31 protein-coding genes, 1 tRNA gene and 2 pseudogenes are annotated in these 41,050 nt (G+C 65.2%); 20 read left to right on the plus strand and 14 right to left on the minus strand.

Translation table 11 applies throughout. From position 1 onward, the window contains the following. Positions 1 to 90 precede the first annotated feature (90 nt). Positions 91 to 2,301, minus strand: a complete 2,211-nt coding sequence (locus tag JMF86_RS07015; protein WP_201316857.1) for a hypothetical protein — start codon at positions 2,299 to 2,301, stop codon at positions 91 to 93. 397 nt (positions 2,302 to 2,698) lie between these two features. On the opposite strand from JMF86_RS07015, the gene JMF86_RS07020 reads away from it, so the two are divergent. From JMF86_RS07020 to JMF86_RS07035, 4 genes are all read left to right on the plus strand, one after another. Further along, entirely contained in the window at positions 2,699 to 3,412 is a 714-nt protein-coding gene (locus tag JMF86_RS07020) for a bifunctional 2-polyprenyl-6-hydroxyphenol methylase/3-demethylubiquinol 3-O-methyltransferase UbiG (RefSeq protein ID WP_124548978.1), read from the plus strand. 130 nt (positions 3,413 to 3,542) lie between these two features. Further along, a tRNA-Pro gene (locus JMF86_RS07025) sits at positions 3,543 to 3,619 on the plus strand. A gap of 140 nt (positions 3,620 to 3,759) precedes the next feature. Further along, on the plus strand, positions 3,760 to 4,968 hold the full coding sequence (bamC, locus tag JMF86_RS07030; protein ID WP_054927676.1) for an outer membrane protein assembly factor BamC: 1,209 nt from the start codon (positions 3,760 to 3,762) through the stop codon (positions 4,966 to 4,968). 534 nt (positions 4,969 to 5,502) lie between these two features. Then, the gene (locus JMF86_RS07035) at positions 5,503 to 5,793 is read left to right on the plus strand and encodes a putative quinol monooxygenase (protein WP_027810280.1); all 291 of its coding nucleotides are present in this window, start codon (positions 5,503 to 5,505) and stop codon (positions 5,791 to 5,793) included. A gap of 47 nt (positions 5,794 to 5,840) precedes the next feature. Here the strand turns inward: JMF86_RS07035 and JMF86_RS07040 are convergent, their stop codons facing one another. The 3 genes from JMF86_RS07040 to JMF86_RS07050 form a co-directional block, all read right to left on the minus strand. Beyond that, on the minus strand, positions 5,841 to 6,098 hold the full coding sequence (locus JMF86_RS07040) for a hypothetical protein (RefSeq protein WP_006476176.1): 258 nt from the start codon (positions 6,096 to 6,098) through the stop codon (positions 5,841 to 5,843). A 136-nt stretch (positions 6,099 to 6,234) separates the two neighbouring features. After that, positions 6,235 to 6,510, minus strand: a complete 276-nt coding sequence (locus tag JMF86_RS07045) for a hypothetical protein (RefSeq protein WP_006486101.1) — start codon at positions 6,508 to 6,510, stop codon at positions 6,235 to 6,237. 221 nt (positions 6,511 to 6,731) lie between these two features. Then, the gene (locus tag JMF86_RS07050; RefSeq protein ID WP_201316866.1) at positions 6,732 to 7,448 is read right to left on the minus strand and encodes a YdcF family protein; all 717 of its coding nucleotides are present in this window, start codon (positions 7,446 to 7,448) and stop codon (positions 6,732 to 6,734) included. A 160-nt stretch (positions 7,449 to 7,608) separates the two neighbouring features. Here JMF86_RS07050 and JMF86_RS07055 point away from each other — a divergent pair, with 160 nt between their 5' ends. Further along, complete coding sequence (locus JMF86_RS07055; RefSeq protein ID WP_011545254.1) at positions 7,609 to 7,926, plus strand: hypothetical protein; 318 nt, start codon at positions 7,609 to 7,611, stop codon at positions 7,924 to 7,926. Positions 7,927 to 8,122: 196 nt separating this feature from the next. Here the strand turns inward: JMF86_RS07055 and JMF86_RS07060 are convergent, their stop codons facing one another. Together JMF86_RS07060 and JMF86_RS07065 are read right to left on the minus strand one after the other, a co-directional pair. Further along, the gene (locus JMF86_RS07060; RefSeq protein WP_201316858.1) at positions 8,123 to 8,374 is read right to left on the minus strand and encodes a hypothetical protein; all 252 of its coding nucleotides are present in this window, start codon (positions 8,372 to 8,374) and stop codon (positions 8,123 to 8,125) included. 201 nt (positions 8,375 to 8,575) lie between these two features. Further along, positions 8,576 to 8,971, minus strand: a pseudogene (locus JMF86_RS07065) (transposase); the annotation flags it as partial. 430 nt (positions 8,972 to 9,401) lie between these two features. Between JMF86_RS07065 and JMF86_RS07070 the strand changes: the two are divergent. The 9 genes from JMF86_RS07070 to truB all read left to right on the plus strand — a co-directional run bounded on the left by JMF86_RS07070 (position 9,402) and on the right by truB (position 21,557). Next, entirely contained in the window at positions 9,402 to 10,304 is a 903-nt protein-coding gene (locus JMF86_RS07070; protein WP_012328377.1) for a LysR family transcriptional regulator, read from the plus strand. A 76-nt stretch (positions 10,305 to 10,380) separates the two neighbouring features. Further along, on the plus strand, positions 10,381 to 11,583 hold the full coding sequence (locus tag JMF86_RS07075) for a pyridoxal phosphate-dependent aminotransferase (RefSeq protein WP_201316859.1): 1,203 nt from the start codon (positions 10,381 to 10,383) through the stop codon (positions 11,581 to 11,583). 272 nt (positions 11,584 to 11,855) lie between these two features. Continuing rightward, entirely contained in the window at positions 11,856 to 12,881 is a 1,026-nt protein-coding gene (gene scpB, locus JMF86_RS07080) for an SMC-Scp complex subunit ScpB (protein ID WP_201316860.1), read from the plus strand. A 60-nt stretch (positions 12,882 to 12,941) separates the two neighbouring features. Then, complete coding sequence (rluB, locus tag JMF86_RS07085) at positions 12,942 to 14,705, plus strand: 23S rRNA pseudouridine(2605) synthase RluB (protein WP_201316861.1); 1,764 nt, start codon at positions 12,942 to 12,944, stop codon at positions 14,703 to 14,705. A 452-nt stretch (positions 14,706 to 15,157) separates the two neighbouring features. After that, positions 15,158 to 15,616: a ribosome maturation factor RimP gene (rimP, locus tag JMF86_RS07090; protein ID WP_006476167.1), complete on the plus strand. Its 459-nt coding sequence runs from the start codon at positions 15,158 to 15,160 to the stop codon at positions 15,614 to 15,616. Beyond that, a complete protein-coding gene (gene nusA, locus JMF86_RS07095; protein WP_006476166.1) occupies positions 15,616 to 17,091 on the plus strand; it encodes a transcription termination factor NusA in 1,476 nt (491 codons plus the stop codon). Before rimP ends, nusA begins: the two co-directional genes overlap by 1 nt. Positions 17,092 to 17,182: 91 nt before the next feature. Then, entirely contained in the window at positions 17,183 to 20,098 is a 2,916-nt protein-coding gene (infB, locus tag JMF86_RS07100; protein WP_006476165.1) for a translation initiation factor IF-2, read from the plus strand. A gap of 114 nt (positions 20,099 to 20,212) precedes the next feature. After that, entirely contained in the window at positions 20,213 to 20,611 is a 399-nt protein-coding gene (gene rbfA / locus JMF86_RS07105; protein ID WP_011545262.1) for a 30S ribosome-binding factor RbfA, read from the plus strand. A gap of 13 nt (positions 20,612 to 20,624) precedes the next feature. Beyond that, entirely contained in the window at positions 20,625 to 21,557 is a 933-nt protein-coding gene (truB, locus tag JMF86_RS07110; protein ID WP_201316862.1) for a tRNA pseudouridine(55) synthase TruB, read from the plus strand. A 96-nt stretch (positions 21,558 to 21,653) separates the two neighbouring features. Here truB and JMF86_RS07115 read toward each other — a convergent pair whose 3' ends face one another. The 4 genes from JMF86_RS07115 to JMF86_RS07130 form a co-directional block, all read right to left on the minus strand. Continuing rightward, a complete protein-coding gene (locus JMF86_RS07115) occupies positions 21,654 to 23,213 on the minus strand; it encodes a DHA2 family efflux MFS transporter permease subunit (RefSeq protein ID WP_012328384.1) in 1,560 nt (519 codons plus the stop codon). 28 nt (positions 23,214 to 23,241) lie between these two features. Continuing rightward, the gene (locus JMF86_RS07120; protein WP_006476162.1) at positions 23,242 to 24,456 is read right to left on the minus strand and encodes an HlyD family secretion protein; all 1,215 of its coding nucleotides are present in this window, start codon (positions 24,454 to 24,456) and stop codon (positions 23,242 to 23,244) included. A 52-nt stretch (positions 24,457 to 24,508) separates the two neighbouring features. Further along, positions 24,509 to 26,005 (minus strand): efflux transporter outer membrane subunit, encoded by a 1,497-nt coding sequence (locus JMF86_RS07125; protein ID WP_201316863.1) that lies wholly within the window; start codon positions 26,003 to 26,005, stop codon positions 24,509 to 24,511. 87 nt (positions 26,006 to 26,092) lie between these two features. Further along, positions 26,093 to 26,584, minus strand: a complete 492-nt coding sequence (locus JMF86_RS07130; protein WP_011545265.1) for a MarR family winged helix-turn-helix transcriptional regulator — start codon at positions 26,582 to 26,584, stop codon at positions 26,093 to 26,095. A 330-nt stretch (positions 26,585 to 26,914) separates the two neighbouring features. Between JMF86_RS07130 and typA the strand changes: the two genes are divergently transcribed. From typA to JMF86_RS07160, 6 genes are all read left to right on the plus strand, one after another. After that, on the plus strand, positions 26,915 to 28,741 hold the full coding sequence (typA, locus tag JMF86_RS07135) for a translational GTPase TypA (RefSeq protein ID WP_006476159.1): 1,827 nt from the start codon (positions 26,915 to 26,917) through the stop codon (positions 28,739 to 28,741). Positions 28,742 to 29,058: 317 nt separating this feature from the next. Beyond that, entirely contained in the window at positions 29,059 to 31,923 is a 2,865-nt protein-coding gene (locus JMF86_RS07140; RefSeq protein WP_006476158.1) for a 2-oxoglutarate dehydrogenase E1 component, read from the plus strand. Between the two features lie 136 nt (positions 31,924 to 32,059). Next, on the plus strand, positions 32,060 to 33,343 hold the full coding sequence (gene odhB / locus JMF86_RS07145; RefSeq protein ID WP_105797797.1) for a 2-oxoglutarate dehydrogenase complex dihydrolipoyllysine-residue succinyltransferase: 1,284 nt from the start codon (positions 32,060 to 32,062) through the stop codon (positions 33,341 to 33,343). A gap of 81 nt (positions 33,344 to 33,424) precedes the next feature. Further along, positions 33,425 to 34,855 carry a dihydrolipoyl dehydrogenase gene (gene lpdA / locus JMF86_RS07150; protein ID WP_006476156.1) on the plus strand — a complete coding sequence of 477 codons (1,431 nt, stop codon included), beginning with the start codon at positions 33,425 to 33,427 and terminating at the stop codon, positions 34,853 to 34,855. Positions 34,856 to 34,955: 100 nt separating this feature from the next. Further along, positions 34,956 to 36,053 (plus strand): cell division protein ZapE, encoded by a 1,098-nt coding sequence (gene zapE / locus JMF86_RS07155; protein WP_006476155.1) that lies wholly within the window; start codon positions 34,956 to 34,958, stop codon positions 36,051 to 36,053. A gap of 148 nt (positions 36,054 to 36,201) precedes the next feature. Beyond that, positions 36,202 to 36,612, plus strand: a complete 411-nt coding sequence (locus tag JMF86_RS07160; RefSeq protein WP_006476154.1) for a transposase — start codon at positions 36,202 to 36,204, stop codon at positions 36,610 to 36,612. 99 nt (positions 36,613 to 36,711) lie between these two features. Here the strand turns inward: JMF86_RS07160 and JMF86_RS07165 are convergent, their stop codons facing one another. From JMF86_RS07165 to JMF86_RS07180, 4 genes and pseudogenes are all read right to left on the minus strand, one after another. Beyond that, complete coding sequence (locus JMF86_RS07165) at positions 36,712 to 37,173, minus strand: DUF2147 domain-containing protein (RefSeq protein WP_011545269.1); 462 nt, start codon at positions 37,171 to 37,173, stop codon at positions 36,712 to 36,714. 174 nt (positions 37,174 to 37,347) lie between these two features. Then, on the minus strand, positions 37,348 to 39,033 hold the full coding sequence (locus JMF86_RS07170; RefSeq protein ID WP_201316864.1) for a ShlB/FhaC/HecB family hemolysin secretion/activation protein: 1,686 nt from the start codon (positions 39,031 to 39,033) through the stop codon (positions 37,348 to 37,350). Between the two features lie 144 nt (positions 39,034 to 39,177). Next, on the minus strand, positions 39,178 to 40,602 hold the full coding sequence (locus JMF86_RS07175; RefSeq protein WP_201316865.1) for a collagen-like triple helix repeat-containing protein: 1,425 nt from the start codon (positions 40,600 to 40,602) through the stop codon (positions 39,178 to 39,180). A gap of 40 nt (positions 40,603 to 40,642) precedes the next feature. Beyond that, positions 40,643 to 41,050: pseudogene (locus JMF86_RS07180) on the minus strand (collagen-like triple helix repeat-containing lipoprotein); the annotation flags it as partial.

Below are 41,050 nucleotides of genomic sequence, written 5' to 3' on the forward strand. Positions count from 1 at the left end.
ACGGCGCGCGGGATGCATCGAAAAGCCCGGTTGGCGACCTGCCACCGGGCTTTTTTCATGCGGGTCGCGCACGAGGTCAGCGCGACGGAATCAGCGTGACGCGAGCGGATTCTTGCGCCCCATGTCGACGACCAGCGTGCCGTCCGGCAGCATCCGCACCGAGCCCTGCGCGACCTGGCTGCGATAGCCGTACAGGTCGAACCGCATCGGGCCGGCCTCGGCCGAATTCCGGATCAGCGCGCGCACGTTCAGTTCGAGCACGTTGAACATCTTCATGTCGCCGCCTTCCATCCACATGTAGCTCGGTGCATCGATCTGCGGCCGCTTCGGCGCGGGCGTGCCCGCCGCGCGCCGGAACGTGAGCCGCAATCCGTCGGGTTCGACCGTCGCCTGGGCTAGCTTGCCGTTCAGCACGGGCGGCGGAAACACGGTGTACTGGTCGAGCACGAGCGTGTCGCCGCGCAGTTCCGCACCGCGCCGCTGCAATGGCGTCAGCGACGCGAGCTCGATACCGAGCGAGCGCAGCAGCGTCGCCTGCGGGATGCCGAGCACCGACACCTGAGACGGCTTGAAGGCGAGGTGCCGATCATCGAGCACCGTCAGCGAGCCCTTCATGTCGGTCGGCAACCAGACGCCCGGTACGTGATTCCACAGCTTGATGCCGCCCTGGACGCGCAGGTTCTGGCCGTCCGCGCTCAATTGCAGGTCGTTCAGCGAACGCGGCGAATAGTCGAGCAGGTAGTTGTTGAAGAGCGCCGACATCGCCTTCCACGACTCGACGACCGTGCCGCCGAGAATGCGGATGTCGTACTGGTTCGGATCGTCGAGATCGACGGGTTCGCCCGGGCGCTTCGACACGAGTTCCACGTCGAGATCCTCGACGTGAAAGCCGATATCGCCGGACAGGTTGAAGTCGACGTTGCGCAGATGGATCGTCGGGTTGCGGTTCGACACGTGCCGCTCGTTGAACGGCGTCGTCGACGTGCGCCGCATCGCGACCTTCTGCATGCCGGGTCGCGCGGCATCTGCGGCGAGCGCGTACGCTTCCCAGTGCTGGCGCACGTCGCGCAGCGCATTCTGCTGCGCGGCGAGGAAGCTGTCGTTCAGGCGCGCGGCCGCGTTGCCGAGCAGTGCGCCGCTGGCCGGGCCTGCATACGAAGGCATCCGGATCGCCATCGCGCCGCTTTCGTCGAAGTTGAAGTAGCCGGCCGACACCTGGTCGCGATAGTGATACAGGTCGAACACGAACGTCTGGTCGCGCTTCGACGCGTCGAGCGGGCCGATCAGGATGTCCGCGTTCATCGGCATCGAGCGCATGAACTTCACGTCGCCACCGCGGATATACATCGCTTGCTGCGGTGCGTTCGCGGGCATCGCGAAGCCGGCACGCGAGCCGTCGTCGAGCTTCAGGTCGAGGCCCGCCGGCGTCACGCGCACGGCGGTGATCGTCAGTTTCAGGCGCGGCGGCGGCATCAGCTTGTCGACCGCCATCACAAGATCGTCGCCGGCGAGTTGCGCGATCGGGGTCTGCACCTTCAGCAGGTCGGCCATTTTCACGTTGGCCGCGCGCATCACCGGCTGTGCGTTGAGGCCCGACACGCGCACGCCGGTCGGGCGGAACACGAGCTGGCTGCCGTCGCGGATCGCGAGCGTGCCGGTCAGCGAGAACGGTACCCAGCCGTCGCGCTGCATCTCGCCTTGCAGATGGATCACGCCGTCGCCAGCCCATACCGCGAGCTTGCGCAGCGGCGCGTTGCGATAGCCGAAGATGTAGGTGTTGAAGAGGGCGGTCAGCTTCGCGTTGTCGAGCGTGACCGTGCCTTCGTGCACGTCGATCTCGAAGCTCGTCGGATCGTCGAAGACGATCGGTGCGCCGGCCTGCGTCGGCACGAGCGTGGCCGACAGCTGATGAATGAAGAAGCCGAGGTTGTTGACGATGCGGAAATCGACGTCGCGCAGGAACGTCATCGCGCCGTTCTGGCCCGAGTCGCGCAGCGTGAATGGCCGCGGCTGCGTGAGGCTGATCGATGCGAGCGACGGCACGGTGCGCGCGATCTGCTGCTCGCGCGCGAGCCGCTCGGCCTTGGTGCGCTCGATCTTCGTCGATGCGATGGACGTGTTGCTGTCGCGCTGCGCGGCCGATTCGGCGCAGCCGGCGCAGAGCAGGGCGAGCGCCAGCGCGCCGCAGCCGAACATGCGGGATGTCGTTTGCGATCTTGGGGCGACCGTGCGTCGCAGGCCGGAAAACCAGTCGAAAATTGCCAAAGGCGAGCGATGGCCGCGCCGGACCGTATTCCGCATCGTCTGTCTCCATGTCTTGTCTTGTCTTGATCGACGGCGGCGCGCGCCACTGCACGGCGCGAGCGTCGATGCCGTGCAGTGTGTCATAGCGTGCTAGAGCGGCGTTACCAAACAACGGGCGCCTGGACGCGATGTGCCGGCGGACTGCCGGACAATGGATTCGCGGTCGACGAGCCGCTGAATCAAACGGTCGTTTGGTTTGTCCGGGCCGTCGCTCGACGTGTTTCGAAGCGCCCCTGAAAATCCGCGGCCGCCCTTGGCCGGCGCGGGTTTCACCGGATGCCGAAGCGCCGCGGCCCCGGGCATCGACGGATACGATCGGCGGCAGCGGCGAGGTAAGATCGGCATCAGTGGCGGATTCGACATCACAACACGGCAGCCATCACGGGGAAGCACCATGGACCTGAAGGAAGTCGACGTACTCGGTGCGGGGGTGGGCGATCACTGGTACTACGCGTCGAAGGCGAGCGCGATTCGCCGGTTCCTCGGCGCATCGGGCGCGAACCGGATACTCGACGTCGGCGCGGGCTCCGGTTTTTTCTCGAAGCATCTGCTCGAGCGCACGCAGGCGACGGAAGCATGGTGCGTCGATACGAGCTACGCCGACGACAGCGACGGCGAGGCGGCCGGCAAGCCGATCCACTTTCGGCGCGCCGTCGATCGCTTCGATGCCGATCTCGTGTTGCTGATGGACGTGCTCGAACATGTCGACGACGACGTCGGACTGCTGACCCAGTACGTGACGGGCGCGCCCTCGGGTAGCCGGTTCCTGATCACGGTTCCCGCGTTCCAGTTCCTGTGGAGCGGCCACGACGATTTCCTCGAGCACAAGCGCAGGTATACGCTCGGCGGCCTCGAGGACGTGGTCCGGCGTGCGGGGCTCGACGTCGAGCACGGTGCCTATTATTTCGGCCTCACGTTTCCGCTCGCGGCCGCATTGCGGCTCGGCGAGCGGGCGCGTTCGCATCCGCGCGAGCCCGAGTCGCAATTGCGCCGCCATCATCCGTTCGTCAACGGCTTGCTCAAGACGATCTGTCGTATCGAGCTGCCGATGTTCCGCTTCAATCGCGTCGCCGGCTTGACGGTCATCTGCGTCGCGCGCAAGCGATGACGTCGATGCGGTATCGGTGCCGCGGGTCGCCTGCATGGGTGCCGTCACGCCAAAAATTTCACGAGAACATGCACAAAATGCATGCGACCCGTTCTAAACCGGGAAACTGTCTGTTATAATTTTTTTCTTTCGGGGCGTAGCGCAGCCTGGTAGCGTACCTGCATGGGGTGCAGGTGGTCGGAGGTTCAAATCCTCTCGCCCCGACCAGACAAGAACCCGCGTCAGCTCAGGCTGGCGCGGGTTTTTTCTTGGCCGTCGCTTTTTTGCACATCGCAGCGCGGCCCCGGTAAAATGCAAGGTTGATCCACGGAAAGCGCCGTGATTTAGCGGAAGAGGATTCCCCGAACATGACTGATCTTCGTCTTACCATGCGGTTCGCTGCAGTGCTCGCCACCGGCGCGCTCGTCGCCGGTTGCGGTACGTCGTCGCCCACGAAAGTGGACTACAAGAGCGATTCGAAATCGAAGGAAGCGTCGCTCGCAGTGCCGCCCAACATGCTCGACGAGACGGCCGATCAGCGTTCGCTGCCGCCCCAGGGCGGCGCGACTTCCCTGTCCGCGCTCCAGCAGGTCCAGCAGGCCGCGCCTGCGCTGGACACCGTCGCGCCGGCCGTGGCCGGCATGCATATCCAGCGCGACGGCACCGAAAGCTGGCTCGTGATCGACGGCAAGCAGCCCGCCGCGATCTGGCCGCAGGTACGCCGTTTCTGGCAGGAGCAGGGCTTCCTGCTCGTCGTCGACCAGCGCGACAAGGGCGTGATGGAAACCGACTGGAACGAAACCCATCCGCAGATCAACGACGGCCTGATCCGCAGCGTGATCTCGAAGGCGATGGGCAATTCGTACGTGACGGCCGAGCGCAACAAGTACCGCACGCGTCTCGATTCGGCGCCGAACGGCGGCACCTACGTGTTCATCAGCCAGAAGGGCATGCGCGAGGCGATCACCGGTGCGAACAACGATTCGAGCAAGTGGGAACCGAAGCCGAACGATCCGGCGCTCGAGACGGAATACCTGAAGCGGCTGATGGCCGTGCTCGCGCAGAACGAGCAGCGCGCGAAGAACGGCGAGCCGCCGATCGCGAACATCAAGGACAACGCGGTACCGAAGGACAAGAAGGCCGATGGCGACGCGTCGTCGAAGGCTGCCGCGGCGATCGCTGCCCAGAACGTCTCGCGCACGTCGGCGCAAGGCAATGACGCGGCTGAAGCGGCCGTGCCGTCCGAAGTCACGCTCGGCGAGCCGTACGACCGGTCGTGGCTGCACGTTGGTCTCGCGCTCGATCGCGCGAACTTCACGGTCGACGATCGCGATCGCTCGAAGGGTCTGTACTTCGTGCGTTACGTCGATCCGAAGGATCTGAGCGCGGCCGAGCAGGGCTTCTGGAGCCAGCTGTTCCACGGCAAGAAGGAAAAGCAGGCGAAGCAGTATCGCGTCAACGTGAAGGCGCTCACGGCCGATCAGACGCGTGTCGCGGTCGTCGACGATGCGGGCGCGATCGATACGTCGTCGCCGGCTCGCCAGATCATGGGGTTGCTCGTGAATCAGCTCCGCTGATCCCGGCGTTTTCCGCCCCCTTGAAAAGCCCGCCATCCGGCGGGCTTTTTTCATGGCCGCTCGCCGACGTGTACGCCTGTTCGGTGGGGCCCGTCCCTTCTCGTGACGTTACGTAACATCCGAGCGTTACGACGACAGAACACGTGTCACATTGTCGCCGATCTAAAAAAATGTCCTTATAAATCAATGGAATGTTGAGCACGTAATGCCTGGCACGCAACCTGCTTTATAGGTTGGAATCGTTAGAACAGGGAGGACGGTGTCAGAGGCCGGGAATGCGCCGCGAGCGCCTGAACAACGGCATCGACACCCTCACATGCCGACGCGCCAAGCGTCGGCGCAACAGATGACGATCCGCGCCAGCGTGCGGATCTCGATGGCCCCGTCGCCTATCCTCGTAGGGCGACGGTTTCGCCCGCGCTTCTCTGAAGCGCGGGCTATTTTTTTGGTGCCATCGCCCTGTCGTATCGGCATAGCCGATGCGTGGTGCGGGATTCGCGTATTCTCGGACTTTTTCGGATGAAGGAGGCGGGAATGGCGGAAATTGCAGTCGTGGCGCTGATCGTGGCGAAGCCGGGCGCGGAGGAGAAACTGCGCACCGTGCTCGAGGGAATCGTCGAGCCGACCCGCAACGAAGCGGGCGCATTGCAGTACGACCTGCACCGGGATCTGAAGGAGCCCGCGCGGTTCGTATTCGTCGAGCGTTGGGAGAGCGAGGAGGCGCTGGCCGCCCATGCGCGTTCCGCGCATATTCTCGCTTATCGCGAAGCGGCCGCGGACTGGATCGAGCGTTCCGAAATCCGCGTGCTGTCGAAGCTCGTCTGAGTCCGAGCCGGGTAGGGCGACCGGACGTGTCCGGTCGCGGCGGCGCGTCAGTGCGATGCGCTGGGTACGTCGAGGATCAGGATGATCGTCCAGTCGGCATCGCCGTCATGGTGATACTGACGCTCGGCAACGATGAACGGTTGCTGCTTGCCTTGCGGGCCGAGGAACAGCACGTCGCCCTCCATCGGCAGGCATTCGATCGGCGGCAGCGCGAGAAACGCGTCGTCCGAGCCGCGGGGCATCAGTTGCTTGATCTGGCGAGTGGCGGCTTCGGTCCACTCGATGTCGAGTTGAATGTTGCTCATGCTGTCCTCCGCACCGGGGTGCGCACGGGTGGAAAATTTCGGTGCGCGACTTTAGCACAGCGCGCGGGCGCCGCAACCAAAAAAGCCGAACCCGGTTACCCGGATTCGGCTTTTTACTGGAGCGGTGCCGCCGAACTTACTGGCTGGCAGCGTCTGCAGCCTTCGCCTTCTTGCCGGCCTTCTTCGCAGCTGCCTTGTGATGCGCAGCCTTCTTGCCGTGGTGATGCTCTTCCTGCGCCGCCGGCTGAGCCGCTTCGGCCGCTTGCTGCTGTTGCAGCGCTTGTGCACGCTGCTCGATCTCGGCGATCTTGGCCGGATCGGTGATGGTCTGAATCTGCGTGCTCTCTTGCGCATACGCTGCGCCAGTCAGCGCCGACATCGCTACCAGGATAGCCAGGGACGTCTTCTTCATTGCTTTACCTCCGCTAAGTGGTGATGAACCCGAGTGTTGCCGTTTCGTCTGGCGACTGCAATCGAGTGCGTGTCGAGTGTAACAAAAGTGACGGATCAATGTGCACCGGATCGTCGCACGACGCAAGGCCCCGTTGAAGTCGCGCAACACTTCGCGCACTTCGTCACGCGTCTGCCATCCAGGGTGGTGCAGCGATTTTCGCGCAGGTTTGCGCGCCGTCGTCAAAACCAGCCGAGCCAACGATAAACGTGGAATTGCGCGATCCCGACCAGCTCGTGCAGCGCCTGTTCGGCGTTGGCCACATTGCGCCAGCGGGGCAGCCAGCCCGTTTGCGCGCGTCGCAGATTCGCATAAACGGGCTGCGGATCGATGCCGAAACGGCGGAAATCGAGCAACGCCCGGCGCATCTGGTACGACGACGTGACGAGAACGCGCGCATCGTCATACTGTGAGCGTAGTATAGATGCAGTGAATTTCGCGTTTTCGTAGGTTGTGCGGCTGTTCGGTTCGAGCACGAGGTCGGCCGGCGCCACGCCTTCAGCGACGAGTTGGCGTCCGTACACGGCTGCCTCGGTGTCGCCGTGATGCTGCGGGTCGCCGCCCGACATCACCACGGTGCAGCGTTCGGCCTGCTGCCGGCACGTGCGATAGAGCGCCGCAACCTTGTGGATGCGCGCGACGCCGTCGGGCGGCGGCTGCACTCCGGTGTCGGTGCGGTGCGTGCCGGCGCCGATGAGGATCAGCGTGGTTCGCCCGTGCATGTCGGGATGCTCGACCGGCGTGACGCCGTCCTCGCTCCAGGCGATCAGCGGCGCTGCGAGCCAGCCCGTCGCGAGCAGCCAGAACAGCGCGGCGGCGACGATCGAAATGGTTCGACGCTGCTTGCGGCAGAGCATGAAACCGATGAAGAGAAGTACAAATGAATCGAACAGAATCAATTTGATTGGGGTATGGTGTCTTTTTATGGACGGCTGACGATACGACCCTGACGCGACGCCGAACAACGTCGGCCTCCAGAATCGGTGGCGGTTTCGGCGGGCGGAGACCCCGCCCGGCGCGCCGCTTCGCATTGTCGCTGCACTTTAAGAAAGAATCGAGATGGCCACGTATTCCAACGAAGCGGTGCTCGACGCATTGAGACGAGTGCAGTACCGCCAGGTACCGTGGGCACGCCGCCCGGGCGTGTTCGAGTATCTCCGTTCGCTCGGGCTGATGGACACGGTCAGGCAGAAGACCGTTGCCCCCGCGCCGGGCTTCCATGCACCGGTCGACATTGCCGTATTGACCGACAGCGGTCGAGCCGAATTCTCGCGCCTCGAGCGCGCCGAGAAATTACTTTCCTGGACTGATCGCCGCATGGACGACTACGCATTGAGCGAAGCGAGCGCCGTGGCGATTCTCGAAAGCCGCCTGTAGCGGGCCGTCTTCATCCCGCCCCGCGCATCGCCGCGCAGGCCGGCGATGCAAAAAAAGCCCGTATCACAAGGATACGGGCGTACCGGATACTTTTGCTGCTGCCACGCTGTGCTCATGGCAACGATGTGACCCGCCGCATGGGGCGCAGTTCCCGGATACCGGCATTTTCTTTGGCGAAATCTCGAAATCGGCAGGACTACGGATGACGCGACATGCCCGGTGGCTGTGAGCCAATCCGTGCTCGCGCGTTGCTGGCGATGTCGCCGCGCAAGTCGCCGCGTGGCACGGTTTGCCGGCTGGGCGGGTTGGCGGACGGCGGCTGGCGGAGGGTGTTGCGGTGATCCTGCTGGCGATGCGGCGGTTTCATCCGATCGTCCGCATGGACGGGAGCGGTCAGCGCCACGGAAACGACAATGCCGCATGCAACGAGCAGTGACATTGTTTTCATGGCGGGGCTCCCTTCAAGCCGTCAGTGCGGCCTGTTGATATGACGCTAAGGTAAGCGTGGGAGTGCAGGCTTGCTGTAAATATTAGTAAATAGATGTTTCGCGGCACGACAACGGTAATCGACGGCAAGGCATGCGTCGCAACGAAGTCGCGTCGCAAAAAGAAACCGGGCGGCCGAAGCCGCCCGATCGAGCATTCGTTACGCCATCTTGACGGGCGCGCGCCAGGATTCCGGATTGGTCCAGAACGCGCCGCGCAGCCGGTCGCGGCTCGGCGGTGCGGGCGGCTTCGCCGCGCTTGCGCCGATGCGTCCGCGCAGCGAGATCTGACGGCCGCTCGTGCCGAGTCGTTTCACGATTTCGGCGAGCGTACCGTCCGCCTGCCATTCGTCGAAGCGGCGGCGGCAGGTCGGCGGGGACGGATAGCGGCCCGGCAGTTTCGACCAGCCTTCACCCGTCGACAGCACCCACAGCACGGCATTGACTACCGATCGGGCTTCCACGCGGGGGCGGCCACGCCGCTCACTCCGTGCGGGCTCCGAGCAAAACAGACCCTCGACCAGCGCCCATTCGTTATCTCTCAAATCGTCGAACAGCATCATGTCCTCACCTCAGCGAAGCTAACTCCGGTGCGCTGCCCTGCGCCGCGCACTCTTCAAGCACTCGATCGTCGAGTGCCGGGTGGGGGCGTCCGGTTGGCCGGCAGCGGTGTTTCTACTCTTCCGTCCGACGAAACCTGCACCCTGTGCGCAAGGTAATGCACGAAGCGTGCCATGTCAGAGGTAAATCCCTCGAGAGCCGCTTGGCAGCGAGCTAACGGCTAAGTCAGCTAGGGGCGTATAAGACGCCAAAATAACCCGTGAGCAAATCGGGACAATCACCAATCTTGTGCAATCCGCCCATGCCACGTGCGTTTGCGAACGTATTGCACCGCAGCGAAACATGTGTGACCGGTGCCGCATTCATTCATCGAAGTCGTTTCGCGCATTAAAATCGTGCATCGATATCGACGATTGATGAGGCCGGGACATGAACGTTACGCTGCGCCAGCTCCGCGTATTCATCGAAGTCGCGCGGCTCAAGAGCTTCAGTCGGGCGGGTGACGAGATCGGGCTCACGCAGTCCGCGGTCAGCCGCTGCGTGCGCGAGCTCGAGGCCGAACTGGGGCTGAAGCTGATCGACCGCACGACGCGCGACGTGCAGCTGACCGACGTCGGTGCGAACCTGATCGCGAGCGTGTCGCGTCTGCTCGACGATCTCGACGATACGTTGCGCGAGATTCGCGAGATCGGCGAGCAACGCCGCGGGCGCGTGATCGTCGCGGCAAGCCCGACGATCGCATGCAGGCTGATGCCGCGGGTGGTGGCGTCGTGCGAGCGCCAGTTCCCGTTCGTGACGCTTGGCCTGCGCGATGACGTGCAGAGCGACGTGTTGCGCAAGGTGAAGTCGAGCGAAGTCGACTTCGGCGTCGTGATCGGCCCGCTGACGGTCGCCGATCTGGTCTGCGAGCCGCTGATGACCGATTCGTTCTGCCTCGTCGCGCGCGCCGACCATCCGCTCGCGGCACGGGCCGAGGTGCCATGGACGGCGCTGGACGGCGAGCGCCTCGTGCTGCTCGATCATGCGTCGGGCAGCCGGCCGCTGATCGATGCCGCGCTGGCCACGCATCGCGTCAACGCGACGGTCATGCAGGAGCTCGGGCATTCGGCGACCGTGTTCGGGCTGGTCGAGGCCGGCGTTGGCGTGAGCGTGCAGCCGTGGCTGTCGCTGCCGCTGCCTGCCGGCTCGACGCTGGTCGCGCGGCCGCTCACGCCGCGCACCGAGCGCACCGTCGAGCTGGTGCGCCGCCGCGACCGGTCGTTGTCGCCCGCCGCGCAGGCGATCTGGGAGCTCGTGCGGCAGATGCCGGCGCGGGCCGAAGATCTCGACTGACGCGTATTGGCGTGCGTCCGGTCTGGCTTGCCGGCCGGTACACTACGCGGATCGTGTTCCTCGGCGGTGGCTTTCGATGACGCATTCCGCAGGTTTTTTCCCGGCGAGCGACGAACCGGCGGCGCGCGCCGCGGTGCACGCGCTGCGGCCGTCGCTGATCCGCGAGGTCGCAAACGCCGGCTTCGGCGTGCCGGACATGCTGCCGTTCTGGTTCGGCGAATCCGATCGCGTGACGCCGGACTTCATCCGCGACGCCGCGGCCGCGGCGCTGCGCGATGGCGCGACCTTCTACACGCACAATCTCGGGACGGCGGCGCTGCGCGACGCGATCGCCGCCTATGTCAGCGCGCGTCACGGTGCGACGGCGGCCGACACGGTCGCCGTAACGAGTTCGGGCGTGAGTGCGCTGATGCTGGCTGCGCAGATGCTGGTCGGGCCGGGCGAACGTGTCGTCGCGGTCACGCCGCTGTGGCCGAATCTCGTCGAGATTCCGAAGATCCTCGGCGCGCAGGTCGACTGCGTGCCGCTCGGCTACGGCGACGCGGGCTGGCAGCTCGACGTCGGTCGGCTGCTCGCGGCGCTGACGCCCGATACGCGGATGCTGCTGATCAACTCGCCGAACAACCCGACCGGCTGGACGATGTCGCGCGACGATCAGCGGGCCGTGCTCGCCCATTGCCGTCGTCACGGCATCTGGCTGGTCGCCGACGAGGTGTACGAGCGGCTTGCATTCGACGAGGGCGGCGCGCCGTCGTTCCTCGATATCGCGTCGCGCGACGAGCGCGTCGTGGTCGTGAATTCGTTCTCGAAGGCGTGGGCGATGACGGGCTGGCGGCTCGGATGGCTGATTGCGCCGGCGTCGGTGATGGGTGACCTGTCGAAGCTCGTCGAATACAACACGTCGTGCGCGCCGGGCTTCGTGCAGGCCGCCGGTGAGGTCGCGTTGCGCGACGGGGAGCCGTTCGTGCGATCGTTCGTCACGGCGCTGCGCGACGCGCGTGATCACCTGGTCGCCGCACTGCGGACGCTGCCGGGCGTCGAGGTACCGCCTCCGCCCGGCGCGATGTACCTGTTCCTGCGGCTGCCGGGCGCGACCGACAGCCTGGCGTTCTGCAAGACGCTGGTGCGCGACGCGGGGCTCGGCCTGGCGCCCGGTCGAGCGTTCGGCCCGGAGGGAGAAGGGTTCGTGCGCTGGTGTTATGCGTGCGATCCGGCGCGGCTCGACGCGGGCGTGGAGCGACTACGCAGGTTCCTCGCGCACGGCGCGGGCGTTCGCTGAAGCGGGGACGGAGCGGGCGTGCCGCCGGGGCGGCGGCCTGTTTCGCTCATCTTTACGCACCGGGCGATTTTGCGTAATATGGCGTTCAGTCACGCGGTTCCGTCGTTGAGCCGTGCTGTTCCGTCCGGTTTGGGCCTGGCTTGAAGTTGATTCGCCGCCCCCGGTTCGTGCTCCCATCAATATGACCGATCAGAATCGGGCGAGCGCGTCTTCCGTTCCTTTCGTCTGTTTGTTGATCCGGTTCGTTTGACCACAGGGTCTGGCCTAGCTGCATGAATACCCAAGAGGCGAAGATCGTCCTCGAGACTGCTTTGATCTGCGCGCAGGAACCGCTGAAGCTCGGCGATTTGCGCAAGCTCTTTGCCGACGGCGTGTCGGCTGACACGGTCCGCACGTTACTCGAAGATCTGAAACAGGATTGGTCCGGCCGCGGTGTCGAACTGGTGGCGCTGGCGACCGGGTGGCGCTTTCAGAGCAAGCCGGCGATGCGTCATTATCTGGATCGCCTGCATCCCGAGAAGCCGCCGAAATATTCGCGCGCCGTGCTCGAAACGCTCGCGATCATCGCGTACCGGCAGCCCGTCACGCGCGGCGACATCGAAGAGATTCGCGGCGTCACGGTCAATACGCAGGTGGTCAAGCAGCTCGAGGATCGCGGCTGGATCGAGGTGATCGGTCATCGCGACGTGCCGGGGCGTCCGGCGCTGTATGCGACGACCAAGCAATTCCTCGACGATCTCGGCCTGAAGGCGCTCGACGACCTGCCGGCGCTCGAAGAGCCGGCCGCGAACATCGAGGCCGCGTTGCTCGCGCAGCAGGCCATGGATTTCGATGGTGACGTCGTGGTAGCCGACGACGCGGCGGCCGATGTGCCGCAGGCGCTGGCGGATGAAGCGCCCGCCGACGAGTCGGCCGAAGGGCCCGGCGATGTCGCGTCGACGCAGGAAATTCCGAGTCGCGATACGCTCGATGCTGATCGCGCGCAAACGGAACAGATGGAACAGGTTGGTGCCGAAGCAGTGCCGACCGGTGTGCAGCCCGAGCCGCAGCGTGCGGATTCGAGCGAGGAAGATCGCAAGCCGGCCGCCGAAGCGGCTGCCGGAGACGGAGCGGAAGCGGCCGGCGACATGCCCGGCGAGGCCGATCAGGCCGACGCCTCCCGCTCCCGTCCCGCGGACGACGAGACACTGGACGACACGTCCGACAGTCTCGCGGATGCCGTCCGAAGTGCCAGTGCGCCCATCGGCGCCGACGCGCTGCCGGACGACGAAGCAGAACCCGAACAGCGTCGCGCCTGATCGCGGCCAACTTCTTGCCGCGCCCGCGCCGGGCGCGAGACCTGACATTTTGAGGTTGTTTTGACAGATATCCACGATATTGAATCGTCCGCGCCTGCCGTGCAGGCAGCGCGTGCCGACGATGCGCCGGAGCAGGATGCTTCGGCCGCGGGTGGCGACGAGCGTCCCCGCCGCGGTCTGCGGCGCGGCCCGCGTAGCCTGATCGCGCGGCGTCGCGCGGCGGCCAAGTCGAAGGGCGCCGAAGGCGGCGAGCAGCAGGGTGCCGAGGGCGCGGATGCGCAGTCGGCCGAGGCCGCCGACGCGCAGCCGGCGCGTGCGCCGCGCAAGGAAGGCGCGGCCAAGGGCGGTCGCAAGCCGGCCGGCAAGCGCGAAGGCGCGGCGGCGGCCAAGGGCGGCCAGGCTGGCCAGGGCCGTCGCGGTGCAGCGAAGGCTGAAGGCGGCCCGGCGAAGGTAGCGGAAGGCGATGCGTCCCAGGACGAACTGTTCGCATACGTGACGTCGCCGGCCTTCGACGCGGACAACTCCGCGGGCGGCAGCGGCGTGCGTGCGCCGATGCTGCGCCGCGGCCGCGCCCAGCCGGCGAACAAGCGCGTGCTGTCGCCGGACGACGACGCGCCGAAGCTCCACAAGGTGCTCGCGGAAGCGGGCATGGGGTCGCGTCGCGAAATGGAAGAGCTGATCGTCGCCGGCCGCGTGTCGGTGAACGGCGAGCCCGCGCACATCGGCCAGCGGATCATGCCGACCGACCAGGTGCGGATCAACGGCAAGCCGGTCAAGCGCAAGCTGCCGAACAAGCCGCCGCGCGTGCTGCTGTATCACAAGCCGACCGGCGAAATCGTCAGCCACGCGGATCCGGAAGGCCGTCCGTCGGTGTTCGACCGTCTGCCGCCGATGAAGACGGCGAAATGGCTTGCGGTGGGCCGCCTCGACTTCAATACCGAAGGTCTGCTGATGCTGACGACTTCCGGCGATCTCGCGAACCGCTTCATGCATCCGCGTTACAGCGTCGAGCGCGAGTATGCGGTGCGGGTCGTCGGCGAGTTGGCCGAAGGCATGCGGCAAAAGCTGCTGCACGGCGTCGAGCTCGACGACGGTCCGGCGAATTTCCTGCGCATCCGCGATGGCGGCGGCGAAGGCACGAACCACTGGTATCACGTCGCGCTGGCCGAAGGCCGCAACCGCGAAGTGCGCCGGATGTTCGAGGCGGTCGGCCTGATGGTGAGCCGGCTGATCCGTACGCGTCACGGCCCGATTCCGCTGCCGCGCGGCCTGAAGCGTGGTCGTTGGGAAGAGCTTGACGACGCACAGGTGCGCAAGCTGATGGCGACCGTCGGTCTGAAGGCGCCGTCCGAGGAGAAGGGCAAGCGCGGCGGCGCTGCCGGTCCGACCGAGCGTCGCCAGCCCGATCCGATGCAGACGTCGATGGGCTTCATCAGCCGCGAACCGGTGCTGACGACGCACGGCCAACTCGACCAGCCGCGTCGCGGCGGTGGCCGACGCGGCGGGCCGGGCCTGCCGGGCCTGAGCGGCTACGGCAGCTTGCCGGTTGCGCCATCGGGTTACGGCAACCGCGCGGGCGGCGGCCGTGACGGCAATCGCACCGGTGGCGGCCGCGACGGCAACCGTGCAGGCGGCGGTCGCGATGTCGACGGCAATCGCGCGTCGTATGGCGCAGGCCCCAAGCGCGAGGGCGCGGGCGGCAAGCGCGGCGGCAGCAAGGGCGGTGGCAATCGCAATCCGAACGGCAATCGTGCCGACGGCGCCGGCAACGGTGGCCCGCGCGGCGGTCAGCGTCCGCAGCGCAGTCGTACGCGCAGCCGCTAAGCGTCTGTTGATTGGCGTACGTACGGCAGCGCAAAGCCGCCGATACGTCGGCGTGGCCGGCATCCGGCCGGCTTTGTCGATACGGCGCATTGCGTTGACGGGTTTCGGCTGCATCCATGTCGCGTGCCGCGACAACGATGATCACCGGTGCGGCAGGGTAGTACCGGTCGATCGGGCAGCCCGATTTCGCATTTTCGGTCCGTAAAGGCAGCCGACGCGCTGCTTTTACCGGCTGGCTTGGCGTTTGCGCCAAAAATCGCTATAATCGCGGAGTCGCTGGGCGTACGGATTCAATGTGCGGCTCAGGTGCGACCACCAGTAAGAAGATGGGCGTTCCGCCCATTTTTTTTGCTGAAACGGTTAGGCATCTCGGGTAGCGCTTCCTGCGCCGGCTAAGGCGCGCGCCCGCGGGTGAATCGCGAGCGGCGGGCGCGAACACCTGAGAGGACACTGTGCAACTGACGGAACTGATAGAAACCACGGTCACCGGGCTCGGCTACGAGCTGGTGGAACTCGAGCGCACCGGGCGCGGCATGCTTTGCATCTATATCGATCAGCCTGCCGGCATCTCGCTCGAAGATTGCGAAAAGGTTACGCGTCAGCTCCAGCACGTCTTGACGGTCGAAAATATCGATTACGAACGGCTCGAAGTCTCGTCCCCGGGGCTCGACCGCCCGTTGAAGAAGCTGGCCGACTTCGAGCGCTTCGCCGGCAGCGAAGTTTCCGTGACCTTGAAAAAGCCGCTGGACGGGCGCAAGACGTACCGGGGCATTCTGCACGCGCCGAATGGCGAAACGATCGGTTTGGAATTTGAGGGGAAGAAGGGCGAGGCAGCCATGCTGGATTTCACGCTGGCCGATATCGACAAAGCCCGCCTGATTCCGCAAGTTGACTTTAGGAGCCGCAAATAATGAGTCGCGAAGTGTTGATGCTGGTGGATGCGCTGGCGCGCGAGAAAAACGTCGACAAGGATGTGGTGCTGGGCGCCCTCGAGGCTGCGCTCGCGTCCGCTTCCAAGAAGCTGTTCGACGAAGGCGCCGAAATCCGCGTCCATATCGATCGCGAAAGCGGCGAGCACGAAACCTTCCGTCGCTGGCTCGTCGTGCCCGACGAGGCAGGCTTGCAGGAGCCGGATCGCGAGATCCTGCTGTTCGAAGCACGTGAGCAAAAGCCCGACGTCGAAGTCGGCGAGTATGTCGAGGAACCCGTTCCGTCGATCGAATTCGGTCGCATCGGCGCGCAGGCCGCGAAGCAGGTGATCCTGCAGAAGGTGCGCGACGCGGAGCGCGAGCAGATCCTGAACGACTACCTCGAGCGTGGCGAAAAGATCATGACGGGTACGGTGAAGCGCCTCGACAAGGGCAACTTCATCGTCGAATCGGGCCGCGTCGAGGCACTGCTGCGCCGCGATCAGCTGATCCCGAAGGAAAACCTGCGCGTGGGCGACCGCGTGCGTGCGTACATCGCGAAGGTCGACCGCACCGCGCGCGGCCCGCAGATCGAGCTGTCGCGCACGGCGCCGGAATTCCTGATGAAGCTGTTCGAGATGGAAGTGCCGGAAATCGAGCAGGGCCTGCTCGAGATCAAGGCGGCTGCCCGCGACCCGGGCGTGCGCGCGAAGATCGGCGTCATCGCCTACGACAAGCGGATCGATCCGATCGGCACCTGCGTCGGCATCCGCGGTTCCCGCGTGCAGGCCGTGCGCAACGAGCTCGGTGGCGAAAACATCGACATCGTGCTATGGTCGGAGGATCCCGCCCAGTTCGTGATCGGCGCGCTCGCGCCGGCAGCCGTCCAGTCGATCGTCGTCGATGAAGAAAAGCATTCGATGGACGTCGTCGTCGACGAGAACGAGCTGGCTGTCGCGATCGGCCGCAGTGGTCAGAACGTTCGCCTTGCCGGCGAGCTGACCGGCTGGCAGATCAACATCATGACGCCGGACGAGTCCGCCCTGAAGCAGGGTGAAGAACGCGACCGGCTGCGTGCGCTGTTCATGGCGCGTCTCGACGTCGACGAAGAAGTTGCCGACATCCTGATCGACGAAGGCTTCACGAGCCTCGAAGAAATCGCGTACGTGCCGCTCAACGAAATGCTCGAAATCGAAGCGTTCGACGAGGACACCGTGCACGAACTGCGCAACCGCGCACGCGACGCGCTGTTGACGATGGCCATCGCGAACGAAGAAAAGGTCGAGAACGCAGCGCTGGATCTCAAGAGCCTCGACGGCATCACGCCGGAACTGCTCGCGAAGCTGGCCGAACACGGCGTGCAGACGCGCGACGATCTCGCCGAGCTGGCTGTAGATGAACTGGTCGACATGACCGGAATGGAAGAGGATGCCGCTAAGGCGTTGATCATGAAAGCACGTGAACATTGGTTCCAGTGAGAAATGACCATGGCGCACTGATTTGATGGCGGCCGTATGGCCTGACCCGATGCTAACCGCAAGGAATCGGTCCTTGCACTAAGAGGAATGAATGGCGAGTAACAACGTAGCCCAATTTGCCGCGGAACTGAAAATGCCTGCTGGTGTGCTGCTCGAACAGCTGCAGGCAGCGGGCGTCCAGAAAGCGAGTGAAGACGATGCGCTGTCCGAAACGGACAAGGCGCGTCTGCTCGATCATTTGCGCAAGTCGCACGGCGCAACTGACGGCGACAAGCGCAAGATCACGCTGACCCGCAAGCATACGTCGGAGATCAAGCAATCTGACGCGACGGGCAAGGCTCGCACCATTCAGGTCGAGGTTCGCAAGAAGCGTACGTTCGTCAAGCGCGACGACGTGGCCGAAGGTGCGGATCAGGGTCAGGCGCAGGTCGCCGAAGCGGACGACGATGCAGAACTGAAGCGTCGCGAGGAAGAGGCGCGCCGCGAGGCCGAGCTGCTCGAGAAGCAGGCGCAGGAGCTGCGCGAGCGTCAGGAACGCCTCGAACGCGAGGAAGCCGAACGTCGCGCCCGCGAGGAAGCGGCCGAGGCCGAGCGCCGTCGCGCCGAGGAAGAAGCGGCGACGAAGCGTGCCGCGGCGGAAGCCGCCGCAGCCCAGCAGCAGGCGGCAGCGCAGCAGGCTGCTGCCGAGCAGGAATCGACGCCGACGCAGTCCGCGCAGGACGAAGCACGCGCAGCCGCCGAACGCGCGGCCCAGCGCGAAGCGGCGAAGAAGGCCGAGGACGCTGCCCGTGAGGCAGCCGACAAGGCGCGCGCCGAGCAGGAAGAGATCAGCAAGCGTCGCGCGGCGGCGGAAGCCGAAGCCCGCGCGATCCGCGAAATGATGAACACGCCGCGCAAGGCCGTGGTCAAGGCAGTCGAGCCGCCGAAGCCGGTCGAACCGCCGAAGCCGGCCGAAGCGAAGGGCACGCTGCACAAGCCGGCGAAGCCGGAAGGTGCGCAGGCGCGTCCGGCCGTGAAGAAGCCGGCTGGCGCGGCGGCTCCGGCCACCACGCAGGCGCCGGCAGGCGCGGGCGACCGCAACAAGAAGCCGGGCGCAGGCAAGGGCGGCTGGCAGGACGACGCGGCGAAGCGTCGCGGCATCAAGACGCGCGGCGACTCGAGCGGCGGCGTCGACCGCGGCTGGCGCGGCGGCCCGAAGGGTCGCGGCCGTCACCAGGACAGCTCGACGTTCCAGGCGCCGACCGAGCCGATCGTCCGTGAAGTACACGTGCCGGAAACCGTGTCGGTTGCCGATCTCGCGCACAAGATGTCGATCAAGGCCTCGGAAGTCATCAAGGTGATGATGAAGATGGGCCAGATGGTCACGATCAACCAGGTGCTGGACCAGGAAACGGCGATGATCATCGTCGAGGAACTGGGCCACCGCGCGGTTGCCGCGAAGCTGGACGATCCGGAAGCGCTGCTCGTCGAAGGCGAATCCGGTACCGATGCGGAGCAGCTGCCGCGTCCGCCGGTCGTCACGGTGATGGGTCACGTCGACCACGGCAAGACCTCGCTGCTCGACCACATCCGCCGCGCGAAGGTTGCCGCGGGCGAAGCGGGCGGCATTACGCAGCACATCGGCGCTTATCACGTCGACACGCCGCGTGGCGTCATCACGTTCCTCGATACGCCGGGTCACGAAGCGTTCACGGCAATGCGTGCACGCGGCGCGAAGGCGACCGACATCGTGGTGCTGGTGGTGGCGGCCGATGACGGCGTGATGCCGCAGACGAAGGAAGCGATCGCCCACGCGAAGGCGGGTGGCGTGCCGATCGTCGTCGCGATCAACAAGATCGACAAGCCGGAAGCGAACCCGGATCGCGTCAAGCAGGAACTGGTCGCGGAAGGCGTCGTGCCGGAAGAATACGGTGGCGATTCGCCGTTCGTGCCGGTGTCGGCCAAGACGGGCGCAGGTATCGACGATCTGCTCGAGAACGTGCTGCTGCAGGCTGAAGTGCTGGAACTGAAGGCACCGGTCGAGGCGCCGGCCAAGGGTATCGTGATCGAAGCGAAGCTCGACAAGGGTAAAGGCCCGGTCGCGACGATCCTGGTGCAGTCCGGTACGCTGAACCGCGGCGATATCGTGCTGGCCGGTACGGCCTACGGTCGCGTCCGTGCGATGCTCGACGAGAACGGCAAGCCGACGAAGGAAGCCGGCCCGTCGATTCCGGTCGAGATCCAGGGTCTGTCGGAAGTGCCGGGCGCGGGCGAGGAAGTGATCGTGCTGCCGGACGAGCGCAAGGCGCGTGAAATCGCGCTGTTCCGTCAGGGCAAGTTCCGCGACGTGAAGCTCGCGAAGCAGCAGGCCGCGAAGCTGGAAAGCATGCTGGAGCAGATGGGCGAAGGCGAAGTGCAGAACCTGCCGCTCATCATCAAGGCAGACGTGCAGGGTTCGCAGGAAGCGCTCGTGCAGTCGCTGCTCAAGCTGTCGACCGACGAAGTGCGCGTGCAGATCGTGCACAGCGCGGTCGGTGGCATCAGCGAAAACGACGTCAACCTCGCGACGGCATCGAAGGCGGTCATCATCGGCTTCAACACGCGTGCGGACGCACAGGCACGCAAGCTGGCCGAGGCGAACGGCATCGATATCCGCTACTACAACATCATCTACGACGCAGTGGACGAGGTGAAGGCGGCGATGTCGGGCATGCTGGCGCCGGAGAAGCGTGAAGTCATCACCGGCATGGTCGAGGTGCGCCAGGTCTTCAAGGTACCGAAGATCGGCACGGTCGCCGGCTGTATGGTCACCGACGGTATCGTCAAGCGCTCGTCGTCGGTTCGCGTGCTGCGCAACAACGTCGTGATCTTCACGGGCGAACTCGAATCGCTGAAGCGCTTCAAGGACGACGTGAAGGAAGTCAAGCAAGGCTTCGAGTGCGGTATGTCGGTGAAGAACTTCAACGACGTCACCGAAGGCGACCAGTTCGAAGTATTCGAAGTGACCGAAGTCGCACGTACGCTGTAATCGTCGCGTATCGGCTCTTGGGCGGGGCAGGCTTGGGCCTGTCCCGCCCATTTTCATGGTGGCGTGCCGACAATGGCCGCCGCTTCATCCTGATAAACGGATCACGGATCGATCATGTCCAGGAAACGTACTTCCCCCAATCGCAACGTTCAGATCGCCGACCAGATTCAGCGCGATCTGTCCGAACTCATCATGCGCGAGGTCAAAGATCCGCGCATCGGCATCGTGACCATCCAGAGCGTGGAACTGACGCCGGACTATGCGCACGCGAAGGTCTACTTCACGGCGCTCACCGGCGATCCGGAGAAGACGCAGGAGGCGCTGAACCATGCGTCGGGTCACCTGCACAACCTGCTGTTCAAGCGCTTGCACATTCATACGGTGCCGACGCTGCATTTCCACTACGACCAGACGATCGAGAAGGCGGTCGAAATGTCGCGCCTGATCAAGGAAGCGAACTCGACGCGCGCGAAGGACGACGACGAGGCCGACACGCCTGCCAAGGACGATTGAGTTCGACCGCCCTATGACGAATGCAGCATCCCCACGTCCGCGCGTGCCCCGGCGCGTGCTGGACGGCGTTCTCCTGCTCGACAAGCCGATCGGCCTGTCGAGCAACGATGCGCTGATTCGCGCAAAGCGCCTGCTTCTCGCGAAGAAAGCCGGTCACACCGGCACGCTCGATCCACTGGCTTCGGGCCTGCTGCCGCTGTGCTTCGGCGAGGCGACGAAGTTCTCGCAGGACTTGCTCGACGCCGACAAGACGTATGAAGCGACGATGCGTCTCGGCCAGCGTACGGCCACCGGCGACGCGGAAGGCGAGGTGATCGACACGCGGCCCGTCGAATGCGATCGCGCGGCGGTGGAGGCCGCGCTCGTGCGCTTCACCGGCGACATCGTGCAGGTACCGCCGATGTATTCGGCGCTCAAACGCGACGGCAAGCCGCTGTACGAATATGCGCGGGCCGGCCAGACCGTCGAGCGGGAAGGTCGCAACGTGACGATTCATGCGCTCGATCTGCTCGCCTGCGAGCTGCCCGACGTGACGTTTCGCGTGACCTGCAGCAAGGGCACGTACGTGCGTACGCTCGCGGAAGATATCGGTGAAGCGCTCGGCTGCGGTGCGCATCTGACGATGCTGCGCCGCACGGGCGTCGGCGCGCTGACGCTCGAGCATGCGGTGACGCTCGATGCGCTGTCGGACGCTGCCGAGGCGGCGCGCGATGCATGGCTTCAGCCGATCGATGCGTTGCTGTCGACGTTTCCGCTGGTGCGTCTCGACGAAGCCAGCGCGAAGCGGTTCCTGCACGGCCAGCGTCTGCCGCTGTCGGCGCTCGAGCCGATCGTCGCGGCCGATGGCGAGCGCGTGCGCGTGTACGACGCCACCCGGTTGCTCGGCGTGGCGCGCAAGGCGAATGGCGTGCTCGCCCCGGAACGGCTCGTCGTGACGGCTCAATGACGCAGCAGCGCACGCAAGTGCGCGCGGCAGAATGCAAAAAGCCCGGTCGATTTCGACCGGGCTTTTTGTTTGGTGCGCTGCCTTGAACCTGGCCGCTCAGTGCGCTGCCGACGCCGCCGCGCCGGCATCGCCGCCGCCCGCGCGTTCCGGCTTGGTGATCCAGATCAGCGCGATCAGCAGCACGAAGATCACCGCCGAGATATAGAACAGATCGTTCACGCCGAGTTGCGCGGCCTGTTGCGTGGCCATGTTGTTGATGAGCCCGTGTGCCTGGCTCTGCGACAGCCCGAGGTTGCCCATCTGGGTGACGGCCTGGTTGAACGTCGGGTTGTACGGGTTCGCCTGCTCGACCAGTTGCGCGTGATGGAAGTTGTTGCGGTGGTCCCACGCGGTCTGGAAGATCGACGTGCCGATGCCGCCGCACATGATCCGCACGAAGTTCGACAGGCCGGACGCCGCAGGAATGCGGTGGCCGGGCAGGCCGGACAGCGTGATCGACACGAGCGGGATGAAGAAGCCCGCCATCGCGATGCCCTGCACGAGCGTCGGCAGCGTCAGCGACCATTCGTCGACACCCGTCGTGTAGCGCGAACGCATCCAGAAGCACAGCGCAAATGTCAGGAATGACGCCGTCGAGATGAAGCGCGGATCGGTGCGAGGCAGATACTTCCCGGTGAGCGGCGACAGCAGGATGGCGAACAGCCCGACCGGCGCCATCACGAGGCCGGCGTCGGTCGCGGTGTAGCCGATCTGCGTCTGCAGCCACAGCGGCAACAGCACGAGGTTGCCGAAGTACAAGCCGTACCCGATCGACAGCGCAACCGTGCCGCCGGTGAAGTTCCGGATGCGGAACAGCGACAGGTCGACGACCGGGTGCTCGGCGGTCAGCTCCCAGATCACGAAGAACGCGAATGCGATGACGGCGGTCAGCGCGAGCACGACGATGGTCGTCGACGCGAACCAGTCGAGATCCTTGCCCTTGTCGAGCATGATCTGCAGCGAGCCGACCCAGACGACCAGCAGCGCGAGGCCCACGCCGTCGATCGGCGCGCGGCGCACGGCCGACTCCCGGTTGCGATAGATCATCCACGTCGCGGCGGCGGCGGCGATGCCGACCGGGATGTTGACGTAGAAGATCCACGGCCACGAGTAGTTGTCCGAGATCCAGCCGCCGAGAATCGGGCCCGCGACCGGCGCGATCAGCGTCGTCATCGCCCATAGCGCGAGCGCCATCGGTGCTTTCGCGCGCGGATAGCTCGACAGCAGGAGCGCTTGCGACAGCGGAATCATCGGGCCGGCGACCGCGCCCTGCAGCACGCGCGAGCCGAGCAGGAACGGCAGGTTCGGCGACAGCCCGCACATCCACGACGAGATGACGAACAGGATGATCGACGCGAGGAACAGGCGCACCTGCCCGAAACGGTCGGTCAGCCAGCCGGTCAGCGGCACCGAGATGGCGTTCGCGACCGCGAACGACGTGATGACCCACGTGCCCTGGTCGGACGACACGCCGAGGTCGCCCGAGATGGTCGGGATCGCGACGTTCGCGATGGACGTGTCGAGCACGTTCATGAACACCGCGAGCGACACCGCGATCGTCCCGAGTACGAGTTGCCCGCCCTGCAAGGGCGGGTAGGAGGCAGGAGCCTGTGCCATGTCGGTTGTCTTTCCGGAGTCGGAACGGTTACATCATTTTCGCGGCGGTGTTCTGCTTCGCCGCGACCGGCGCCGATGCGTTGCCGCCCGCGTTCTCGGCGATGATGCGCGCGATTTCGGCGTCGGCCTCGTCGCCGTATTTCGCGAACACGTTGGTCTCGTAGACGGTGTTCGGCGCGTTGACGAGCTGGTCGCCGCGTTCGTCCTTGATGTCCACGTCGACCTGCATCGACAGGCCGATACGCAGCGGATGCTTGTCGAGATCCTTCGGATCGAGCTCGATCCGCACCGGCAGGCGCTGCACGACCTTGATCCAGTTGCCGGTCGCATTCTGCGCCGGCAGCAGCGAGAACGCCGAGCCCGTGCCGGCCGAGAAGCCGACGACCTTGCCGTGGTACGTGACCGACGAACCATAGATGTCGGCCGTCAGCTCGACCGGCTGGCCGATGCGCATGTGCTTCAGCTGGACTTCCTTGAAGTTCGCGTCGACCCACACGGCATTGAGCGGCACCACCGACATCAGCGGGTTGCCGGGCGACACGCGCTGGCCGACCTGCACCGAGCGCTTCGCGACGTAGCCGGTGACCGGCGCCGGCAGCACGTTACGCGCGTTCGCGAGGTACGCGTCGCGCACCTTCGCGGCGGCGGCCATCACGTTCGGGTGCGATGCGATCGTCGTGTTCGCGGTCAATGCGCGATTCGATGCGAGCTGTTGCTGCGCGGCGTCGACCGATGCCTGCGCGGCCTTCACCGCGTCGCGGGCGTGCGAGATTTCTTCCTGCGACACGGCGCCCGTCTGCGCGACGGCCAGGCGGCGGCGCAGATCGTCCTGGGCCTTCGACAGGTCGGACTGGCGCAGCGCGACTTGCGCGCGGTACTGGTCGTCGTTGACGAACAGGCCACGCACCTGGCGCACCGTCTGCGCGAGGTTGGCTTCCGCCTGCTGCAGCGCGACCTGCGAATCGGCGGGGTCGAGCACGACGAGCGGATCGCCGGCCTTGACCGTTTGCGTGTCGTCCGCCTTCACGGCGATCACGGTGCCGGTGACCTGCGGCGTGATCTGCACGACGTTGCCGTTCACGTAGGCATCGTCGGTGTCTTCATGGAAGCGGGCGACGAGGAAGTAGTACAGGCCGTATGCGATGGCCGCGATCACGATGACCGCGACGAGCAGCGTCATCATTCGTTTGCGCTTGCCGTTGTTCTGCGGCTGCGCGCTGGCGGCGTTTTGTTGGTCGCTCATGGCGATTTTCTCCGTCCGTTATTTCGAGTGTCTGCGTAGTGGTGGCGCCGGCTCAATTGGCGGCCTGTTTGGTCGGCGTGGCGGCATCGGGCGCGGCGAGCGGCGTGCCGGTTGCGTCGAACCCGCCGCCGAGCGCCTTGATCAGCGCGAGCTGCATGTCGCGGCGACGCATCTTCAGGTTGGTCACCGTCTGCTCCGATGCGAGGCGGTTGCTGTCCGCCGTCAGCACCTGCAGTTGCGGCGACAGGCCGGCCTTGTAGCGGATGACCGCGAGATCGTACGCGCGCGTCGATGCGTCGAGCGCACGTTGGGCGTCGCCCATCTGCCGATCGATCGCGCGGATCGACGCGACCTGCGTCGCGACGTCGTTCAGCGCGCCGATCAGCGTCTGGTTGTAGTTCGCGACCGACAGGTCGAAGTCGGCGTAACGGCCCTTGAGCTGAGCGCGCAGCGCGCCGGCATCGAAGATCGGCAGGTGGATCGCCGGGCCGAACTGCGCCTGGCGGCTCGCGAAGTTCAGGAATTTGCCCCAGCCGAACGCATCGAAGCCGAAGCCGGCCGCGAGGTTCACGTCGGGGTAGAACTCGGCCTTCGCTTCCTTCACGTCGTGCATCGCGGCTTCGACCTGCCAGCGCGCGGCGACGATGTCGGGGCGGCGCGACACGAGATCGGCCGGCAGGTTGCCGGGCAGCGTGACGTCGCCGCTCGGGTTCAGCACGGGCGCCGCGATCTGCAGCCCGCGATCCGGGCCTTTGCCGAGCAGCGCGGCGAGCTGGTAGCGCACCGTCGTGATCTGCCCGTCGAGGTCCGACAGCGAAGCCTGGGTTGTCGCGATGTTGCCGCGGGCCGTCTGGCGCTCGACGTTGGTGTCGAGGCCGGCCGATACGCGGCCGTCGGTGATCTTGCCGACCGTCTCGCGGTTGGTGATCTCGCGCTGCGCGATGTCGCGCAGCGCATAGAGCTGCGCGAGCGAGTTATAGGTGCGCGCGACCGACGACGCGAGCGTGATGCGCGCCTGTTGCATGTCGGCTTCGGCGGCTTTTTCCTGCGATACGGCCGTGTGCAGGCGTTCGCGGTTCTTGCCCCACAGATCGAGTTCCCACGAGGCGCTCGCGAGCACATTGTTCTCGCTGTACCACTGGCCGCCGTACGGGGGCGGGAACAGTGCGTTCGACGAATACAGCTCGCGCGTCCACGAATAGCTGGCTTCGGCCTTCGGCATCAGGTTCGAGCGGGACGATTCGATGTACGACGAGGCTTTCGCGATGCGCGCCTGGGCCTGCGCGATCGACGGGTTGCCCTGCAGCGCTTCGTCGATCAGCTTCGGCAGTTGCGGATCGCCGAACTGGTTAGCCCAGTCGAGCGCCGGCCACTGGCCGCCCTGGGCCGGCAGGCTCTGGGCGGATTCGAATTGCGACGCGGGGGCGATCTGCTTGTCGCTCTTGATGCCGATGTAATTCGCGCAGCCCGCCAGCGCCAGCGCGGCGACCGCGGCGGCGACGGCGGCACGGCACGACCCGGCGCGCACGGACAACGGGGAGGTTTTCATCGCGCTAACCCCTGACTCGGAATGAATGATGGACACTGCAAGGATTTCCTTACATTAATCTGTCAAAAGTAATTGTTATGGCAACTATTACGTGATGCTACCGCCGGTCGTCTCGCAATAGTTGCTGAGAATGCGGCGCAGCATGCTCTTCAGGAACCCGACTTCTTCCGGCGTAAACCCGTCCAGCACCTGGTCGAGCACGCTGCGGAAAATGGGCGGCAGCCGTTCGGCCAGCGCGCGGCCTTCGTCGGTGAGCTCGAGCCGCACGACGCGCCGATCCTCGACGCTCCGCACGCGTGACAGCAGGCCGCGTTTCTCGACCCGGTCGAGCAGGCGCGTGACCGCGCTTGCGTCGATGCCGTATTCGCGTGCGAGTTCGGCGGCCGTCGAGCACTTGCCGACCGCGATCATGAACAGCATGCTCGCCTGCGTGCCCGTGATGCCGAGCTCTTCCTGCGTGCGCTGCGTGACGAGATTGGTCATCACCGACTTCACGCGCGACATCAGATAACCGACGCTGTCGTTCATCTGATACGTAGACAGCGGCGAAACGGGCGGTGGGGTAGGAGAATCCGACATAAAACCCTGAAGCTGCAATAGTTGACTAGGCAGCAGTATAGGCACAATTGCTTGCCGCGGCAAATGTTAATCGAACCGCGAAACGCGCGCTCCGTCCGGCGAGAATCCCTTGTCCAGATAAGGTTTTTCGGCGCGCCGGTCGTGATGCAGAAGAGGCTCGGCCGGGTCGGGAGCGGAGGGCGGGGCGGCCCGTTTTGTTGCGTTGCAACGTGTAGGCCAGCTCTCGCCACTCGCACGTGCTATAATTTGAGGCTCACCAAGCTGCAACGGCGCGCGCCCGTGAAAAACGAGCGCGCGCGTTTGCGCGTTCAAACGGATTTCCAGGTTTCTATGACCCGCGCCCTTCGCAATATCGCCATCATCGCCCACGTCGACCACGGCAAGACCACGCTCGTCGACCAACTGCTCCGCCAGTCCGGCACCTTCCGCGACAACCAGCAGATTGCGGAGCGGGTGATGGATTCGAACGACATCGAAAAAGAGCGCGGGATCACGATTCTCGCGAAGAACTGCGCGGTCGAATACGAAGGCACGCACGTCAACATCGTCGACACCCCGGGGCACGCGGACTTCGGCGGCGAAGTCGAGCGCGTGCTGTCGATGGTCGACTCGGTGCTGCTGCTCGTCGACGCGGTCGAGGGCCCGATGCCGCAGACGCGCTTCGTCACGAAGAAGGCGCTCGCGCTCGGCCTGAAGCCGATCGTCGTCGTCAACAAGATCGACCGCCCGGGCGCGCGGATCGACTGGGTGATCAACCAGACCTTCGACCTGTTCGACAAGCTCGGCGCGACCGAAGAGCAGCTCGACTTCCCGATCGTCTACGCGTCGGGCCTGAACGGCTACGCATCGCTCGACCCGGCCGCGCGTGAAGGCGACATGCGTCCGCTGTTCGAGGCGATCCTCGAGCACGTGCCGGTTCGCCCGGCCGATCCGGAAGCGCCGCTGCAGCTCCAGATCACGTCGCTCGACTATTCGACGTACGTCGGCCGGATCGGCGTCGGCCGCATCACGCGCGGCCGCATCAAGCCGGGCCAGCCGGTCGTGATGCGCTTTGGCCCGGAAGGCGACGTGCTGAACCGCAAGATCAACCAGGTGCTGTCGTTCAAGGGTCTGGAGCGCGTGCAGGTCGAATCGGCGGAAGCGGGCGACATCGTGCTGATCAACGGTATTGAAGACGTCGGCATCGGCGCGACGATCTGCGCGGTCGACACGCCGGAAGCGCTGCCGATGATCACCGTCGACGAACCGACGCTGACGATGAACTTCCTCGTCAACTCGTCGCCGCTCGCCGGCCGCGAAGGCAAGTTCGTGACGAGCCGCCAGATCCGCGACCGTCTGATGAAGGAACTGAACCACAACGTCGCGCTGCGCGTGAAGGATACCGGCGACGAAACCGTGTTCGAAGTGTCGGGCCGCGGCGAACTGCACCTGACGATTCTCGTCGAGAACATGCGTCGCGAAGGCTACGAGCTCGCCGTGTCGCGTCCGCGCGTGGTGATGCAGGAAATCGACGGCGTGCGTCACGAGCCGTACGAGCTGCTGACGGTCGACGTCGAGGACGAACACCAGGGCGGCGTGATGGAAGAGCTCGGCCGCCGCAAGGGCGAAATGCTCGACATGGCGTCGGACGGCCGCGGCCGCACGCGCCTGGAGTACAAGATCTCGGCACGTGGCCTGATCGGCTTCCAGAGCGAATTCCTGACGCTCACGCGCGGCACGGGCCTGATGAGCCACATCTTCGACTCGTACGCACCGGTCAAGGACGGCTCGGTCTTCGAGCGCCGCAACGGCGTGCTGATCTCGCAGGACGACGGCGCGGCGGTTGCCTACGCCCTGTGGAAGCTGCAGGATCGCGGCCGCATGTTCGTGAAGCCGGGCGACGCGCTGTATGAGGGCATGATCATCGGCATCCACAGCCGCGACAACGACCTCGTCGTGAACCCGATCAAGGGCAAGCAGCTGACCAACGTGCGCGCGTCGGGCACCGACGAAGCCGTGCGTCTCGTGCCGCCGGTCCAGATGTCGCTGGAATACGCGGTGGAATTCATCGACGACGACGAGCTCGTCGAAGTGACGCCGCAGTCGATCCGTCTGCGCAAGCGCTTCCTGAAGGAGCACGAGCGTCGCCGCGCGAGCCGCGAAGGCGCGGTCGACTAAGCATCGATCGTTCCCGAGTACGACGAAAAAGGCTGCCTTCGGGCAGCCTTTTTTGCATCTGCGCGTCGTGCAACCGGATTGCCTGCAAAACACTGTTCCCGCAGGTCGCCGCAATCCGGCAAAACCCCGCCGCGCGGCGCTTTCGGGCACATTTCGCCGTGAACTCCGGTATCGGTTCTGTGATATGCTGCGCGCACGCAAGTTTTAGGTCCTTCCAAGCAAGACTTGATTCGCAATCCGCTAAACGGTCAGGCCGTGTCGCGGAAGGTTGAGTAACCCGCTATTTCTCGAGAAGCTCGAAGAAAGGTGAGCGTAAAATGTCAGATGTAATGAAGCAGTTTCAGCTGAACTCCTATCTGTTCGGCGGCAATGCTTCGTACGTTGAAGAACTGTACGATGCATACCTCAACAATCCGGCATCGGTGCCGGAGAACTGGCGCGAGTATTTCGACGCGTTGCAGAACGTGCCTGCAACCGACGGCTCGAATGCCAATGACGTCGCTCACTTCCCGATCGTCGAATCGTTCGCCGAGCGTGCGAAGGCCAATGCCTTCATCCCCCGCGAAAGCACCAGCAATCTCGCGACCGCACGCAAGCAGGTGCACGTCCAGTCGCTGATCAGCGCCTACCGCTTCCTCGGCTCGCAATGGGCCAACCTCGATCCGCTGAAGCGTCGCGAACGTCCCGCCATTCCCGAACTCGAACCGGCTTTCTACGACTTCTCCGAAGGCGACCTCGACCAGACGTACAGCGCAAGCAACCTGTACTTCGGTTTCGACCAGGCTTCGCTGCGTGACATCGTCAAGGGTCTGCGCGACACGTATTGCGGCACGATCGGCGCCGAGTACATGTACATCAGCGACCCGGAACAGAAGCGCTGGTGGCAGGAGCGCCTGGAATCGACCCGCGCGACGCCGTCGTTCTCGATCGAGAAGAAGAAGCACATCCTGAACCGCCTGACGGCCGCCGAAGGCCTCGAGCGCTACCTGCACACCAAGTACGTCGGCCAGAAGCGCTTCTCGCTCGAAGGCGGCGAAAGCTTCATCGCCGCGATGGACGAAGTCGTCCAGCACGCAGGCAAGAGCGGCGTGCAGGAAATCATCATCGGCATGGCCCACCGCGGCCGTCTGAACGTGCTGGTCAACACGCTGGGCAAGATGCCGGCCGACCTGTTCGCCGAATTCGAAGGCAAGCACGTCGACGACCTGCCGGCCGGTGACGTGAAGTACCACAAGGGCTTCTCGTCGGACGTGTCGACGGAAGGCGGCCCGGTCCACCTGTCGCTCGCGTTCAACCCGTCGCACCTCGAAATCGTCAACCCGGTGGTCGAAGGTTCCGCGAAGGCGCGGATGGACCGTCGCGGCGACGAAGACGGCCTGCAAGTGCTGCCGGTGCAGATCCACGGCGACGCGGCCTTCGCTGGCCAGGGCGTCGTGATGGAAACGCTGAACCTCGCGCAGACGCGCGGTTACGGCACGCACGGCACGCTGCACATCGTCATCAACAACCAGATCGGCTTCACGACGTCCGACCCGCGCGACGCGCGCTCGACGCTGTACTGTACCGACGTCGTCAAGATGATCGAGGCGCCGGTGCTGCACGTGAACGGCGACGATCCGGAAGCCGTCGTGCTCGCGATCCAGATCGCGATCGACTACCGGATGCAGTTCCACAAGGATGTCGTGATCGACATCGTCTGCTTCCGCAAGCTGGGTCACAACGAGCAGGACACGCCGGCGGTCACGCAGCCGCTGATGTACAAGAAGATCGCGCAGCACCCGGGCACCCGTGCGCTGTACGCCGAGAAGCTCGTGCAGCAGGGCGTGATCACCGCGGAAGACGCCGACAACTACGTGAAGGCGTACCGCAAGGCGATGGACGACGGCCACCACACCGTCGATCCGGTCCTGTCGAACTACAAGAGCAAGTACGCGGTTGACTGGGTTCCGTTCCTGAACCGCAAGTGGACGGACGCAGCCGATACGGCCGTGCCGCTCGCCGAACTGAAGCGCCTGGGCGAACGCATCACGACGGTCCCGGAAAACTTCAAGGTTCACCCGCTCGTCGAGCGCGTGATCAACGACCGCCGCAACATGGCGCGCGGCGACCAGCCGCTCGACTGGGGCATGGGCGAACACCTCGCATTCGCGTCGCTCGTCGCTTCGGGCTACTCGGTGCGCCTGACGGGCCAGGACTCGGGCCGCGGCACGTTCACGCACCGTCACGCGGTGCTGCACGACCAGAACCGCGAGCGCTGGAACGACGGCACGTACGTGCCGCTGCAGAACATCGCCGACGGTCAGGCGAAGTTCACGGTGATCGACTCGGTGCTGTCGGAAGAAGCGGTGCTGGGCTTCGAATACGGTTATTCGACCGCCGAGCCGAACACGCTCGTGCTGTGGGAAGCGCAGTTCGGCGACTTCGTCAACGGCGCACAGGTCGTGATCGACCAGTTCATCTCGTCGGGCGAAGTGAAGTGGGGCCGCGTGTCGGGTCTCACGATGCTGCTGCCGCACGGCTACGAAGGCCAGGGTCCGGAACACTCGTCCACGCGTATCGAGCGTTTCCTGCAACTGTGTGCCGACCACAACATGCAGGTCGTCCAGCCGACGACGCCGGCGCAGATTTTCCACCTGCTGCGTCGCCAGATGATCCGCCTGTTCCGCAAGCCGCTGATCGTCGCCACGCCGAAGTCGCTGCTGCGTCACAAGGAAGCGGTGTCGGACCTGTCGGAACTCGCGAAGGGCTCGTTCCAGCCGGTGCTGGGCGAAACCGACGGCGGCATCGACGCGAAGAAGGTCAAGCGCGTGCTGGCATGCTCGGGCCGCGTGTATTACGACCTCGTCGCGCATCGCCGCGAAGCGAAGGCGAACGACGTCGCGATCATCCGTATCGAGCAGCTGTATCCGTTCGCGCACAAGCAGTTCGAAGCCGAAATGAAGAAGTACGAGAACGCGACTGAAGTGGTCTGGGTGCAGGACGAGCCGCAGAACCAGGGTCCCTGGTTCTACGTCGAGCACCACCTGAAGGAAGGCATGAAGGAAGGGCAGAAGCTGGCATACAGCGGCCGTCCGGCTTCGGCCTCGCCGGCGGTCGGCTACTACGCGAAGCACTACGAGCAGCAGAAGGCCCTGATCGAAGGGGCATTCGGCCGCCTGAAGAGCGCATCGATCGCGAAATAACCGACGTCAAGCGAAACGGGAAGGCGTGCGGCGCTTTCCCGTTCCTTTTGGCCCGCCGGGCGCGTCGCGCGCCGCACCGGCCGAAGGAATCGCACGAACCTCGTCATACCCCAGATTAAGCATCCAGGAAAATCACATGGCTATCGTAGAAGTCAAAGTCCCCCAGTTGTCGGAGTCGGTGTCGGAAGCCACCATGCTGCAGTGGAAGAAGAAGCCGGGCGAAGCAGTCGCGCAGGACGAAATCCTGATCGAACTCGAGACCGACAAGGTCGTCCTCGAAGTGCCGGCACCGGCAGCGGGCGTGCTCGCGCAAGTGCTGCAGAACGACGGTGACACGGTCGTGGCCGACCAGATCATCGCGACGATCGACACCGAAGCGAAGGCAGGTGCCGCCGAAGCCGCGGCAGGCGCCGCCGAAGTCAAGCCGGCAGCCGCGCCCGCTGCAGCCGCCGCCGCACCGGCCGCTCAGCCGGCAGCCGCAACGGCATCGAGCTCGGCCGCCGCATCGCCGGCCGCAGCGAAGCTGCTGGCCGAGAAGGGCCTGTCGACGGGCGACGTCGCAGGTTCGGGCCGCGACGGCCGCGTCACGAAGGGCGACGCGCTGGCAGCAGGCAGCGCACCGAAGGCTGCTCCGGCCGCCGCACCGGCGAAGACCGCCGCCGCGAAGCCGGCGCTGCCGGAAGTGAAGGTGCCGGCGTCGGCAGCGACCTGGCTGAACGACCGTCCGGAACAGCGCGTGCCGATGTCGCGCCTGCGTGCGCGTATCGCCGAGCGTCTGCTCGAATCGCAGCAGACCAACGCGATCCTGACGACGTTCAACGAAGTGAACATGGCTCCGGTCATGGAACTGCGCAACAAGTACAAGGACAAGTTCGAGAAGGAACACGGCGTGAAGCTCGGCTTCATGTCGTTCTTCGTGAAGGCGGCCGTCCATGCGCTGAAGAAGTTCCCGCTCGTGAACGCGTCGATCGACGGTAACGACATCGTCTACCACGGCTACTTCGACATCGGTATCGCGGTCGGTTCGCCGCGCGGCCTGGTCGTGCCGATCCTGCGCAACGCGGATCAACTGAGCCTCGCCGAGATCGAGAAGAAGATCGCCGAATTCGGCCAGAAGGCGAAGGACGGCAAGCTGTCGATCGAGGAAATGACGGGCGGTACGTTCTCGATCTCGAACGGCGGCGTGTTCGGCTCGATGCTGTCGACCCCGATCATCAACCCGCCGCAATCGGCCATCCTCGGCGTGCACGCGACGAAGGAGCGCCCGGTCGTCGAGAACGGCCAGATCGTGATCCGCCCGATCAACTACCTCGCGCTGTCGTACGACCACCGCATCATCGACGGCCGCGAAGCCGTGCTGTCGCTCGTCGCGATGAAGGATGCGCTGGAAGATCCGGCACGCCTGCTGCTCGACCTGTAAGCCGAGTCTCACCGCATCGACCCGTTCCGCAGGTTCGCGCCCACGTGCGAACCTGCGGGCGTACAAGTAGAAAGGATTGTCATGTCCAAGGAATTTGACGTCGTCGTGATCGGCGCCGGCCCCGGCGGCTACATCGCCGCGATTCGCGCCGCGCAGCTCGGCAAGACCGTTGCCTGTATCGAGAAGTGGAAGAACCCGGCCGGCGCGCTGAAGCTCGGCGGCACCTGCCTGAACGTCGGTTGCATCCCGTCGAAGGCGCTGCTCGCGTCGTCGGAAGAGTTCGAGAACACGTCGCACCACCTGGCCGACCACGGCATCACGGTCGACGGCGTGAAGATCGACGTCGCGAAGATGCTCGGCCGCAAGGATGCGATCGTCGAGAAGATGACGAGCGGGATCGAGTTCCTGTTCAAGAAGAACAAGATCACCTGGCTGAAGGGCCATGGCAAGTTCACCGGCAAGACCGATGCCGGCGTGCAGATCGAAGTGAGCGGCGAGGGTGAAGCCGAAGTCGTCACCGCGAAGAACGTGATCATCGCGACGGGTTCGAAGGCGCGTCACCTGCCGAACATCCCGGTCGACAACAAGATCGTGTCGGACAACGAAGGTGCACTGACGTTCGACTCGGTGCCGAAGAAGCTCGCCGTGATCGGCGCGGGCGTGATCGGCCTCGAGCTCGGCTCGGTGTGGCGTCGCCTCGGTGCCGACGTGACGGTGCTCGAAGCGCTGCCGGCGTTCCTCGGCGCAGCCGACGAAGCGCTCGCGAAGGAAGCGGCCAAGCTGTTCAAGAAGCAGGGCCTCGACATCCATCTCGGCGTGAAGATCGGTGACGTGAAGACGACCGCCGACGGCGTGTCGATCGCCTACACGGACAAGGACGGCAACGCGCAGACGCTCGATGCCGACCGCCTGATCGTGTCGGTCGGCCGCGTGCCGAACACCGACAACCTCGGCCTCGAGGCGATCGGCCTGAAGGCGAACGAGCGCGGCTTCATCGACGTGGACGACCATTGCCGCACGGCGGTGCCGAACGTGTACGCGATCGGCGACGTGGTGCGCGGCCCGATGCTCGCGCACAAGGCGGAAGACGAAGGCGTGCTGGTCGCGGAAGTGATCGACGGCCAGAAGCCGCACATCGACTACAACTGCATTCCGTGGGTGATCTACACGTACCCGGAAATCGCATGGGTCGGCAAGACGGAGCAGCAGCTGAAGGCGGAAGGCCGCGAGATCAAGACGGGCAAGTTCCCGTTCTCGATCAACGGCCGCGCGCTCGGCATGAACGCGCCGGACGGCTTCGTGAAGATGATCGCGGATGCGAAGACCGACGAGCTGCTCGGCGTGCACGTGATCGCCGCGAACGCGTCGGACCTGATCGCGGAAGCCGTGGTCGCGATGGAATTCAAGGCGGCGTCGGAAGACATCGCCCGCATCTGCCATCCGCACCCGTCGATGTCGGAAGTGATGCGCGAAGCGGCGCTCGCGGTCGACAAGCGCTCGCTGAACAGCTGAGCGCGGTATAGCGCCGGCCGGCCATCGGCTGGCGCAACCGTCTCATGACGAAGGCGGGCGGGTTTTTCCCGCTCGCCTTTGTTTTTTCCGGTTTGCCCCGATGAACGTCACCGAATACTACACGCGCGAACTGACCACGCGCGGCTATCAGTCCGATCCCGCCCAGCGCGCGGCCGTCGATCGCCTGCAGCGCTGCTTCGACGAATGGGTCGACTACAAGGCGCGTCGCTCGAACGCGTTCAAGAAGCTCATCAATCACCCGGACCTGCCGCGCGGCGTCTACATGTGGGGCGGTGTCGGTCGCGGCAAGAGCTTCCTGATGGACAGCTTCTACGCGGTGGTGCCCGTGCAGCGCAAGACGCGCCTGCATTTCCACGAATTCATGCGTGAAGTGCACCGCGAACTCGAGGAACTGAAAGGGCAGGCCGATCCGCTCGACGAACTCGCGCGACGCATCGCGAAGCGTTACCGGCTGATCTGTTTCGACGAGTTCCACGTGTCGGACATCGCCGACGCGATGATCCTGTACCGCCTGCTCGATCGTCTGTTCAACAACGGCGTGCAGTTCGTGATGACGTCGAATTACGATCCCGACGATCTGTATCCGGACGGCCTGCATCGCGACCGCATGCTGCCGGCGATCGCGCTGATCAAGGACAAGCTCGACGTGCTCAACGTCGATGCGGGGGTCGATTATCGCCAGCGCACGCTCGCGCAGGTGAAGATGTATCACACGCCGCTCGGCGCGGATGCCGATCGCGAACTGCGCCATGCATTCGGCAAGCTCGCGGCCGTGCCCGACGAGAGCCCGATCCTGCATATCGAGAAGCGCGAACTGAAGGCGCTGCGCAAGGCGGACGGCGTCGTGTGGTTCGATTTCGCGACGCTGTGCGGCGGCCCGCGTTCGCAGAACGACTACCTCGAACTGGCGAGCCGCTTCCATGCGATCGTGCTGTCCGAGGTGCCGCAGATGTCGCCGCGGATGGCGTCCGAAGCGCGCCGCTTCACGTGGCTCATCGACGTGCTGTACGACCACAAGGTCAAGCTGCTGATGTCCGCGGCGGTGCCGGCCGAGGAACTGTACGTCGAAGGCCCGATGGCCAACGAATTCGCGCGTACGGTCTCGCGCATCGTCGAGATGCAGTCGAAGGAGTATCTCGAAACACCGCGCCGCATCGTCGATACGTCGTTGACCTGAGTGGATGCGGGCTCGGGTAATTGGCGGGATTTAAACGTCAATTTCGGTTAAATTAAGTCGATCTGCGGGTATTTTCGGATTTGTCTTATATTCATCGTTGAGGTGAGCCGATATTGTGGTGTCATGGTTATTAAGGCTGGAGATGTCCATGACACCGTATCGCGATTTGACCGACCACGAATGGCGCTGCGTCGCGCCGCTTCTGCCCGAAATGCAGCCGCGCACCGAGTTGCGCGGCCGGCCGTTAGCCAATACGCGGGCCGTGCTGAACGGGGTGCTCTGGGTGATCTACAGCGGCGCAACCTGGTCGGCCATGCCGCGCCGTTACCCGTCGTATCAAACATGCCATCGCCGCTTCAAGGTGTGGCACGAAACGGGCACGCTGATGAATGTGATGCGTGAGCTTTATGGCGAAGCCGGTATGAATCTGTGCAATGAACTCTCCGCGCGGATGCGCAAGCACACGCAATCGAAAGCGGCGGAGGCGCGTAGCAACGCAGCACCCGCGTATCGTGCACCAGGCAGCTATGCATCGGGTGCAATGAAGCACGCAGCGTGATTCCATCGCTTTTCGTTGTGCGCGCACCAAAAGAAATCGGCCTGACGACGTTGTCGCAGGCCGATTTTTATTGAGCCGCGCGTTTTGGCGCGTGGTGCGTTATTGCTGGCGAACCCAGGTCTGTGAGCGACCGAGCAGCGACACGCCGATGTAGCCGCGCACCACGAGCTTCTGGCCACCATCTTCAAGCGTCATCTTGCACTTGTAGACCTTGCCGTTCTCCGGGTCGAGAATGTTGCCGCCGTCCCAGTGGTCGCCGTCCTTCTTCATCGCCTTGATGATCGTCATGCCCTTGATGAGCTGATCCTTGCGCTCGTCCGTGCACGCGGTGCAGCGGCGATCGGGCGTATCGTTCGCGCCGAGGCCCTTGACGACCTTGCCGGTCAGCGCGCCGTCGCCGTCCTCGGCGATCTGCACGAGTGCCTTCGGTTGATGGGTGTTGTCGTCGATCGTTTGCCACATGCCGATGGGGCTGTCGGCTTGCGCGAAGGTGGGTGCTGCGCACGCGAGCAGGGCGCCGGCAATGGCGATTGCACGCAACGGGCGGGTCAGTTGAATCATTGTCATCCTCCTTGTTTTGCATGTCTGTTCGATTCGCCCGCACGCCCGTCTGCATGGGGCGGGCATGTTGCGAGCTTCGCCAGAATACGTGAAACCGTGCGCCACGTTTGATAGAGGGGACTCTAATCGAAACAGCCCGCGTGATGCGGGCTGTTTCGAGGCTTTGGTGACCGATCAGTTGAGCTGATAGGAGAACGCGGCGTTGATGCGTGGGCTGCGTGACGCGCTTTCGACCGGTGCGTCGCCCACCGGTTTGGCGACGTTCAGGTCGAGACTGTAGTAGCGGCTGTCCGTGAGCCGCACGCCGATGCCGACCGACGACATGCGGTTCGGTGACGGCGTGCCCGAGTGCAGATACACGCGCGCCATGTCGTATGCGATGTACGGCGTGATCGATTTCAGATACGTCCAGCCCGGCGTGAAACCGCGGTTGACTTCCAGCGACATCCCCCAGCCCGAGTCGCCCGACGTTTCGCCCGGCTGGTAGCCGAGCGCGTAACGGGTCGAGCCGAACGAGATCTGTTCGGACGTCGGCAGCGAGTCGGGACTGTATTGCCCGGTCAGCGAAACCGACGTGCCGATCCGGAACGGCCATTCGTTCGTCTGCGTGAAAGTCGCGCCGGTGCGAACGAAGGTCAGCGAGATCGGGCTATCCACCGAGGTCGTCGTCGTACCGACGGTAATGTCCTGCGCTTTCGACGCGCCGAGGATATTGAACCCCTTCGCGACGTTGACGCTCAGCTTCTGTACCTGTTTCGGCTGGACGCTCGTGTAGTCGAGCTGCATCTGCAGCACGCGAACCTGCGAACGCGTATCGAGGCTCGCACCGTTGATCTGGTTCTGGTAGCGGTCCTCGTTGTGCGACGCATAGCCCGACACGGTGCCGAGCAGGCTGCGCTGATTGTTCAACAGGATCGGATAGGAGGCCGAAAGACCGAGTTTTTCGTTCTTGACCGTCCGCTCGACGTACGACGGCAACCCCGGGTTGTCGGTCGGCTTGCCGCGATATGTGCTGGCATCGAGTCGCGTGATCAGGCCGCTGCTGCCTACGGGCAGGGCGCCGCTGAACGCGAAGTAGGTTTGCTTGTCGCGTCCCGGCGGCGCGAGCGCCGAGATGCTCAGTTGCTCGCCGAATCGCGTCAGGCCGTTTTCGGTCGCGGTGATGAGGCCCTGGACGCCCGGGTGGTTGAAGTCGATCCCCGTGCTGACGTTGAACGGCTTGCGGTCGACCGCGAGCTCGAGCGTCGTCGCGCCGTCGGTGGTTTGCGGCGGCGGGACGTTCGCCTTCACCGTGAGGCCGGGCAGCAGGCCGAACGTGTTCACGTAGTGCTCGAACGTCGCGCGGCGCAGCGGTCGGTCGGCCGTGATGTGCGCGGCAATCGCGCGAATCTTCGGTTCCATCGCGCCGGGTTTGCCGGTGACCTTGACCTCCGACACATAGCCTTCGACCACCGTGATACGCACGACACCGTCCTCGAACGTCTGCGCGGGAACGAACGCGAACGACAGCGCGTAGCCGCGCTCCTGGTACAGCTTCGTCACGCCGTTGGCGGTTTCGATCAGCTCGCCGATCGTGATGTCCTTGCCGACGAGCGGCGTGAAGCGGCGCGTGATTTCCTCGAACGGTACCGACTTCACACCTTCGACCTGGAACGTCTTCGGCGTCAGGTGCCGCGACAGCAGCTCCTGCAATTGCGGCGCCTGCGGCGCGACCTGAACGGTGACGTTCGGGCCCGTCTTCGGTGCGTTGATCTGGGGAAGGGAGTCGAGCGGGTTACCGCCGACGCGCGTTTGTGCCTGTGCCGTGCCTGCCGCCGCGATGGCGAGCAGCATCATCCATCTGTCGAGTCTGGATTTCATTGTTCTTCCTCGTAGGCCTTGCTTTTCGTCTTCTTTGTAATACCGGCGCGCGACACCTGGATGTCGCGCGCCGCGTGCCGCCATGCCGGTTGTGCTTGTACGGCCGCGCCATTCGCTCCGGCTGCAATGACGCGACCGTCCTCCTTACTTGCCAACGCTACCCAGCGTACCCAGCAACCCCGTGACCGGTGCCAGCAGGCCCGTCGAACCGCTGCTCGACGATGCCGTACCCGACACGCTGCCGACCAGCGACGTGACGGGTGCGAGCGGGCTCGAGCCCCCGGACCCCGCTGCACCGCCAACCGCTCCGGTGACAGTATTCAGCAAACCGGTGACGGGCGCGAGAGGGTTTGCACTGCCTGCGCCACCTGTTGCGCCGCCGAGCGTGCCCGTCACCGTCGACACGAGATTCGTGACTGGTGCCAGCGGACCGCTGCTACCGCCTGCCGCGCCACCCAGTGCGCCGGTCACCGTGGAGACGAGGCCGGTCACCGGCGCGAGCGGGCCGCTGCCCGAGCCGCCCGTTGCGCTGCCAAGGGCGCCCGTGAGCGAACCGAGCGGCGTCGAGCCGAGACCCGACAGCAGGCCGCCGAGCGGGTTCGTCGAACCGGAACCCGACGACGAGCCGTTCTGGACGGTTGCCGTCGAACCGCCGACGAGGCTCGTGATCAGGCCGGGGATCGGTGCCGCGCCATTCGGGCCGTTCGGGTTGACGAGCCCGCCCGCGTTGGTCACGGTGTTGCCGACCGCGGTCACGAGCTGGCCGACGTCGCCGACGAGCGGCTGGCTCGACGTGCCGCCGACCTGCTTGCCGGCCGAGCTGATGGCGCCGCCGATCTGGCCGAGCAGGCCCGAGACGGGTTGGCCGAGGCCGGTCGTCGTGCCGACCTGCTGCGTGACCTGGCCGGCGGTGATCACGAGCGGCGTGATCGCCGAGCTGATCGGTTGCGTGACCTGCTGCACGGCGCCCGACGACAACGTCGAGCCGATCGTCGTGCCGGCGGCCGTCAGGCCGTTGGCGACCGTGTCGAGCACGGTGCCGACCGGCGTCGTGACCGGCGCGAGCGGTGCCAGCGGGCCCGTGCCCAGCGCCTTGACCGTCGAGCTCAGGCCGGAGACCGTGTTGCTGGTTGCGCCGACGACGTTGCCGAGACCGGCAACCGTGGTGCCCACCGGGTCCTTCGTCGAGCCGATCTGTCCCAGCCCGTTGCTCACCGCATCGGCTGCCGCACCGACGATCGTGCCGGTGCTGGACAGCGTGCTGCCGACGCCCTTCGTCACGCCGTCGCCGAGGCCCGGCAGGCTGATGTTGCCGACCGTGCTGCCGAGGTCGGTGGCCGTCTGGCCGACCGTGCTGATGACACCCTTGGTGCCGGTCGACGAGCCGCTGGTACCGCTCGTGCCGGACGTGCCGCTCGTGCTCGGGTTGTTGTTGTCGTTGCTGCTGGTCGGCGGCGAGCTGACGCCGCCGCCGCCGCAGGCGGCCAGCAGGCACGCCGCGGCGAAGGCGGTGAGGGGCGCGCGCCACTGGCGCAGGGCGACCGTCGGGATGGAACGTTGCTGGGACATGATGGACTCCTCGCTGTCTTTTCGATGAATGGATGTCGGATTACTTGCCGTGCGTGCCGCCGAGCAGGCCGCCGATCAACGACGTGACGGGCGCAAGCGGATTCGACGCCGCGCCCGAGTTCGTGACGGCACCCGTGCCGCCGCTCAGTGCCGGTACGCCGACCGTGCTCGTCACCGTGGAGACGGCGTTCGTCACCGGGGCGAGCGGGCTGCTGCCGCCTGCGCCACCCGTTGCGCCGCCGAGGGCGCCCGTGACTGCGCCGAGGAGACCGGTGACCGGGGCGAGCGGGCCCCCGCTGGTACCGCCCGTTGCGCCGCCGAGCGCGCCGGTGACCGTGGAGACGAGGCCCGTGACCGGAGCGAGCGGGCCGCTGCTGCCGCCTGCTACGCCACCGAGTGCGCCGGTGACCGTCGAGACCGAGACCGGTGACCGGAGCGAGCGGGCCGC

It is taken from the genome of Burkholderia sp. E168m15, assembly GCF_016586105.1.
GTDB lineage: Bacteria > Pseudomonadota > Gammaproteobacteria > Burkholderiales > Burkholderiaceae > Burkholderia > Burkholderia orbicola.

Coding starts and splice junctions, on each gene's coding strand:
- JMF86_RS07055 (WP_011545254.1), top strand. CDS start 7,609: ATGGCCACGTATTCCAACGAAGCGGTGCTCGACGCATTGAGACGAGTG.
- JMF86_RS07175 (WP_201316865.1), bottom strand. CDS start 40,602: ATGTCCCAGCAACGTTCCATCCCGACGGTCGCCCTGCGCCAGTGGCGC.
- JMF86_RS07015 (WP_201316857.1), bottom strand. CDS start 2,301: ATGCGGAATACGGTCCGGCGCGGCCATCGCTCGCCTTTGGCAATTTTC.
- JMF86_RS07070 (WP_012328377.1), top strand. CDS start 9,402: ATGAACGTTACGCTGCGCCAGCTCCGCGTATTCATCGAAGTCGCGCGG.
- JMF86_RS07170 (WP_201316864.1), bottom strand. CDS start 39,033: ATGAAATCCAGACTCGACAGATGGATGATGCTGCTCGCCATCGCGGCG.
- JMF86_RS07125 (WP_201316863.1), bottom strand. CDS start 26,005: ATGAAAACCTCCCCGTTGTCCGTGCGCGCCGGGTCGTGCCGTGCCGCC.
- JMF86_RS07130 (WP_011545265.1), bottom strand. CDS start 26,584: ATGTCGGATTCTCCTACCCCACCGCCCGTTTCGCCGCTGTCTACGTAT.
- rbfA (WP_011545262.1), top strand. CDS start 20,213: ATGTCCAGGAAACGTACTTCCCCCAATCGCAACGTTCAGATCGCCGAC.
- infB (WP_006476165.1), top strand. CDS start 17,183: ATGGCGAGTAACAACGTAGCCCAATTTGCCGCGGAACTGAAAATGCCT.
- truB (WP_201316862.1), top strand. CDS start 20,625: ATGACGAATGCAGCATCCCCACGTCCGCGCGTGCCCCGGCGCGTGCTG.
- JMF86_RS07060 (WP_201316858.1), bottom strand. CDS start 8,374: ATGAAAACAATGTCACTGCTCGTTGCATGCGGCATTGTCGTTTCCGTG.
- typA (WP_006476159.1), top strand. CDS start 26,915: ATGACCCGCGCCCTTCGCAATATCGCCATCATCGCCCACGTCGACCAC.
- JMF86_RS07120 (WP_006476162.1), bottom strand. CDS start 24,456: ATGAGCGACCAACAAAACGCCGCCAGCGCGCAGCCGCAGAACAACGGC.
- odhB (WP_105797797.1), top strand. CDS start 32,060: ATGGCTATCGTAGAAGTCAAAGTCCCCCAGTTGTCGGAGTCGGTGTCG.
- scpB (WP_201316860.1), top strand. CDS start 11,856: ATGAATACCCAAGAGGCGAAGATCGTCCTCGAGACTGCTTTGATCTGC.
- bamC (WP_054927676.1), top strand. CDS start 3,760: ATGACTGATCTTCGTCTTACCATGCGGTTCGCTGCAGTGCTCGCCACC.
- JMF86_RS07165 (WP_011545269.1), bottom strand. CDS start 37,173: ATGATTCAACTGACCCGCCCGTTGCGTGCAATCGCCATTGCCGGCGCC.
- JMF86_RS07160 (WP_006476154.1), top strand. CDS start 36,202: ATGACACCGTATCGCGATTTGACCGACCACGAATGGCGCTGCGTCGCG.
- JMF86_RS07040 (WP_006476176.1), bottom strand. CDS start 6,098: ATGAGCAACATTCAACTCGACATCGAGTGGACCGAAGCCGCCACTCGC.
- JMF86_RS07075 (WP_201316859.1), top strand. CDS start 10,381: ATGACGCATTCCGCAGGTTTTTTCCCGGCGAGCGACGAACCGGCGGCG.
- JMF86_RS07115 (WP_012328384.1), bottom strand. CDS start 23,213: ATGGCACAGGCTCCTGCCTCCTACCCGCCCTTGCAGGGCGGGCAACTC.
- JMF86_RS07140 (WP_006476158.1), top strand. CDS start 29,059: ATGTCAGATGTAATGAAGCAGTTTCAGCTGAACTCCTATCTGTTCGGC.
- zapE (WP_006476155.1), top strand. CDS start 34,956: ATGAACGTCACCGAATACTACACGCGCGAACTGACCACGCGCGGCTAT.
- JMF86_RS07045 (WP_006486101.1), bottom strand. CDS start 6,510: ATGAAGAAGACGTCCCTGGCTATCCTGGTAGCGATGTCGGCGCTGACT.
- JMF86_RS07020 (WP_124548978.1), top strand. CDS start 2,699: ATGGACCTGAAGGAAGTCGACGTACTCGGTGCGGGGGTGGGCGATCAC.
- nusA (WP_006476166.1), top strand. CDS start 15,616: ATGAGTCGCGAAGTGTTGATGCTGGTGGATGCGCTGGCGCGCGAGAAA.
- JMF86_RS07035 (WP_027810280.1), top strand. CDS start 5,503: ATGGCGGAAATTGCAGTCGTGGCGCTGATCGTGGCGAAGCCGGGCGCG.
- lpdA (WP_006476156.1), top strand. CDS start 33,425: ATGTCCAAGGAATTTGACGTCGTCGTGATCGGCGCCGGCCCCGGCGGC.